Raw genomic sequence first — 55,356 nt, 5'->3', positions numbered from 1 at the left:
TTCATGGCCAGCAGGCCGTAGAGCTTCTCGAGGTCCACCGCGCCCTGCTTGATCTCGCGCCAGGCCCAACCGAGAATGTTCAGCGGCGCATACAGTGACAACAGCATCAGCATGACAGCGGTCAGGTCGCCCACAAGCATGGTGCCCTGGATGACATTCCACGCCGACAGCACCAGTACGGCCAACAGTCCGGCATTCATGATCAGCGCCTGCGCCGCGTTCAGCACATACATTGACCGCACCGCATCGACATAGCGATGATTGTAATTGCGCATTGCCGCATTGAACCGCCCGGTTTCACGCCGTTCCGCCGCGAAGGCCTTGACCGTTTCAAAATTGGTCAGAATGTCCACCGAGGTTGCGCGGAAATGCGTATCCGCTTCATTCATCCGCCGCCGCTGGCGCACGCGCCATTCGGTGATGATTACGGTTGCGATGACATAGATGATGATGGTGACCACCGCGATCAGCGACAGACGATAGTCATAGGCGACTCCCAGCGCGACGGAGGCAAGCACCAGGCGAACAAAGGTGGGGCCGATATTGAAGGCGAGAAAGCGGATCAGATAGTCGATCGCATTCGCTCCCCGCTCGATTACCCGGTTGAGGGCGCCGGTGCGGCGAGTCTGGTGGAAGTTCAGCGACAGGGACTGGGCATGGCCGAACGCGTCGACACTGGCCACCCTTTGGGCATCCTGACTGACCGGCGAGAACAGCCAGTCGCGGATTTGCGGCAGGGCCGCAGCGAGGAAACGCACCCCGATGCCGAGTGCCAACCAGAGCGCAGCCGCGCCGAACGCTGCCGCTTCCCCGCCTTCCGGCACGGCGCGGTTGATCGCGTGCCCGAGCAGCAGCGGTGACACCACCTCCAGAACAGACGCGGCCAGCGTGACGACGAGGGCGATCACCATGACGGGACGCCATTTCGCCAGTTCCGGCCGCGCCAGCAGTTTCAGGATGCGAAGGATGGAGACCCCGATCCCGCCATCAGCGCTTTCGATCTTGTCCTGATCAGACGAGGCGGTATGGGAATTTGTCATCGCCCGGATATGGGATGAAATCGCAGATCCACAAACCCTGCGTGTTGCACTCGGGCGCAAAACGTCCTGAAAATGTCACTGGCCCGCCGGTCACAGCCCCCATATAGGGCTGGCGCACAGGCGCGTGTCGTCAAGATGAAAGGGCTGAACCGCATGACGAAGATAAAATCCATCTGCGTATATTGCGGAGCCTCCGATGATGTTGCGCCGGGCTATATCAAGCTGGCCGAGGAATTGGGCCGCGAACTTGCGCGCCGCGACATCCGGATGGTGTATGGCGGCGGCGGAATCGGCCTGATGGGTGCCTGCGCCCGGGCGGCACATGAATCCGCTGGCGACGTGCTTGGCATCATGCCGCGCTTCCTGCTGAGCAAGGAAATGATCTACGAGGAGGTGGAACACCGGATCGTCGATGACATGCATACGCGCAAGCAGATGATGTTCGACGAATCGGAGGCCTTCATCGTGCTGCCAGGCGGCATTGGCACGTTGGAAGAAGCCGTGGAAATCCTGTCATGGGCGCGGCTGGGCCTGCACGCCAAGCCCATGGCCTTCCTGGATGAGGATGGCTTCTGGTCCCCCTTCTTCGAACTGATGGAACACATCATCGATGGCGGCTTCACGCCGGACGCCTTCCGCAGTGCCCTGGTGCATTGCGACACCCCGAAATCGGCAGTCGATGCGCTGATGGACAAGATGATCGTTTTGGGCGAGTAGCCCGGCGCGACCTCTAGGCCTGGAAGCCCGGCACATCCTCGACCGGCTTCTTCGTCAAATCCATGCCCAGCGCCAGAACGATTGTGGACGCGATGAAGACCGAGGAATAGGTCCCGATCAGGACACCCCATATCAGCGCGAAGCTCATGCCGCGCAGGACGGGCCCGCCGAGGAAGAAGATGGCCAACAGCGCCAGCAGGGTTGTGCCGGATGTCAGCAAGGTCCGCGACAGCGTGCCGTTCAGGGCAAGGTCGATGACCTCCTTGTCGGGCATCTTCTTGTACTTCCGCTTTTCTTCCCGCACCCGGTCGAACACAACCACCGTGTCATTCATCGAGTAGCCGATGATCGTCAGCAGCGCCGCGATGGTGGTCAGGTTGAACTCGAGTTGCAGGAACGCAAACACGCCCAGCGTGATGATCACGTCATGCGCAAGAGCGGCCACGGCGCCGACTGAGAACTGCCACTCGAACCGGAACCAGATATAGATCAGCATCAGGACGAGTGCAGCAATCAGGGCCGTGATGCCATCCCGGAACAATTCCTGGGATACCTTCGGGCCGACCGAGTCATTCCGCAAAATCTGCGCATCCGTGATTCCCAGCGCGTCTTTCAGCGTGCTGGTCACCAGTTCATTGGTCGCGCCTGTTGCCCGCTCAGCCTGCTCGGCAGCCGGCAGGGCCTGAAACGCTTCGCCAAGAATCGCCGCATCGGCTTCACCATATTTCACCACAACGATGGAACGGGCATCGGTTCCGACCGCGCTGTTCACGTCTGCATTGAGGGGCATGGCTTCCCGAACGGCTTCAACCGTGATCGTCTCGGTCTGTTCCAGTTCCATGACCGTACCGCCTGCAAAATCGACCCCGAAATTAAGCCCGCGCGTTGCAAGGAAGAAGATCGACGCTGCGATCAGCAACGTGGAAATCACCGCCCCGAAGAGGCGCAGATTCATGAAGCTGAGATTGGTCTTTTCAGGCCAGAATTTGAGTAGCATGTCGTGTCTCCTCCGGGCCTAGACCGCGAGCTTCTTGGGGCGGAATGTCTTCAGCCACATGACGGTGAACCATCGCGTCACGACGAAGGCCGTGAACACCGACGTCACGATGCCGATGGCCAGCGTCACGGCGAAGCCCTTCACCGGACCCGAGCCCAGCAGATAAAGAATGATGGCCGCAATCAATGTGGTGACGTTGGCATCGAGAATAGTCGAGAAGGCGCGTTCATATCCCGCCTGCACAGCCGTCAGGGGCGAGCGTCCATTGCGCTGCTCCTCACGAATACGTTCGAAGACCAGCACGTTGGCGTCCACCGCCATACCGATGGTCAGGATGATGCCGGCGATGCCCGGAAGGGTCAGCGTCGCCCCGAGGCCGGACAAAGCCCCGAGGATCAGGACGATGTTCGCGGCCAGCGAGCCAACGGCGAAACCACCCATAAGACCATAGGCGATAATCATGAAGATGGCGACCAGGGCGAGGCCGATCAGAGAGGCGCGCGTGCCTGCCCGGATCGAGTCATGCCCAAGCGTGGCGCTGACGGTCCGCTGGTCAAGGAACTGCACCTTGGCCGGCATCTCGCCGGCCTCGATAATGGCTGCAAGATCCTGCGCTTCTTCCTGTGTGAAGTCGCCGGTAATGCGCACGTTTCCACCTGGAATCGGCTCGTTGATGCGCGGAGCGGACATGATGGAATCGTCCAGCACAATGGCAAACAGCTTGCCGGAATTGTTTCGCGTCGTTTCATAGAATTTCCGCGCGCCATTACTGTTCAGGCGGAAATTGATCTGCGGCCGGTTGGCTTCGTCGAAGCCCTGCGCCGCATTGGCAATGTCCGCGCCGGTGACTTCCGGTATGTTGCGCACCAGAAGCGGGCCGGTCGTGGGGCCTTCCAGCAGGCGATAGCCCGCACGTACAACCCCAGCCTGTGCGGACTGGAGCGCGGCCGGGCTGTTGTCGACCAGGTTGAAAGTCATCTTGCCGTCACGGCTGAGCAAGTCTTTCAGGCGTTGCGGATCAGGCTCCCCCGGGGCTTCCAGGATGATCCTGTCATTGCCCTGTGGCGTGATCGCGATTTCAGAGACACCATCCGGATCGACCCGGCGGCGGACGATGGTCATCGTCTTGCCGAGGGCATCCTTCATCAGGGCCTCTTCCGATGCTGCGGGCACGGTCACGATGATGCGGTCCGTCCCGCGCGATTCGATTTCATAGGTCTTCGCACCGCCAATGGCGCCTTCGACGGTGCCGTTCAGCTTGCGGATCCGGCGCAAGGCTTCATCCATCGGCAAATTGCCGTCGGCATCCGGCCGGGTCAGCGTGACCACGAGTTCGCGGCCTTCGACATCGGACAGGTGACCAATGCGCTCGGACGGGGACACGTTCGACAGGGAGCTGCGAATGTCGCCCGCGAACACCTCCAGACGGTTGGCGATCACCTCATCCGGGTTGATCTCCATCATCAGATAGACACCGCCCTGCAGGTCGAGCCCCAGATTCACGCCTTTCTTGGGCATGAAGCCCGGCGCATTGTCCATGTTCACCACATTGGGCAGCGCCATGACGACGCCCCAGGTCAGGGTGAGGAGAATGAGAGCGACCTTCCAGGGTGGGAACTGAAGCATGCGGATATCCTTGCAATGAGGCGGGCCAACCGGGCCGCACGCCCCTTAGTCGTTGGCGGCGACAGGCTGGTTGCGGTCACGCACATCAATGATCATCTGCTTGATGATCTGGACGCGCACACCGTCGGCCAGTTCGACCGTGATTTCCGTTTCGCCGGCTTTCGTCACCTTGCCGACCAGACCGCCGGACGTGATGACGGTGTCACCCTTCTTGATGCCCTCGATCAGGGCCTTGTGCTTTTTCGCGCGCTGTTGCTGCGGACGGATCAGCAGGAAGTAGAAGATCAGGATCAGAGGCAGGAACAGCAGGACCTGGCTCATGATGCTGGGGCCGGCGGCGCTCGGCGCGGCCTGTGCCAAAGCCGGCAGTGAAACGGCAGCTGCGCCTGCAGTCAGCGTGGCGAGTCTGGTCAGCATGTGGTGTTCTCCCGTAAACCCCAGAAAATGATGTGCTCCTATAGCTGTGGGCAGTTGCATTGGCAAACAAGCCCTGCAGGTCACACAATTGTGTCTAGAGGGTCGCAGACCGGCCCTCGGACAAGGGGGGCAGCAGACCCGCCGCGCCGAGCCGGGTGGTGGTGCCGTCCGCCGTGACTCGCGCGATCCGGGCCTGCCCCTCCAGCTGCATCGGCGCGATGATGAACCCCTCCGGCGCGAGTTGGGCAAACAAGCCTTCCGGCACGGCCGGGACCTGCCCGGTCAGGAGGATCCGGTCATACGGGCCGCGTTCCGGCCAGCCAAGCGCGCCGTCTCCGTGCCGCACGGCGATATTGTCCAGCCCGAGGGCCACGATGCGCTGGCGGGCATGGTCTGTCAGACGGTCATACCGCTCGACCCCGAACACGTCGGCGGCCAGCCGGCCGATCAGGGCGGCCGTGTAGCCCGCCCCCATGCCGACCACCAGCACCCGCCGGTCGCGATGCCGCCCGAGGTCCAGCGCCTGCAGGAGATGGCCGGTCACGGTCGGGCGCGGAATCACCTGCCCGCACGGAATCGGCAGCGCGCAGTCCGCAAACGCCAATGCCTTCAGGTCCGCCGCCTCCACGAATGCGCCCCGGTCAACGGTTTCCATGGCGCGCAGAACGCCATCATCCGTTACCCCGTCCTGGCGCAGGCGCAGGACAAGGCGGGCAGCGCGGAACGGATCGACGGTCAGCTCTTCCATGACTCCCGCAGCGTCCGGAGGAACACTTCATGCGTCAAGTCCACATGCAGGGGCGAGACGGACACATAGCCATCATAGATGGCCCGCAAATCCGTGCCCTGGTCCGGTTTCGAGAGTTTTCCCTTGTAGCCGATCCAGTAATAGTCATTGCCGCGCAAATCTTCGCGGCGATCGGTATGGATGATCGATTCGTCGCGGAATCCCTGACGGGTGATCTGGATGCCCTTGACGGCATCCGGCTCCACATCCGGAAAATTGACATTCATGACCACATCGCCGGGCCAGCCCATCTCGATCAGCGGCTTGATCGCCTTGCTGCCCCAGGCGCGGGCCGTATCCCATGGCAGGGAGCCGCGCTCACGGAAGCTCTGCGACTGGCTGAGCGCAATGGACGGAATGCCCAGCTGCATGCCGAACAAGGCCGCCGCGATGGTGCCGGAAAAGCTCGTATCCTCGGCGATGTTCTGGCCGCGATTGACACCGGACAGAACCAAGTCAGGCTTCTCGGGCATCAGATTATGCGTTGCCAGCAGGACGCAGTCGGACGGCGTGCCCGCAACGGCCCACGCCTTCTCCCCCACTTCGCGCGTGCGCACAGGGTGGGTCAGAGAGATTGCGCGGCCCTTCCCGGACTGTTCCTCTTCCGGCGCGGCGATCCAGACATCATCGGAAATTTCCCGCGCAATGTCCTCCAGAACGGCCAGGCCCGGCGCATTGATGCCGTCATCATTGGTCAGGAGAATTCTCATGCCGAAATCACCTCAAGGCCGCCCATATAGTTGCGCAGGGCGTCCGGGACGGTGATGGAGCCGTCTTCATTCTGATAGTTCTCGAGGATCGCCACCAGCGTACGCCCGACCGCGAGACCGGAGCCGTTGAGCGTGTGGACGAATTCCGGCTTCGCACCCGCTTCCGGTCGATAGCGCGCATTCATGCGGCGGGCCTGATAGTCACCACAGTAAGAACACGAACTGATTTCGCGATAGGTGTCCTGGCTCGGCAACCAGACTTCAAGGTCATAGGTCTTGCGTGCCCCTGCCCCCATATCACCGGCGCAGAGCAGCATGCGGCGGAATGGCAGGTCGAGCTTTTTCAGGATCGCCTCGGCGCATCCGGTCATGCGCTCCAGCTCCTTCAGCCCCTCGTCCTGGTTGGCGACGACAGAGACAAGCTCCACCTTGTTGAACTGGTGCAGGCGGATCATGCCCTTTGTGTCACGCCCTGCGCTGCCTGCCTCCGAGCGGAAGCACGGCGTGTGTGCGGTGAACCGGCGCGGCAGATAGGACGCCTCGATGATGCTTTCACGAACGATGTTCGTCAGCGGCACTTCGGCGGTAGGAATAAGGAAATGATCCCCGGTGGTCTTGAAAAGGTCTTCCTCGAATTTCGGCAACTGCCCCGTGCCAACAAGGGCCTGATCCTTGACCAGCACCGGCGGCGAGCATTCCGTGTACCCGTGTTCCTCTGTCTGGACATCCAACATGAAGGCCGCGAGCGCGCGTTCCAGCCGGGCGAGCTTGCCCGAGAGCAGCACGAAGCGCGCGCCACTCATCTTCGCGGCGGTTTCGAAATCCATCATGCCAAGCGCCTCGCCGAGATCGGCGTGATCCTTCACGTCGAAGGCAAACGCCTTTGGTTCGCCCCAGCGGCTTTGCTCGACATTGCCGTCTTCATCCTGGCCGTCCGGCACTTCATCCAGCGGGATGTTCGGCAGGCCATAGAGCAGGTCGTCGAGCAGCTTGCGGGCCGCCTCTTCCTGTTCGCCGGCGGCCTCGATCGTGTCCTTGGCATCGGCCACGAGCTTGCGCAGGCGCTCGAACTCGGCCTCATCGCCCGAGGCCTTCGCCCTGCCGATCAGCTTGGAGGTTTCGTTGCGCAGCTTTTCAGCTTCCTGCTTGTCGGTCACCGCCGTTCGCACGGCGCCGTCATGCGCGAGGATTTCGTCGACGGAGTCCCCGAGGCCCGGCTTCTTCCGGTTCCAGGCGGCGCGGAACGCGTCGGGATTGTCTCGGATGGCGCGGATATCGAACATGTCTGTCGTCCTGTCTGGTCAGTCCGGCACTGCTGTAATCCGCACCGCGGCTGCCTGCAACCGGGGGATATGCGTACCTGCGGGCAGGTCAGGCTTCGCTGGCGTCTGTCTCGGCCTGCTTCTTCTCGATCATCTTCACGCACCAGATCGAGATTTCGTAGAGGCAGTAGACCGGAATGGTCAGCAGAATCTGCGAGATCATGTCCGGCGGGGTGAAGAAGGCAGAAAAGGCGAGGATCGCCACAATGGCGTATTTCCGGCCCTTGGCGAGCGCATCGGACGAGACGAGGCCGATCTTGCCCAGCAGGGTCAATACGACCGGCAACTGGAACGAAATGCCGAAGGCCAGCATCAGCGCCATGACCAGCGAGAGATAATCCGCCACCTTTGGCAGCATGGTGATGTTGGCAATCTCGCTGTCAGGGATTTCCATGCCCACAGTGAAACGAGCCAGCATGGGCAACATCAGGAAGTAGACAAAAGCCGCCCCGGCGACGAACAGGAGGGGCGCGAACACCAGATACGGCCAGAACGCGCCGCGCTCATTCTTGTAGAGCCCCGGCGCAACAAATTTGTAGAGCTGCCAGGCGATATAGGGAAAGGCCAGGAAGATGCCGCCAAACAGGGCCAGCTTCAGCTTTGCGAAAAAGAATTCCATCGGCGCGGTGTAGACGAATTCCAGCTTCGACCCGCGGATCGATTCCGCCATCAGCGCAAACGGCGCGAGCAGGAGCTCGAAGATTTCCTGCGCGAAGAAAAAGCAGGCAATCGTGCCGATCATCAGCGCCACGAGCGATTTGATCAGGCGTGAGCGCAGCTCTGTCAGATGCTCCAGCAGCGGCGCGCGGCTGGCCTCGACCTCGTCATCGATAAAGTCCGGCTGTTCGTCCTTTGGCGGCAAGGTGTTCACGCGGCATCATCCCCGGGTTTCGGCGCAGGCGCCGGTGCATCCGGGGCGCCTTTCGGCTTCGGATCGCTTGCGGGCGGCGGGGGGCTTTTTTCCATCACGGCCGAATTCACATCCGCTTCAAAGGCGGCCAGGTCATCCTGGGCCTGCTGCATCGTGTTCTCGCGCTTCAGATCCTCGATTTCCTTGCGCAGATCGTCGAGCTCGCTCTGTCGGGCAATGTCCTCAAACGCTGCCTGGAACTCCCGCGCCATGGCGCGGCCCTTGCCGACGAATTGGCCAACCCGGCGCATCATCATCGGCAGATCCTTCGGGCCGACAATGATCAGCGCCGCAAGGCCAAGCAACAAAATCTCGGAAAACCCGATTCCGGGCAGCATGCGAAGCGCCCTCCACTCGGCAAATTATGACGAGGCTTTCGTCTCGTCCTTCTGGGGGGTGACGTTGACCATCTCGTCCTTCTCGACGGATTTGGTCTCTTCCTCGTCCTTCAGGCCCTTTCGGAATGCACCGATCCCCTTGGCCATGTCCCCCATGATGGAGGAAATCCGGCCGCGTCCGCCGAACAGGAGGAGTGCGACGACCACCACGATCAGCAATTGAATCCAGCTTGGCGACATGCCTCTCTCCTCGAAGAACCCGATAAATATATACAGCAGCACACGCTGGAACAATGGGACGAAGCTGCTAAAGAACAGCCATGCGTATCGCCACCTGGAATGTCAACTCGATCAAGGCACGCCTGCCTACAGTGCTGGATGTGCTGGACGCCATCGATTGCGATGTTGTCTGCCTGCAGGAAATCAAGTGCGAGACGAATGCGTTCCCGTACATGGAGCTGGAGGAGCGCGGCTGGAACTGCGAGGTGCTTGGCCAGAAAAGCTATAATGGTGTCGCCCTGCTCTCCAAGCACGAGATCGAGGATGTCACCAAGGGCCTGCCCACGATCGAGGATGACCAGGCGCGCTATATCGAGGCGCTGATCCTGACCGACCGGCCGATCCGCGTCGGCGGACTGTACCTGCCGAACGGCAATCCCGCGCCCGGCCAGAAGTACGACTACAAGATGGAGTGGATGGACGCGCTGGAACAACATGCGCGCGGCCTGCTCAAACAGGACGAGGCCTTCGTGCTGTGCGGCGACTATAATTGTATTCCCACGCCCGAGGACTGCTGGGACGAGACGGTCTGGCAGGATGATGCGCTCGCCCTGCCCGAGACGCGCGCAGAATTCCGGAAGCTGAAATATCTCGGATTGGCGGACGCGTTCGAACTGACCGATGGACGCGCGCACCAATACACGTTCTGGGACTATCAGGGCGGCGCGTTCAAGAAGGATCACGGCATCCGGATCGACCATCTCCTCTGCTCTCCACAGGCTTGCGACAGGCTCCAGTCGGTGGAGATCTATCGCAAGGCCCGCGAACTCGAGAAGCCGTCAGATCATGTGCCGGTTATCGGCACGTTCGAGGACTAACGGCCCGTCTGGTCTGCACGGTCGATATCGTCCGCCCATGCCGCCAGCCAGAAGGTTGCGGCCTGCCAGTTGATGGCCACTTCATTCAGTTCGAACGCATCGACATGGTCTGCATAGCAGGTTTGGGCATGGCATTGATCGAAGATCATGCGTGAGACCGGACCGGCCGGGTCGGTATTGTTTGGCCCGCCCGAGACGGCGCCCGGAGGCGGCAAGGGATATCCCTCATGGCGCGCCCCGGCCCAATGGCGGTGGTGCGGCGCCTTGAATGCGTTCTCGCCATGACCGGACACATAGGAAATGTCGCGTGGATTGCGGCCGAGAATATAGTCCAGCAAGGACAGGGCCCCGTCGCGATACCGGACGTCGCCGGTCAAGTCATAGGCCGTGCCCAGCATCATGCCGCGGCTGGCCAGCGTGCCGATCGATCCCCAGGGCCACACGCCCCGGTTCATGGGAATCTGGTACCCTTCAAACCGGGTCTGGGCGATATAGGCGTCCGCTGTCTGGCGCAGGGCACCGACGGCTTCCTGCCGGATGGCCGGATCCGGTGCCAGGCGGGCCAGCGTCAGCACGCCCAGACCGGTTGTGTCCCCCCAATAGGGCTGCTGGCGGCCGCTGACGGGCCATTGGTCCAGAGCAGCCTGATAGGTTTTGACATCTTCCGCATACGCCGCGTCTCCGGTGGCGGCGTACAGCTCCGCAGCCGCCCAGTAGAATTCCCCGCGAATGTCGGTCGCCCCGTATGGGCCGGTGCCGGGAAAATTGTCATAGGCATAGGCGTCCGGCACCCGCTTCGCCGCCGCAAAGGCGCGTTTGGCTGCGGCCAGGCATTTGGTGGCATAGACATCGTCGATGCCGTTGAACACGCGGGCACATTGGGCGCCCACAGCCGCAACGTGCAGCGTGGCCGCCGTGGACGGTGCGAACAGGACACGGTTCGCTGTATTCTCATGCGGCATCAACGGGAACCGCGCCCAGACGGTATCGCCAGACTTGTGGTGCACCATGCCGGATACATCAATCACATCGGGGCTGGCGGTTTCCCACTGGCCATTGACCTGTCCGCGTAGGACAGCCGCCTCGGCGCCTTCGGGGGCCTGCATGCTGAGCATGTAGTCGAGATTGACCCGAGCCTCATCCAGCAAGTCGCTGACGCCATTGCCCGATTCCGGAATGTTGACGGTGCCGTCCTCGAATCCGTCAGTGCCGCGCTCATAGGCGTTCAGAAGGCTCCAGACGCTGATGCCGCTATTGACGACATATTTTCCGTGATCACCGGCATCATACCAGCCGCCGCTGACGTCCAGCTTGTAGTCGCAGGCAGGCCACTCGACACCGCGCGTGTCGGTGCCGGCAAAGCAGGTCAGCACTTCGATTTGGTGTCCGGCCGGGCGCGCCCATTGCTTGCCACCGGCATAGCGCGCTTCGATCGGGACGCCGGCCCGGTTGTGGTAGAAATAGTGGAGCGTGTCGTATTTGAGCTGCTTGAAGACATCTTCCGACACGGCGAAGGGGTGGCTCTTGCCGACGCCTTCGACATCGAGGACGAGCCCGGTAGCCGGAGTGCGCAGTGCGTCCGTCACGATCAGCTGAACATGGGCCCCGGAGCCGTCATGATAGCCATAGGGAATCGTTTGCCCGTCCGCGACGGTCTCCCCATTCGGCGCGATGATCCGCCAGTTCAGGGCTTCGGTCCGGTCCGTTTCGGCGATGCCGACGAAGGTGTATCCCGGCCGGATTCCTGTCTGGGTCGCCCGAACGGCGCCGCGCGGAGCGTTGAAGGCATCGAGATATTCCTGTTGCCGCGGCGTGATCACGGGATCGCCGGACTCGGCGCCCTCGACCACCGGCTCGGGCGGCGTGGCGCACGCCGCCAGGACGAGCGCGGATACGATGGCTGTCAGACTTGCCTTGCAGGACGTGAACATCGGCGTTCTCCAAATATTGCAGTGCCTTTGACGGCAACAATGCAAATTCGGGGCCAATCCTGTAGCGCTGACAGCCGTTTACCGGCTCAGTTCACCGATCCGTATTGCGCCCCGGCCTCATCGAAATAGGCCCGCCAGAAGGCTTTCACCTCCGCCATGGGCAGGTCGTAGATCTGTCTTGGCACGATCCGCGCCACCACATCGACCTGGTCCAGGCGCGGGGTCATGCGGGCGAGATCGGACCCGAGGAACGCCTCATAATCCGCACCGGCCCGATAGAAGCTGAAACCGTCTGAATGTTGCATCAGATCGGATACGAGCACGAGACGACGCGACGTGTCCCCCGGCTGGAAATCGGCCCGGTCGCTGACGGCATAGACCGCTTCCACCAGCGGGGAACTGGGCTGGCGCGTGTCCAGGAGGGCCGTCTCGACCTGCTCCAGCAGCGGCGCATAGAATTCCGATTGCCAGCTCTGCTCGACCATTTTCGGGTTCTGGAAAATCGGATTGGCTTCTGCGGCGCTGCCGGGAGAGCAGGCAAAGTGGATGCGCTTCGGCTCATACGGATTCGCGGCATTCGGCGTGAGAATTGTGAGGCGGCCATATTTCGGCAGAGCACGCGCTTCAGCATCGACGAATTCGTAGACCCAATCCAGATCGTTCGGATTGAAGGGGTCGGACTGGTCGATCAGGATGATCGTATGTGCAGGATCCTTGCGGTCCATGCGGCAGCTGGTGTCGGCCATCAGGGATGGCGGCTGATTGAACGCCACCACGGCGAACAGCGCGAAAACCACCCCCAGCATCAGCGCGATCATGCCGCGCCAGAACCACGGGCCTCTGTCACTTCTGCGACGTGGCATCCCTGAATACTCCTCCTAGGCCCGGCGTGCCTGATCCACCGGGACATGGGTTGCCCCCTTGGCATCACGGACCTTGCCGATTTCGTCAGCAACTTTCTTCTCGATGGAAGACAAGCCCTTCTGGACCTGCTGAATGTGTTGTTCAAGCCATTCCCGCGTCTGGTTCAGGGCCTTGATGTTGTTGTCGATCGCCGCAATGGCCTTGTTGGCCTGGTCGCGCTCCTTGGAGTAGTCGAATGGCGGCAATTGCGGCGTGACGATCTCGTCGAAATAGGCCGGGCATGGCGCCTGCTCACCAAGACGATCACGATGGGCGTTGCGGGCACGGCGGTGTGCCTGGCGATAAGCCACTTTGAGACTGCGCTCCTCATCGGCGGCCCGGGCGGCAATGGCTGCCGCATAGTCCCGGCGGGTTTCCAGAAGGTTCATGGCCTTCTCGATCTCGCGCTTGGCAGCGACATGACGCGATTGCTGGGTTTCGAACCAGAGCCGGCAATTGGAGAAATAGTCGGACAAATCATCCCGCACGCCATTGCGCACTTCCTGGCGGCGTTCATAGGCCTTGCGCTCCTTGCGCCAGACGCGGCCATAGCCGGGATACCGGTCCGAAATCCGGTCATAGCCCTCATAGACGGCCAGTGCGAACACTGCGAGCCCCATGAACAACAGCCCCAGGGCGAGGAAACTTTCCAGTCCGAACACGTTCGGAAACATGGACATGACGACATCACCGGGCGCGATGGAAAACATGGAAAACGTGCCCAGCGTGCCGGCCTCGGTTGCCGCCAGCAGGCCGAGTTCGACCGCGTCGCGGAAATGGGCGACGAAGAAATTGAGGAAGATGCCGGCCAGGATGAAGACCATCGCTATGGCACCGCCCATGATCTTGGCCGGCAGCGCCGGATGGTTGAGATAGCGCAGGCCGAAAAAGCCGGCGATGACCCCGAACAGGACATTCACCGAAGACACGCCGAAGGCGATCATCAGGCCGCCCATGAGACCATTGGCCTGCGCATCCTTGAACAGGAGCGCATTGAAGCCGCCTTCCAGGATCATGATGAAGATCAGGATGGCGACCGCCTGTTCCACATTTTTCTTGATGTCAGGCGTGCGGTCTCCGATCCGGTCTCCGTGGCGCAGTTTGAACTGCTGCAATTCGATGATCGCGGCGGAATGCGATTCCTTGGCCTCGTTCACATCATCCAGTTCGTAATGGCGGTATTCGTTCTCTTCGGTCTTGATCGCCTCGCGCAGCTGGTCCGGATAGATATCGATCGGCGTGTAGTCACTGATATAGTTGCGCACGGATGCTGCCGTCGTCGTCAGCCAGGTGCCGAGCCCCCGGCGCACATCTTCGGCTCGCCCGGCGATCTGCTGTTCGCACTCGCTCCACTGGTCGGGTGTCGCGGCTTCCGAAGCCGGCAAGCCATCGCGACCGTCTTTCTTGGCGGCAATCTTGGTCAATTGGCGATTAAGGCCCAGATATCCCTGCGCCCGCTTGCCCTTCAGGCCATGATCGGAAAGGTCGTTGCGAATCTCCAGTGGCTTGACCTTGCTCTGGCATCCAACGTCTGCGCCCCAGCGCACAGCTTTCTTCGACATCCTGTATCCTCTTAACAGCACAAGGCTTTTTATTAACCCTGGCGACCATGCGACTCCTTGGTTACCGAACGGTGAAAACTGGCGCAGGATGTGCGGATCGTAATGTTTTCGCTGCAGCGGCGCTTGCCCTGCAAGGATCACAAATGTAATAGCATCACAATGTCATTCCGGCTGTCCCGTCCGCGATGGATCGCATTGCTCGCCGCCCTGTTTGTGCTGGTACAGGCGCTGGGGCTGGGCCACGCGTCCGCGCACGCCGATGAAACGCATGAACATCACGGAATCACGTGTGAACTGGCGACGATTGCACAAGTGCAAGCCGTACTGCCGGCTGTTCCGCCTGCTCCTCTCGTACCGGCCCCAACAGCGCAGCCGGCCATAGCACTGGTTTCCAGCCCGCTCTGGATTCGCCCGCCGGGCCGGGCCCCTCCACCGCGAAGTCCCCCCGTCTCCCTGCAATAGCGACCTGACCGGCTGCCTGCGGGCAGCCCTCCCTATTGTCTGAAGGACTCCCGGACCATGACCCCCAACTACACCCGCCGCGTGATCGCGGCCTCGCTCCTGCTGGGCGCAAGCCCGCTCGCTCTTGCACAGGAAGCCCCCGAACCAGAAACCCTTGAAACCGTCATCGTTACCGGTGTCGGCCCCCAGCGCGAAACCGATGAGATGATTGGCAATGCCACCGCGATCAATCGCGCCGAACTCGTCGAGAAACTTTCCGGCACGCTTGGCGACACGCTCGCGGGCGAGGCTGGCGTGTCGACCACCTTCTTCGGCCAGGGTGCCAGCCGTCCGGTCCTGCGGGGCCTTGGCGCCGAGCGCGTGCTCGTGCTGACCAATGGCATCGGTGCGATCGACGCCTCTGCCGCATCGCCGGATCACCAGGTCGCGACCGACGGGATCGATGCCGAGAAGATCGAGATCCTGCGAGGACCTGCTGCGCTGGCCTATGGCGGTCAGGCGATTGGTGGCGTCGTCAATGTGATTGACGGCCTGATCGTGGAGAAACTGCCGGATGCCCCGGTCTCGTTTGATGGCTTTGCGGCCAATAACAGCGTGAATGAGGGCACCGAACTCGCGGGCAAGGCGCGGTTCACGACGGGGCCATTTGTCCTGACCCTTTCAGCTTCGGCGCGTGACTTCGGAGACTATGACATTCCCGGCTTTGCCGAATCCTCCCTGCTGCGCGCTATGGAGGAAGACGAGCACGACGATCATGACGAAGAGGATCATGACGAGGACGAAGATCACGATCATGAGGAGCATGAGGACGAGGAAGTTCGCGACACGATGGAGAACTCCTTCCTCCAGTCCGGAACCTATTCCGCCGGTTTCTCATGGGTCGGCGACGACGCCTTCCTCGGCTTTGCCATCCGTCAGCAGACATCCAGCTATGGCATTCCCGGACACGAACATCACGAACACGAGGAAGAAGAGGAAGAGGATCACGAAGACGAGGATCATGAGGACGAGGAAGACCATGATCACGAAGAGGAATTCGCCTTCATCGATCTGGAGCAGACCCGCTACGACATTCGCGGCGGAGCAAAGCTGGACCTCGGCCCGATCACGCGGATCGCGGGCAATCTGTCCTATGCCGATTACGAACATATAGAGTTCGAGGGTCCGGGCGAGCCGGGCACGATCTACACGACCGAGGGGACGGAAGGCCGTCTCGAGCTTGGCCATGTGTTCGGCGAGATGGTCGGGGCGGCCGGCGTCCAGTTCCTGGACAAGGATCTCGGCTCGGATGGGGAGGAGTCCTTCCTGACACCAACCTCAACCAAGACCTTTGGCGCCTTCATCTACGAGACATTGGAATTCGACGACCAGTCGGGCCTGGAAGGCGGCCTGCGGTTCGACAATACCGAACTTGACAACGAGGTTCAGGGTGAACGCAGCTTCGACCTGTTCAGCGCATCGCTGGGCGGTCACAAGCATTGGACCTCCGGCTGGTGGGCCGGCGCACAGCTCAGCTACACCGAACGGGCCCCGAACGAGAGCGAGTTGTTCGCCGACGGCGCGCACCTAGCGACGAGTCAGTACGAGGTTGGAGATGCTTCCCTCGGCAAGGAAAAAGGCACCAATCTCGAAGCCACCCTGCGCTGGGAGAATGATCGCTTCAGCATCGGCGCCAATGTCTTCCATTCGGACTTTGACGGCTTCATCTATCTGACACCGGGCGTTGTTCTCGAGGACGGCGTTGAAGTGGACGAACTGGATGAGTTGCCGATCTTCCTGTTCGAGCAACAGGGCGCGAGCTTCACTGGCGCCGAGATCGAGGCCGAGGCCCGCTTCCCCGAGGGCCTGCTGGGTGCGGACTGGGTGACATCTGCCAGCCTGGACCTGGTTGATGGCGAACTGGACGACGGGGGCAATGTGCCCTACCTGCCGCCGGTGACTTTCCATGCCGCGCTGGATGCCGACTGGGGCCTTTGGTCAGCCGGATGGACGATGACTGCCGCTGCGGACCAGGATGATCCGGGTACGGGCCTGCTGCCAACCGATGGCTATGTCACGACCGGACTGAAGGCTGCCGTGAACCTGTCGGAGGCCGGGTTCGGCAAGGACGGCACGCAATTGTTCATCGAGGGGCGGAACCTGACGGATGAGGAAGTGCGCTATTCCACGTCCGTTCTGAAGGATTCGGTGCCTGCGCCGGGCCGGAACATCCGCGTCGGCCTGAGAGTGGCCTTCTAGGCACAGGATCAGCCTGGCCTGCCGGCAGGCGGGTCAGGCTGTTTCGTGCCCCAGAAAGGCGGACAGGATTGCCTGGTCCAGAACCGTGCGCACATGCAGTGGCTCGAACGGTTTCGGGATCAGATAGGAGGGCTCGTCCTCCTGACCCTGCAGCAGCATTTCCGGATAGGCAGTGATATAGATCACTGGCACCGGGCGCGGCAGGGCCGCCACAATTTCGTTCACGGCATCAAGCCCGATGGAGCCGTCTGCGAGGCGCAAATCCGACAGGATGAGCCCGAATGTCGTGGTGCCGGCCAGCGCGACCGCCTCGGTCTGCGTCGTGGCAATGCCCGCCACTTCATGACCGGCCTCGGCCACGATCTGTGACAGCTGGAACGAAATCATCGATTCATCCTCGATGATCAGGACCGATGTGCTGACTTCATTGGCAATCGAGGATTCGGCATCGCGGAGAATATTCTCGACGTCCGCTTCGTCGACGACGAGAATCCGGGCGGCTTCCTGAACCGAGAACCCTTCCACAACGGTGAGCAGCAATGCCCGGCGCTGAAGCGTGGTCATCGCGTTCAGGATCTTTGAGATACCGGTGTCACCGTCAAGCTGGGACACCCGTTTGCTGATCGATTTGTCGAGCTCCGCGAACAGGTCTTCCTTGTGGAATTTGAGGTCCGGCGCGACGGAAATCCGGAAGATCAGCGACTCGATCATGTCTTCCACGGCTTCATCGCCATTGTGCTGCTCACCCATCAGGCCCCGGGCGTACCGGCGCAAATAGGGCAGTTCTGAAGATATCAAGTCGGAGAGCATGCGGCTCCTGTCCCCCCTGGGTTCCACATTCTTTACTCGGTTGTTCGCCAGACGGCCTTCTCACCTCGGCCCTCGTGATGGCCACAAATGCATAACCGAGCCTTAAGGACAATATCGTGTGGCAGCGCGGAAAGGTTCCCGATTCGACCGGAAATTTCCCGGAAATTCAATCGATGTGCAGTGTCCACTGCAGATTGAGAGCTGCTTTCAAGTGCAACGATTAACCTACAGACATCCGGATGATTTCATGTTGTCGCCCTTCCGCGCCTTGGCGGCACCCTTTTTTACCTTGCATTTTCAATGCACTAACACGTCCCCAAACAAAACTTCGCCTGGCAGGCAAGTTTTAGCAGTTGCCGGTCGCCGGAAGCGCGAGAACCATGCGGTATCCCTCCCCGCCCGGACCCTGCTCGAGCGTTGCGCCGATCTGGGCAGCGGACGCCTCCATGATGCGCTTGCCGAGTCCTTCCACGGATTTCGCGTTCGGCATCGCCCGCTCGGTCGCCTTTCCATCGTCTTCGCAGATAATCCGCAGCCTCTCGTCTCCCCCGCCGGACCCGGTGATGCGGACGGTTCCCGGCGTGTCGTCGCCAAAGGCGTGCTTGATCGAATTGGCCACGAACTCGCTGGTGATGACGGCAATCGGGCTCGCCAGCGAAGTTGGCAGGGCAATGGCCGGCGCCTCACAGCGGATTTCGACATGAGGCGGCGCGGAATCCTGCAGCAGTGACGCGACCTCGTTCAGAAAGGCATCCAGCATGACGGCGTCATCCATCGGCGACTCGTGCAGCATCTGGTGCAGGGTCGCGGTCGCCTCGATGCGGCGGCTGATGGCGTCGAAGGCTGCGAAGGTTTCCTGTTCGCGGCCGAACCGCGACCGGTACAGTCGGACCAGCGAGGCCACGGATTGCAGCGAGTTCTTCACCCGGTGGTCCATTTCGTTGCGCAGGATTTTCTGGTTCTTCAGGGCCAAGCGCAAATCCATTTCGCGCATCACCTGACGGGCCAGGGTCCGCAGGGCCTTGCGCTGGAACTCGTTGAGCGCGTTCGGCTTGTTGTCCAGCACGCAAAGCGTGCCGATGGGCAGGCCGTTCGGCGCCTTCAACAAGGCCCCCGCATAGAAGCGCAGACCATCCTCCGGCATGCAGAGTTCATTGTCGGCTGTGCGCGGATCTTTCTGGGTGTCGTGGATCTCGACGAAATCCTCGCTGAGGATCACATGGGAACAGATCGAGGTGGCAAGCGGAGTTTCGCGTGCGCCGATACCGACTTCCGCCTTGAACCATTGCCTGTGCTCGTCGATCAGGTTGACCACGGAAATCGGGACATTGCAGAGCGTCGAGGCCAGTTCGACCACTTCGTCGAATTCGGGTTCGCGCTCGGTATCAAGGATGTCGTAGTTTCGCAGGGTCTCAAGCCGGGCGGCCTGGTCTGGATGGGGCGCAGCTTTCATGGGAGAGGCAGGTCCGGTGGCAAGATCGTGTCGTTCGGTGTCATTATAGCGCATTCCGTCTCAAATACAGGCCCGACCTGCCCGTTTCTTCCGCCTGCCATTTCAACGCGGCCGTGCCAGGGTCAGCCTCTGCCCGGGATGGGCCGGCCACTCGCCGGCCTGTCGGGGCGCATGATCGATTCCCGGAACGCTTTCAAAGCGCGGCGGGCCGGCATCCGGCAGGACCAGCGCGGTCAGCCGCCCGCCATGCACCGCCGCCGTGTCGAGCCCCGTGGCATGCGCAAAACAGGCCGGCCCCTCCAGCCAGGGCTGGTGCCCGAACACGACATGGCCAAACCGGCCATCATAGATGTCTGCCCAGAACGGATCGTCCGGCCGGTTGTGGCCGAGGGCAAGGAACTCCCCCGTCGCGGCCGAGACATAGCGTGTGCGCAATACCTTGCGGAACGCCTTGGCGCGCTTGCCCTGCCATTCGCTCGCGCGCGCGGCGCTTTCCGGGAAGCTGCGCATGTCGCCGGGAATGCCGCCATGCACGACCAGCACGCCCCAGGCCGGCAGGCGCAGGAAGGGCACTGCCCGGGCGAGAAAGGCGCGGTCGGCGGGTGACAATTGGGCATCAAGCGCGGCCAGGTCCGGTGCCGCCTCGGCCATCTGGCGGGCGATTTTCGGCCGCTCGGTGAGGTTCTGGTGATACCGGCGATGACGGTCTTCATGATTGCCCTCGACAAGGACGAGGTCGAAGGGTGCGGTCTCGCTCAGCTGGCGGACGAATTTCACCGTGCCGGCCGGGTCCGGCCCCTTGTCCACCAGATCGCCGAGCAGGACCAGCCGGTCCCCCTCGCCGAGGCCGAGCCGGGCGATGAGCGCCTCCAGCGGCTGCAGGGCGCCGTGGACATCTCCGATGATCGCAGTGGTCATGGCCCGCCCATCGTACGCCGCGCGCCCCGCTGTGCAAGGCGCAAGCGGGGGCAACGCCCGTGAAGGCGCCTGGACAGGACAGTGGCGGTTTCGAAACACGTGGCCGGGTCAGATATCCGGGCGCGGCAGGCCCGGCGCAGACGGCAGGAGGACTCCCCGGACGGGCAAAGGGCGGGATGCGGCCGGATAGAAGCGCGGGCCCGCAGGCCCGGCAGCGTGCGGCGGCGCGAACGCCTCACCGCTGAGCGCGGCGCACAGGGCGCGCGAGGGCCCGGCCGCGGCCAGCGGCGCAGGGCCCCGCCCGGTCAGATCATCCGACAGGGCCAAGATCGTCACCCGGCCGCGCGCGTCCACCCCCCACATCATTTGCGCGCCCGGCCCGCCATGGGCCTGAAACCACGCCTTCAGGCGCTGGATGCGCCAGAAGATCAGTGGCCAGACGGGCCACTGATACCAGGGCAGGCCCGGCAGGGGGACGAACAGGGAATACGCCATCGCCTGCCAGTATATGTCAGGCAACGGAGGGGGTGGATGAGATTATTTTCGGATGAGTGTTTGCAGCAGGATGGGGCGGGTTTGAGGGGGGATAGGCCATTCTTCCCTGTTCCTGTCATTCCGGAAGATCCGCAGGATTTGTCCGGGACCCAGCTTGCTTTGCCCGCGCTCGTGCTTCGACTTCGCTCAGCATGAGCGCTCTTGATGGGCGGCAAGGAACAGACTCATCCTGAGCGAAGTCGAAGGATGATGGCCGAAGACGGGACCTCAGCCTGGGTCCCGGATATTTGCTGCGCAAATTCCGGGATGACAGGAATGGGAGGCCTGCTCAACCCGTCCGGCCATCGACGCGCCAGTCCGGGAAGCGGCGGACCTTCCCCGCGAACATCAGGCAGACTTCATTGCCCGCCGGGTCGCGCAGCCGCGCCTCGCGCCAGCCCCAGGATTCGTCAGTGGGCTCCGTTACAAAGGTAAGCCCCTGCGCTTTCAGGTCTTCGACATGCGCGTCGAGCGCGTCGGCGGACGGATGATCGAAACAGATCACGGTGCCGGACCCGACAGGCGCGCTGACGGCATGGAGCGACAGGGTCGCGCCGCTGCCATCTGCGCTCTCGAACCGGGCATAGCGCGGCGGAGCCTCCACAATCCGCACCATGCCAAGCGCCTCATAGAACGCGACGCTGGCAGAGTAATCGAGGCAGGGAATGGTAATCTGGTTGAGGATCATGGACGGGCCTTTCATGTACGAAATCCGTGAGGGGCCTGTCTCGTAATTGCTCAAGTTAGGGTGAGGTCAAGGGGTGCGCTACGAAAGCCGCGTCCCGGATAATCGCCAAGCACATTCCGGTCCGAAAGGGATGGGAGGCCTGTAGGGTGGGTTGAGCGAAGCGATACCCACCGTGGCGGCCGTATGTTGGTGGGTATCGCTTCGCTCAACCCACCCTACGGAGGTGTTTCCTAGAGCGGAATATTATCGTGCTTTTTCCACGGGTTTTCGAGCTGCTTGTTCTGCAGGCTACGGAGGGCTTTGGCGACGCGTTTGCGGGTTGAGTGCGGCATGATGATGTCGTCGATATAGCCCTTGCGCGCGGCGACGTACGGGTTTGCGAAATTGTCCTCATACATCTTTGTGTGCTCGGCAATCTTTTCTTCGTCGCCGATATCCTTTCGGAAGATGATCTCGACCGCGCCCTTGGCGCCCATCACGGCGATCTCTGCCGTGGGCCAGGCATAGTTCACATCGCCGCGCAGATGCTTGGAGCTCATCACGTCATACGCGCCGCCATAGGCCTTGCGGGTGATGACGGTGACCTTCGGCACGGTGGCTTCGGCATAGGCGAAGAGGAGTTTGGCGCCATGCTTGATCAGGCCGCCATATTCCTGCTTCGTGCCCGGCATGAAGCCCGGCACGTCCACAAAGGTGACGACCGGAATGTTGAAACAGTCGCAGAAGCGGACAAAGCGCGACGCCTTGCGGGAGGCGTCAATGTCCAGAACCCCGGCCAGCGTCATAGGCTGGTTGGCAACAAAGCCCACGGTGGAGCCTTCGATACGGCCAAAGCCGCACAGGATGTTGGCGCCGAATTTCGGGCTGATCTCGAAGAAGTCGCCTTCATCGGCCACTTTCTCGATCAGTTCGCGCATGTCGTAGGGCGAGTTCGGGTTTGGCGGGATCAGCGAGTCGAGGCTTTCCTCAACGCGCTCTGCGGAATCATAGACGGTGCGGACCGGCGGGTCTTCGCGGTTCGAGCCCGGCAGGAAGTCGATCAGGCGGCGCATCTGGACCAGCGCCTCGATATCATTCTCGAAGGCGCCATCGACGACGCCGGATTTCGCCGCATGGACGGAGGCCCCGCCGAGGGATTCATGGGTGACCTCTTCATTGGTCACGGTTTTCACCACGTCCGGCCCGGTGACGTACATGTAGGACGTGTCCTTCACCATGAAGATGAAGTCCGTCAGCGCCGGGGAGTAGACATCGCCACCGGCGCATGGGCCCATGATGACGGAAATCTGCGGGATGACACCGGAGGAGAGGACATTCTCCATGAAGATGTCGGCATAGCCGGCGAGACTGTCCACGCCTTCCTGGATGCGTGCGCCGCCGGCGTCAAAGATGCCGACCACCGGCGCGCCATTCATGGCGGCCGCCTTCTGGACCTTCACGATCTTGGCGGCATGGGTCTTCGACAGCGAGCCGCCGAACACGGTGAAATCCTTGGAGAAGACATAGACAAGGCGGCCATTGATCGTGCCCTGCCCCGTGACCACGCCATCGCCGGGGATTTTCTGTTCGTCCATGCCGAAATCGGCACATTGATGCTCGACGAACATGTCCCATTCCTCGAAGCTGCCTTCATCCAGCAGGACCTCGATCCGCTCGCGGGCGCTGAGCTTGCCCTTGGCGTGCTGTTTCTCGATTCGTGCTGCGCCGCCGCCCATGCGGGCTTGTTCGCGTTTCTGCTCCAGCGCTTCGATTACATCCTGCATGCGAGCGGGCTCCTTGCCAAAAGACTGTCATATAAACTGCTGGCTTGCTTGATAATCGCACGGGAAGGCTTGGCAAGGGCCAATCCGGACCATCTCGCCGCGGCATGACCGCCTTGACCTCGCGTCAGGACCGGCCCGTCAAGGCGGCTGACAGGGCCGCGTCTTCCATGCTAGCGTTGCCGAAACCCTCCCTTGCCGAACGAGTAGAGTCATGCGCCCAGCTTCCAGCCCTTCGCTGCGTGCCCTTGCCCTTGCCGGGCTGCTGGCCCTGACGGGCTGTATGGGCGGCACATCCGAGGCCGAATGCGGGGAGGATGCGCTGGGCGTGTCGCGCACCCTGTTGCTGACGCCGGACTCGCCGCCACCCCTGGACCAGCTGGCGCCGGGCGAAGTGATCCTGAGCTTTGATGACGGGCCGGACCTGTTCCGCACGCCGGGCGTGATGAAGGCGCTGGGGGCGGAATGCACGCGGGCGACCTTCTTCCTGCTGGGGCGCGAAGCCGAGGCGCGGCCGGGCCTGGCGAAGGACATCATCGCGGCCGGGCATTCGGTGGGCAGCCACAGCATGGACCATGCGAACCTCGCCGAGCTGAGCGTGGAGGACGCGCTGGCCAATGCAGCGGCCGGCCGGGCCGCCGTCGAGACTGCGATCGGACAGGCGACGCCGCTGTTCCGGTATCCCTTCGTGGCGACGACGCCCGAACTGAGCGCAGCGATGACCGATGCCGGCCTGATCGATGTGACAGTGACGGCAGACGGAGCGGACTGGACGCGCAACGCACCGGAAGATTCGGTCGCGATGATCCTTGCCAAGCTGGAACAGACCGACCGGCGCGGCATCATCCTGTTGCATGACCCGTTCGCAAAATCCGCCGCCAGGACCCGCCTTCTGCTGCAGTCATTGAAGGATGAGGGCTATCAGATCGTGGCGCTGGAACAGCCTGCAGACTGATTGCCGAACCGGGCGGCATTGGCATGCATCCTGCACCGGCCTAGTGATTAAATTTCCCTGTCCCGGCTGCCATGACGACCCAGATTCGAACCGCCCTGTTTTCCGCCATCCTGTTTGCCATCGGCTTTGTGCTGGTGGCGGTGCCGCTGTCGCTGGGCCTGAGACAGGCTACGCCGATGCCGGACCTGGTGGTGCTGAGCCCGAAACTGGACGCCTATGTCGCCAATCCGGACGCCTATGACACGGTCTTCATCGGCACCTCGCGCACCTTCTATCATATCGTGCCGGACGAGGTGGAAGCCGGCGCGGCGGAAGCCGGTTGCCCGGACTGGCGCGTCTACAATCTCGGCGTGTTCGGCCTGACCGGCGTGGAAGAGGACTGGCTGGTCGAGCAGGTGCTGGCGGCCGGCGGCCCGTCGCTGAAACGCGTCGTGATCGAGGACCCGCTGCCGAATGCGCGAGACCTGGCCGATGTGACAACCGACCGGGCACGCTATTTCCACGATCCGGCGCTGCTTCGGGCGCAGGTCGACACGATCGCGTCCTATCCGGAATCCCTGCCCAAGCGCGTGTTCCGGGGCGGCATCATGGTGCTGGGCACCGGCTTCGACCTGTCGGGTGTGGGCCGGGGCGCGGCGCTGCTGTTCCCGCCGGGAGTGACGCCGCCGCCGCACACATTCGACATGGCCGAGGACGGGTTCGAGGCGCTGGGATCGATCCTGACGCCGGACATCGAGGCCCGCCGCAAGGATTTTGAAGATCATCCCGAACAGTTCGAGGCGAAGCTGGCCCGCTACGGCGCCAAAACCAATGAGGATGTGACCGCGCGCGCGGCCTATCTGGCCGAACGGCTGGACCGGCTGGAGGCGCAGGGCGTCGAAGCCGCATTGTTTGTCTCGCCGGATCTGGCGGAACTGGACCGGACGCCGCGCACCGGCGAAGCGGTCCGCGCCCTGCCGGGGGACCATACGGTGCTGAACTTCAACCGGCCGGATGTCTATCCGGACCTGTTTGCGCGCGACCTGTGGTTCGATTTCAGCCATTTCGGTGAAACCGGCGCCCGGACGCTGAGCCGCGAAGTGGGCCGCACCTATTGCCAGCAGGCTGGCCATCAGAAGGAGACGGCTGTCCATGCTGTTCGTTGAAGCCCGGTTCTTCCTGTTCTTCGCCATCGTCTTCGGCCTGGTCTGGACGCTGCGCAGCAATCAATGGCGCAAACGCGTCCTGACGCTGGCCTCCTATGTCTTCTATGGCGCCTGGGACTGGCGGTTCCTGGGCCTGATCCTGATGGTGACGCTGGTCAGCTATCTGGTCGGCCAGGCCGCGACCTGGCCCAAGGAACAGACCAAGCGGCGCAAATGGGCACTCGGCACGGGCATCGTCTTTGCCCTGATGGTTCTGGGCGTGTTCAAATACTTCAATTTCTTCACCGACAGCTTCACCGACTTTGCTGCCATGATGGGCTTCAATGCCGGGCATGTGACGCTGAATCTGGTCCTGCCGGTCGGCATCAGCTTCTACACGTTCCAGGCCATTTCCTACATGGTGGACGTCCATCGCGGGGCGATTGGCGCGCGGCGCAGCTTCCTGGATGTGGCGTTCTATATCGCCTTCTTCCCGCAATTGGTGGCCGGGCCGATCGTGCGCGCCTCGGACTTCATTCCGCAGATGGATACGGCGCGCAAATGGAGCGATGTGGCCGTACGCGCCAGCGTGGCGCTGTTCCTGGTCGGCTTCTTCAAGAAGGCCTGCGTGTCGGACAATATCGCCCCCTATGTGGATCTGGTCTTTGCCGACCCGTCCGCCTATTCCGCCCTCAGCGTGGTGGCCGGCGTGCTGCTCTACGGCATCCAGATCTATTGCGACTTTTCCGGTTATTCCGACATGGCCATCGCAACGGCGGGCCTGCTCGGCTACAAATTCCCGCCGAACTTCAACTCGCCCTACCTGTCGGCCAATATCCAGGATTTCTGGCGCCGCTGGCACATCTCCCTGTCCAGCTGGCTGCGGGACTATCTCTACATCCCGCTGGGCGGCAACCGGAAGGGCAATATGCGCCGGGACATCAATCTGATGACGACGATGGTGCTGGGCGGATTGTGGCACGGGGCCTCGTTCAATTTCGTGATCTGGGGATTCCTGCATGGCCTCGCCCTGATGGTGGAGCGGACCTGGAGCGATCTGGTGGCCAGCCGCGTGCGGCCGCTGGGCGCGCTCGGCCTGTTGCTGGGCACGGCGCTGACCTTCTACTGGGTGAACCTCGCCTGGATTTTCTTCCGCGCGCCGACGCTGACGGAATCGCTGGCGATTGCGAAGACCTATGTGACGCTGAGTTCGGAGGGCACGCAGACTCTGCCAGCGGTGGTCTGGCCGTTCATCCTGGCGATCAGCCTGTTCCATGCGATCAGCTACCGGCTGAAGATCGGTGAGGCGCTGGCCAGGATGCCCGCACCGCTGTTTGCGGTCAGCACGGGGGCCCTGACGGCGCTGGCGCTGTCCTTCGTGCCGCTGGGCTACCGGCCGTTCATCTACTTCCAGTTCTGACAGGACGCGCCCCGGATGACAGGTCCGGGGCGCGGACGACAGGCCGGCTATTCTGGCCAGCCTGCCGCCAGGGGCCGCGGGGCTCAGTAGCCGTAGCGGTGTTTCTGTTTCCAGTGGCCCTTGCCTGGACCGGCATGGGGGATGCCCTCCAGCCGGATCACCTGACCGCGGCGGACCGTGCAGTGGACATCGCGTTCCCGGTCGCGGCGGCGGCCCTCGAATTCGACCTCCTCGAAGCGGATGTCGAACCCGTTCGGGCCGACCTGGCGGACGCGGCGGTCATCATCAAAATCAATGTCGCGGAAGCCGGCGCGCCACGCCGTGCGGCCTATTGCGGTGCGGCAGGCGTGGACGGCTGACCGGCGCAGATACCGGGCCTGGTCCCGCGACTGGCCCCATTCATTGGTGCGGTAATATCCCCGGCCATGCGCGTGGCTGCCGCCATGGCGAACCTGCACAGTCAGGCCGGTCTGGGGGCCGAGGCGCGTGTCGAGCCGGGTGATCTGTCCCCCGACGGGATCGGCCATGGCCGGGGCGGCGATGAAGGCGGACGCGGCAAGGGCAACGGCCGCCATTCGGGCATTCATGATCTGCTTCATCATGACTGCAGCAAACCATGGCCGGGGCGAACGCCAGCTGAGCGGCGTGTTCATCGCCGGTTTCGCTGCGGTTCATGATAGTTCAGACCGTTTCAAGCCATCTCAGCGGAGACCGGATCGTGTCAGCCCAGTCCGGTCAGCCAGGTCTCCAGCGCCTTGGCCTCGATCCGGCGCAGGGCGGTGACGGCCTTGGCCTCGTCATCCTCGCCCCATTGCTGGGCCTGCCAGGCCTCGTCGATCCGGGCGACCTCATAGGCGTCGGTGGCCGTCAGTTCGCCCTCGACCGTCGCCATGGCGAGCACGGCCGAGCCGAACAGGCCGCAACCGAACATCAGGCCGGTCAGGGTGAAATCATCAAGGCCGAGCGCGTAATTCCGCGCAGCATCGAGCGAGGCATCCGGCTGGGGCGAGGCGATGATGCCCTCGACCGGCACGAGGATGACGTCCAGCGCCTGCCCGGCCCAGGCGCGCAGCGGCGCCCAATGGGCCTCTTCCAGCTCGGCCAGTTCCTCGGAATCCTCGGCGATGTGGCAGACAAGGTCCGTCTCGCAATAGCGTGCCAGCTCGTCGGCCATTTCAAAGCGCGTTTCCGGCGTGCGGTCTATGGCGACATTGGCGAGGCGCGTCAGATGCATGGCGGCGAGGTCGATATGCTCGCCCTGCGCGTTCCACTCGGCCGCGATGGCCTTGGCCAGTTTCTCGGTCGGCAGGCTCAGCGCCGCGCGGGCGGGCGTCTTGATGGAGCGGCCATCGAGTTCCACGGTCCAGCCGCCCGGCATCTGCACGGCCTTGGCGGTTTCATAGAAGCGTTTCGGCTTTGGGGTCTCGTCAGTCATGCGCGCGCATGTACGCGCAAGAGGCCGGGTTTCCAAGGGGCGAAGTGCGATCAGGCGCTCTGCCGCGCATCATAAACGCGGAGCGAATTGAGGGCCGTTGTGATGGCGGCATCCGGGATCCCTGCCCGCCTGGCATCGCCCAGCCAGTACTGGTCCTTCATGGCTTCGAGGTCCGGCACAATCTTGTTGTCCGGGCCGAGCGGAACCACGCCCAGTTTCCGGTACGGCCCCAATCCGCCGAAATGTCCGTCCGTATCCAGCGTTGAGAGGGCCGGGCCATCGACCGGAAGTGCGACGTCGGACAGCTTCAGCTCGACCTTGCCAGATTTCTGAACGCCGAAAACAGCAAAGCAGTGCTTCGAATCCATGGAAGGCAAGTCACGGCTGATCCGGTCTGTCAGATCCTTGACGTCTTTCCGAGCAGCTGAGATTCGCTCAAGTGCGCCCCAAGGCCCCCAGATTGTTCCCACATAGGCCCCTCCCAACAGGACCGCCAGCCAGAGCGAGACAAAGAGCGCAATCGCCAAAATGGGAAAAAGCCCCATATACAGAAAAGGCAAGCGCTTCTGATTGGCCTCGATCACAGATTTCTTGATATCGAGCAGCTTCAGATTCTGGAAAAGGTTGCGGACGAGATCAGGCTTTTCTGCCTCTGCACGGGCCTGTTCAACGGAAAGTTTGCTTGTATTCGAATGGTATCGACGTCTGCGCGCCATCTATGAGGCTCCTGCAACTGCAACAGGAGGCATGACACAGGTGGAATGAGCCGACAACCCTTGATTAAAACGGCTCAAACGCCAGAAGGCTTTTGCGGAGCGTGTCGAAATCGTGGTGGATTTCGTGGGCGCCGACGTCTTCCAGTTCGTGGGCGGCGCCGAAGCCCCAGCTGACGCCGTGGGTGTAGACGCCGGCGGCGCGGCCCATGGAAATGTCGTGGACCGCATCGCCGATCATCAGGCTTTCATGCGGTGCGCAGCCGAGCGCGCCCATCGCCTGTTCCACCATATGCGGGTGCGGTTTGCCGGGGCCGTCATCGGCGCACCAGATCGTGTCGAAGAAATGCTTGATGTCATGCGCCTCGAACAGGCTGGCGATGCCCTTGTGTGTCTTGCCGGTGGCCATGGCGATCAGCCAGCCTTCCTCACGCAGCATTTCCAGCGTCTCCAGCGCGCCATCATAGAGCGGCTGGGAAAAATCCGGCCGGGCGCGAGCGCGGACCCAGGAGTCCCGATAGTCCTGCACCAGTTTTTCGATCTCGTCGGCATTGGCGCCGGGCGCCAACTGGCCGCACGCCTGGTGCAGGCTGAGCCCGACAATCTTTCGGGTATCCTCATAGTCCGGCGGAGTCAGCGCGGAGAGGCGGAAGGCTTCCACCATGATCTCATGGATCGACTGGCGGCTGTCGACGAGTGTTCCGTCCACGTCCCAGATGGCAAGCTTCAGACTGTCACTCATACAAAGGGCGCGAGCGGGTCCTTGCCCGCTTCCTGTTCGAGGAAGCCAAGCGCCTCGAAAGTCTGCTTCATGTGCGGCGGCAACGGCGCGACGATCTTGATCGGCTTGCCGGTCTCGCGCGGGATGACCAGGGCGCGGGCATGCAGATGCAGGCCGGGCGCGAGGCCCTGGGGCACTTCCCGGCGACACTGGTATTTGAAATCGCCCAGAATGGAGGTGTTCATTTCCAGCATGTGGAAGCGCAGCTGGTGCATGCGGCCGGTTTCCGGCTTGAGCGCGACCCAGGCCGCTTTCTGCCCAGCCGTGGAAATCACTGCATAATCCGTGATCGAATGACGCGCGCCTTCGACGCCCTGCGCCGAGCGGAACATGCGCTCGCGGTCGGCATCCCGGCGGCCACGGGCCTTCGGATGCACGATGCGATAGCCATCCGGCTCGCGCTCATCCTCGATGCCCTTCACCATCCAGCAGCGGATCTGGCCGAAAGGCGGATTGGGCACGGCCACGGTGACCGCCCAATAGACCTTGTCCATGTCCCGGCTGCGGAACTTCTCGGCCAGTTGTGCGGCGGCCTTCGGGTATTTCGCGAGCAGCAGCACGCCGCTCGTATCCTTGTCCAGCCTGTGGACGAGGACCGGGCGATGCTCACCATCGCCGAGCGCGGCGAGCATGCCATCAATATGGCGGCCCTGCCCTGACCCGCCCTGCACGGCGATGCCGGCGGGCTTGTTGATGGCAATCATCTCGTCATCCTCATAGAGGATCAAATCCCGGATGAATCGCCGGTCTTCCTCGGAGACGCGATCGGCCTTCTTCTGGGCCGGGCGGGTTGTGTCCGCCTCAAGGATTGGCAGGCGCACCTGCTGGCCCGTCTCCAGCCGCGTATTTGCCTTGGCGCGAGACCCATCGACGCGGATTTGCCCCGTGCGGAGCATCTTCTCGATCTGGCCCTGCGTGACCGGCACGCGCCGTTTGATCCAGCGGTCAAGCCGGGTGCCGGATTCCTTGTCGGACACCGTTTCTGTAACAATCTGGCCGCTCATGCGAACACCTTCCGGGCAATCCAAAGTCCAATGAACAGCGCCGTCACGCCGAGCAGCAGGGACAGGCCCGCATAGGCCGCTGCCTTCACCGTCTCGCCCTTGCGCAGGAATTCCGCCACTTCCAGCGAGAAGGCCGAAAATGTGGTGAACCCGCCCAGCACGCCCGTCGCCAGAAACAGCCGTGTCGTCTGGTGGACGCCTTCGGCCTTGAGCGCCAGCCAGCCGACCAGCAGCCCCATCAGCAGGCTGCCGGCCAGGTTCACGGCAAACGTGCCGTGCGGCCAGCCCGCCGGCAGGTGGCGCACGGCCAGAAGGCCGACCCCATGCCGGAGCGATGCGCCAATGGCGCCGCCTGCTGCAACTGCGAGAAATCCGTTCATGGCGGCCTTCTAGCCGTTCGCAGGACGTTCTTAAAGGGCGAAACGCCGTCAGCGCTTGCGCACCGTGCATTTCGGGATCAAATAGCGGGACGTGCGCGGGTGTAGCTCAATGGTAGAGCAGCAGCTTCCCAAGCTGACGACGAGGGTTCGATTCCCTTCACCCGCTCCATCGATGCGTTCAAACTGCGGGTCAGGGTTTTATGGCCTGCCAGGCAAGTTCGGCGAGGGAGCGAACAACCGCCCGATGCTCCCTCCGGTCGCCACATTTGCGCAAATAGTCGTAAGTCGGTCCGAGCATCAAGGCGGATGCCAAAGGCCACGGCATGTCACGCACCGCACCTGCCTCAACCCAAGTCTTGTAGATTGACCTGCCACGATCGAAACCTTCCCGCAAAGTGTCCGATATGGCTTTGAGCTCCGGGGTGGTCAGGGCCCGGATACGCATATCCTCGTAGAAGAGGAACAGGGCTCTGTCCGCAAGCGCCCATTCCGCCAGCCCCTTCACCGAGGCCTGCACCATTTCCTTGGGCGTGCCGCCGCCAATCTGGCATGTCGTACGCTTTTGCCAGTCATCATTCGCAGACTCCCACAATGCGACGGCAATTCCCGGCTTACCCTCGAAAAAGTGATAAATGCTGCCGGTGGTCGCGCCTGACGCCTTTCGGATATCCATGATCGTTGTGGACGAATATCCCTTCGTCACGAACAGCGGCAACGCAGCCCTCAAGATAGTTTGACGCCGATCTGTCATGGAACACCCAATCTTGACACCTTATAGAACGGCATTCTATTACCTTCTTGTAGAATGACATTCTAGACTCGAAGGTATGCTGATGACCAGTGCAGAGCGTAATATTGCGGCAGCTATGAGTTTCGTGCGCGCAGTGGAACAGATGGATGGCAGCCTGATGGATGAGTTCTTTGCGAAACATGTCGAACAGGTTGAGTGGCCCAATCAGCTCAAACCGGAAGGTGCCCGGCGGGACTTGGCAGCCCTGAAGACCGGCATTGAGCAGGCCCGAGGCATTCTACGACATCAATCCTACGAAATCAAACGTCAGCTTGCGGATGACCAAAGCGTCATGCTGGAAATGGTCTGGCGCGGGACAATGGCGACCGATGTGCCGCCGCTGAAGAAGGATCAGGAGCTTTGTGCACACTGCGTCGCCGTATTCGAATTCCGGGATGGCCAGATCGTTGCACTGCGCAATTATGATTGTTTCGATCCTATAGAAAACAACTGACAGCGCGAATTCCTTCCGAAACGGACCGGTGGTCATGAAACAATCTGGGGACGGGCCCTGGGCACGTTCGCCGGGCCCCGTCCGCTGGAGGTTTCAGAATTTCAGCCTTACCCCGCCATTCAGGATGAACCCGTCATTGCGGGACCAGATGTCGGTCGTCCATTGGCCGTCGGGCGCACGGGACGGAAGCACCAGCGGATGCTCCTTTGTCTGACGTACATCCAGCAGGTTCTCGGCATTCACGAACCAACTGGCCGGGCCGGTCGTGATTTCGCCCAGCAGGCCGAGGTGCCAGTAAGGCTTGCTCTCGTCGAGATAGGGATTGCCACCCAGGCGCTGCGGTCCGGTGTAATAGGCCTCGAAGCCGAGCCGGCCCCGTCCGTGCTGTTCCCACATGGCGACGAAGCCGGCGGAATGCCGCGGTGTCAGCTCCAGTTCCCGGCGCCCCCCGGCGCCGTCGGTTTCCGTGGCATCGAGATAGAGATAGTTCCCCGTCAGTTTCAGATCATTCCAATAGTAGCGCAACAGCAGCTCGGCACCGCGAATGCGTGTGTCGCCGGGCGCATTGACCAGGCGCACGCGATCCTGCGGACCGGCCGGCAGCGAGGCGTAGGCTTCGAGTTCCGTCACGCCGGACACGTTCGACCCGAACAGGCTGGCATTGGCCTCGACCGCCCCCTTGCGGTAGCCGACATCGAGGGACGCCGTCTCGGCGGTTTCCTCCGCCAGCTGCCCCAGGGGATCCAGCCGGGACAGTCCGGCGGCCTCGATTTCCTCGACAAAGGGTGTGGGGGCGAAAAAGCCCTGTCCGTAGGAGGCGCGGATGGTCCAGTCTCCCGGACGGTAGAGCGCCGAGACGCGCGGGCTGAACTGGGTGCCATATGTGCTGTGATCGTCAAGACGTCCGCTGACGGAAAGTGACACGGTCTCGCTGAGATCATGGTCCAGCTGGCCGAACAGGCCCGGAACGTCATGGGTGTAATCGAAACCGGGATACATGTCCGACTCATAGGTTTCGGACTGGAACGCCGCCCCGACCACCCAGTCCGTGCGGTCGCCATCGGCCGCGATCGAGGTCTCGATCAGGACGCTCTCGTGCCGGTCTGCCTCGATGCTGGCGCCAAAGCGATGCTCGTGATCCTGCTGCATGGCGGACCCGCGTACATTCAGCGTCAGCGTTTCGGTAAGGGGCGTATCGGCGATGAAGCCCCCGTCGAGACGGGTGGAGTCCTGGTCCTGCGGAAACTCCGTGCCGTCGGGCACGGTGCGCCCGGGCAGCGTGCCACCTGAACGCTGCTCCGTCATGAAGCCGAGCGTGGCATAGACCGAGGCGCCATTGGCCCCTTCCCAGACCAGCCGGGGACGCGCTGTCCAGCGTTCATTGCCGGGCAGGTCGATCCAGCCATCGCTGTCGAAATCCTGCTCGGCCTGACGGTGCGCACCCAGCGTCAGCGACACACCGACCGACGAGGTGAGCGGTGTCTCCAGATAGGCGGTAAGGTCCTGACCGTCCTCGCTCGTCTGGTTGAACAGCAGCTCGCCCCCGGTCTCGTCGCCCGGACGCCGCGAGATGAGATTGATGACGCCCCCAAGCGCCGATCCCCCATACATGGACGAGGCCGCCCCCTTGATCACTTCGACTTGGGACAGATCGGTCGGAGGAATCTGCAACAGGCCGATCGAGGCCGCCTGGCCGCCATAGAGCGGCAGGCCGTCACTGAGCAATTGGGTGTAGCGACCGTACAGGCCCTGCAGGCGAATGTTCGCCGATCCGAGCGCGGGCGACGTGGTCTGGACGCGCACCCCGCCGGTTTCAGCGACCAGCATTGAGATGTTGCCGGGGCGCATGGTGGCCTTTTCCAGAATCTCTTCTGCATTGATGACCTCGACCCGCATCGGCTGGTCATTGACGGCGCGGCCGGAACGCGTGGATTTGACGATGACGGTTTCGAGCGTCCTGTCTTCATCATGATCGTCATGATCAGCATGCGAAGATCCGGCCGGCGTGTCGGCGAAAGCTGGCGCGAATGCGAGACTGGCACCGGCAATGGCCAGCACCGTCGCCGCGCGGCGAATTTTGTTAGACATGGATATTGTCCTCAGAGAAGCGTGATTGAAATCGGGATCAGCGCGCGAAGCGCCGGGTCACACGGTTTCAGGATCTCGGAGGGCGGAAGAGATCGAGGGGCGGCTCCAGAATGGCTTCAGCCACCCAGGGGGTAGCGGGGGCCGGATGCAGCACAGGCAGAAGGGCGCGTGGCGCGTCCTGCCGGATCATGTGAATGTGGCAGCCGCCGCAGGCATGCACGGTCAAGTCGCCCGAGGATGAGTCTCCGGAATGGTCGGGGTCTCCGGTCTCGACCGAAAGGTCGATAGCGCAGACCGGATCGTCGCCCGGCTGGCAGTTCTGCGCGCACGCCACCGAGACTGCAACGAATGCGCAGCCGATCATCACGGCAATCAGCTTTCCAAGCAGAGGCTTCAGGAAGTGTGCGAACATGGTGAGCCCATCTATATCCGGCGACCCGCGAGTTTGACAATCACGTCCGGGCGGACACAAGCGCACATGCAAAAAGGCCGGCCCTCTTGCGAAGGCCGGCCGGGACAGCGCCGTGTTCGGGGACGCGATCAGAATTGCGAGACGGCCGGGCCCTTCAGCGTGTAGAGGTCGTCATCGCGTGCCATGTCGATGGTCAGGTAACCGGCTTCACCGGCGAACTGCGTGGCGGGGACCCGGCTGCCCTTGCCGCGCGCGAGGACCTTGCCGGCCAGCGACACGAAGGACCAGCCGACCGGTTTGGCCCGGGAATCGGCGAATTGCGCCTTGAGGTCCGTGCGGCTGCTGATCCGGACCGGCATCGGCGCATCCAGCTTGCCCTCGACGCCAGAGAAGAGCTGGACGAGATAGATGCGGCCATTGGCGCGGACGGCAGCAATGCCGGTGTGGTCGAATTCTGAGCGAACCGTATTCTCTGCATTGACCGGATCGGACATCAGCGCGCGGAAGGCTTCCGCGGCAGAGGCGGAATCCTCGATCACCGCCATGTTCGCGCCGAAGGCGCCAATCAGGTGGGTGCGCTCAAGCAGGCGGACACGTTCCAGATGGCTGCGGCCTTCCGGGTCGCGATGGGCGATATAGCCGCGGATTGCCATGTCATAGGCGTGGACCTGAGCCGCGGCGGTGAGCGAGGCCAGATGTTCGAGATTGCCCTGGCCTGCCCCGGCACGGGCTTCGTCTGCGAGCCGTCGCAGCTCCATTTGCAGGAATGTGTCGGACTCCGCCCCGTCGACGCCGCTCAGGCAGGCTTCGGCTTCCGTCTGGAACGCAGCCGGCTGAACAGCCAGACCGTCTGTCAGATCGCATCCCTGATCGGCATTCGCTGCCAGTCCCAGCGCCGCAAGCGCCAGAGCCGAGATTGACATATTCCTGTAAAAGTTCTGTAACATAACTGTCACAATACGGTCTGTGACAGTTTTGCGTCAAGTAACTACAGGTTTGCGTAGCTAATCGTGATGCTGCAGTTGCGAAAGGCTTTTGAAGCCCCCGAAATCACTCAGGATCCGGCTGGCAGGCCCGCAATCCAGCGACGGGAATGACCGTTTCCCAACCTCCAGCATTCAGTAGCTTGAACCGGCCAGATGCAATTTTTTGCCCGCCATCGACCATATCTCCGGGCGTGATTTGCAGGGACACCGACTCACCTTCGGGTGTGACATAGTCCATTTCCGTCATGAATTGCCCGAACAGCGTGCCGCCCTGGCGGACCAGCGCCAGTGTCTGGCGGGTCTCCGCCAGCATGGATTCGGCGGTCGCCCCGCCCGCACGGGAGAAATAGATGAACCGGCGCGGCGTCCCCTGGGTCCAGAGGAAGAGACCGCATTCGCCGGGGGCGAGGTCCTGACCGGGCAAGCTGCCGGCAATAGGCACGTCGGGCGCAGGCGGCACAGGCTTGCCGCCATTGCTGGCGCAGGCGGCCAGCAGGACGGCGCCCGCCAGAAGGGCCAGTTTTGCGTTCATCATTCCATCTCCCTGGGGCCAAGGCCCCGATTGTAGACCAGCGCGCCGCCCGCGTCGCGGAATCCCGCCGCCAGCAGAACGCTCTCAATATCCTCATCCATGCCCCGCACTTCGGCGCGCGCTCCGGCCAGGCTGTTCGCGACCAGTCGGATCTGTGTGCCATCAGCGGCTTCGCCGGTCAGGACAGCGTGGAGCTGCCCGTTCTCACAGGTGAGTGGCCCGGTCAGGATGGGCCAGTCGCGCCCGACCCCCGCGGCCGCCAAACGCGCCACATCGCTCGTCACCGTGCCGGACGCGGTTTCGCATTCTGTCCCCGTCATGCGCACGGATCCGTTCGACAGGCGAACCGTGGCGCCGAGCCCGGCAAACATGGGCTCCGTTCCGATCTGTCCGGTCAGCGGCAGGCTGAGACTGATACCGTCCGCCTTCAACGCTGTGCGTCGCAGCGCGATGCGGGCCTGGCCCTGCCCCTGCGGACCGGACCAGGTCACCTCATGGGATGGCCCGCCCGACACCAGGCGCAGCGGATGGGACTCCAGATTGACCGCGCCAAGCGGCGTGCCACGCCAGGAAAGGCCGGTGACTTGCCCCTGCCAGACCGTGCCGCGCGCCTGTTGCCAGGCCAGCCCTTGCTGCACAGCGCCGGAATGGCGCATCACAAAGGATAGCGGCGTGAAGGCGATAAGGCCGCCCAGGAGCGTCAACAGGAAAACGAGGCCGAGCAGGAAATGCCAGCGTTTCATGAGCCGCCCCCCGAAAATTCGAAACTGGCCCGGACGCGCCCATCCTCCTCAGCGAACATGGACACCCGCTCCGGCACCAGCCCGTAGGTCTTTTCCGCGTCGGCCAGCCAGGCATGGACAAGTGTCGGTACGGTCCGCTCGAATTGCAGGATCAGGCGGCCATTCTCGGCGGTCTGCAGACGGGAGACCGACAGGCCGCGCCCGGTTGCCAGTTGCAACAGGTCTGCGCGCACATTCCGGCTCGTCGCAGGCGCGGCGCTGCCGGTATCGGCCTGCGGCCGGAGCGTGGCGATCTCGGTCGAAACGACGTCGAGCCGGCGGCTCGCCGCCTCCAGGGACAAGGCAGCCTCGGCCCTGGCCGCGCGCAGCGGTTTCACGATGGCAAACTGTACAAGCGTGATGGCCAGCAATAGTGCCGCGATGCCGATCAAGCCCTGTTCGCGCGGCGTACGCGATGCCCAATAGCCGGTCATGACACACCTCCAATGGCAAGATCGCCGACCACACGCCCGTCTTCGAGGCGCGTGTCCCCGAGATTGACCCGAAGACCGGTTTCCTCGACGGCCTGTTTGAGGTCCAGATCGGCCCCGAAGGCCGGATAGGTCAGCGTGGCCCGCAATTCTCCCATGGCCCGATCATACCGGACACTGACAAGCGTGGTGCCGTCCAGCCCCGCAATGGCGCCGTACAGGGCTGCGCTGGTCTGCTGGAAACTGGGCGCCGACGCCCCGGAAGGCGTGCCCGCCTGCGAGCGGAGCGCTGCCGCCGGATTGGCAGGCAGCGGCGCACCCGGAAAAACCGCCACATAGAGACGCTGCGTCTCGGCGTTCAGGGCATCCGTCAACTGGTTCATGGCGTGGACCGACCATGCGGCCTGCGCGGACCAGGCCACCAACAGGCCGGCCGCGAGCGCGGCAGGCAACCGGAACTGGCGCAAAGAGAGCGGGCTTTCCGACGGCCGGGCATAGGCCCCCTGCCGCAAGTCGGTGAGACGGGGCTGCGCCTCCGCCCATTCGGCCAACTGGCTGAGCCGGTCAACCGGATGCGGGGCTGCAGAGGCCCCCGCCTCACGCTGCAGCGCTGCCATGACATCGGACGGCCAGTGATTGTCGATGGCCAGAGGTGTGTTTCCCGCGGCCAGCAATTGATGCGTACCGAGATCAGCATGCTGCCCCGCCGGCAGGACGGACAGATCCGGCACGAGACGGGCGGCGGAAAGCCCCGCAGCGGTCATCCGGTCCATCCAGGTGCCCATGAGCGCCTGCGAGACCGAGTAGACGAGACGCGTGCCGTCTGCGTCCGGCTCCGGCGCAACCGCCACATGCACGCTTTCCACCGGCACGGCGAGATCATCCTCGATCGCGAAAGTGGCCATCCGCATCAATTCCGCCGGGCGCCGGGCCGTGGCACGCACACGATGCGCACTCACCTCCGTCCCCGGAACGAAAATGATAAGGTCCGCGCCGGATGGAAGCGCCGCCCCCGATTCCAGCCTCTCGATGCCGGATGGGCCGCTGCGGGCAAACTGCCAATCGGCGCCGTCTTGCGGGAATTCGGTATAGTATCTGGTGCGCATCAGCCCGGCCTCCTGTGCGAGCCGTTCAAAACAAACTGGCCATCGCTGCCACGTTCAAACTCCGCTGCAATGCGCAGCGTCCCTGTATCAGATTGAACGGTGATGTCGGCGGCAATCCGGCCGGATTCAGTGGAAAGCTCGAAATCATTGCGCTTGTCCGGCGTGATGATGGCCACGCGCTCTGACAGGAGGAATTCCTCCACATTCAGCCATCCCCCTTCCGGCCGGGACTCGATCAGACGTTCGGCATCCGCCCGGGTCAGCTGGGACGAGAAGCGTGCGGTCAGCAACGGGGCCTGTGCGTCTGTCAGCGTGTTGATGTTCAAGGGCACATTCTCCGATTTGTCGCGCACACAGAGCATGGGGTCCAAGGCCGCGAGCTTCACCGGGTCGTAGCCCTTGATTGCCCTCAGCTCCGTCAGCGAGATCAGGCGCTGGCCGGGGGCACGATGCGGCACGTCCCGCTGGCTGTAGACGGCATCCTCTGCCCCGAAGGCGCGCGGGCTGGTATTCTCGTCCATCCAGTCGGCCAGCGTATCGACAAGTTCGCGGGCATCATTGCTGAACAGGCCGGCATCCTCGAACATCTGGCGCAGCCGGTCGGGCTCTGTCATGCTGACGCCTTCGTCCGTATCGCCGAGTATCAACGTGTTGAGATTGAGACAGTTTGAGGCCTCCCGGAAGCGGACAACAATCGTGCCGCGCGGATAGGGAAAGACCACCGGTTCACGCAACAGCGCCGCGTCGACGGTCAACTTGCTGCCGCGGCCAGCCAGCATTTCATTGAGCACCGCCTCGCCAACGGAAAGCGCGCCGCGTGCCGCCCAGAAGGAATCCGCGCGCCCGTCAGACACGCGCGCCACACTGACCGACCTGGCCAGGGCATCCGTTGCGGCCAGCGCGGCCGTCGACATCAGAACGATCAGCAACAGCACGCTGAGCAGCGTGGCACCGTCTTCGCGCGAGGAGGCCCGGCCCGGAATCATCCTGCGCCTCCCACGAGGAAGACCTGACGCAATTCATCTCCCTCGCCATAGACGAGGGTCAGTTCGACCAGATGAGGCAACCGGTCGACCTGCCCCGACCAGTCCAGCGTCCAGGTGTCCTGATTGAGGAACCGGATATCCAGATCCGTCACACCCCGGGCAAGCACCCGGTCAGAATACGGCGTGGCGTAGACAGGATCCGGGCGCAACCAGGCCCGTCGAACCAGCAGGCCATCCCGAAAGAAATACTCGACCCGCTGCAGGTCGCCGCGCGGCTCCATGCCTGCTGGATTGGGCCACCCGGCCCGCGTGAATGCCATCAGGGGCTCCAGTGTCGAAAAGCCGCCACTGAAGGCCCGCGCCGTGTCCAGACCATTGGGCGCACGGGTCCGGCGCAGGGTCGCATTGGCCAGATCATCCCTCAGCAGGCTGTGTGCGGCATCGAGATCCCGGATAAGTTCGGTGCGCTGCTCAACCATATTGCCGGACCGCAGCGTCTGGACCAACAGGGTCGAGCCTGCCACCATCAGGAGCGAGGTCACCGCGAGGGCGACGAGCATTTCGATCAGGGTGAAGCCATCGGTACGGGTCATGGGGCGGGCACCCGCATCAGGGTCTGGCGCAGGGCCAATTGCTGGCCGGACTCCGCATCGCTGACGCTTACCGACACCACAAACAGACCGGCGCGGTCCGTGGCGCTGATCGTGCGTTGCCACGCCAGACGCCGCCCACGCTGTGTGCTCGTACCGGACTGGACTCCGGCCGTGGCAGCCGCCGGGCGAACGAGCGTTTCCGCCATCAGATTGTCGGCCTCGACCGTGGCAAGGAATTTCTGGTTCACATGCCGGGCCCCGACCAGGGTCTCGTTGCCGAGATGGGCCAGCGACATGGCAGCAATGCTGAATATGCCGAGCGCGACGAGCACCTCGACCAGTGTGAACCCCTGCTCTGTGCGAGCCCCGGCCATGCTAGCGCTCCACCGACACGGCACCGTCCGATGCGACGGCCAGCCGGTATTCCCCGGCGCCATCCCGGAGGACGAGGTCTCGTGCCGTAACGATGCCGGTCGTGTCCATGACGATGTCCGGCCATGTCTTCGCAGGCTCCGATGCCGAGGGTCTTTCCGCGACGCTGACCCGTATCGATGCCGGCAGCGTGTGCACTGAATTGCGCAGCGGGCTCCAGTCATCATTCCGCCAGGCCTCGGCAACATAGCCGGCCTGTGTAAGACGGAGGGCGTGCACTTCGCCGGACGCTATCGCCTGCCCGGCCAGTCGGTCGATCGTGCCTTCAAGACGCGCGATCTCGCGGTCGAGCCCGGAGGGCTGACGCGGGAGGGTCATCATGATCGCCGCGCTGGCCATAGCCAGGATGAACAGGGCGACGAGGACCTCGATCAGGGACATGCCGGATTGCATGGGGCTGGACTGGGTCATCGGTTCAGGGCTGGGTGTCCCAGTTCCCGATATCATCCTCATTGCCTGCCTGCCCGTCCGGGCCGGGTGAGAAGACATCATAGGCGCCGCCGGACCGTGTGCCGGGATAGGCATATTGATAGGCATTGCCCCAGGGGTCAGTGCGCAGGCGCTTGATATAGCCGCCGGGACGGTATTGTGCCGCCTGCGCGCCGGCCGGTGCGGTGCTGAGGGCTGCCAGCCCCTGATCGGCGGACGGGTAGCTGTACATGTCGAGATTGTACATATCGAGCGCACTTTCCAGCGCGGCAATGTCCGAGCGCGCCTTGCCGACACGTGACTGGTCCGTAGCCGGAGCGACATTGATCACGATGAGCGTGGCCAGCAGGCCCATGATGAAGACGACCACCATGAGTTCGACGAGCGAAAAGCCGGCATCCTTGCGGCTGGCTTCCTTGCGGCGGCGGGACGATTTCGTACGCATGACTGCCTCCTATCCGATGGCGAGCGTGTTGAGTTGCAGGATCGGCAGCATGACCGACAGGACGATCAGGCCGACAAGACCGCCGAGCACAACAATGATCAGGGGTTCCAGCAATGACAGCAGGGTTGCGGAACCGGTCTCGAATTCAACATCAAGGAAATCCGCCGCGCGGGTCATCATGCCGGGAATGTCGCGGCCTGCCTCGCCGCTCGAGACCATGTGGACCATCATCGGCGGAAACACGCCTGTCGCCTTGAGCGCGCTGGCGAAGGATCCGCCTTCCCGCACGCGCTCGGCGATCTGGTCGGCGGCGTCGCTGAAGACGAGATTGCCCGCAGCGCCCTTTGCGCCGCCCAGCGCCTCCAATACCGTGGCGCCGGATCCGGACAGGGTGGCGAAGACACGCGCAAAGCGGCCGGCGCAAACCGTCCGATTCAACGGGCCGACCACCGGGATCGACAGGCTGTAGCGGTCGAGACTGCGCCGGATGGCTGGAAGGCGAATAGCTCGGGCCACAGCGACTGCGAGCATGGCCAGGCCCAGAGCGATCCAGAGACCATGGGATTGCAACGTCTCTGACAGGCCGATCACCAGGCGCGTGATCAGCGGCAGGTCCGCATCGAACAGGTCGAACTGTTCCACTAGGCGCGGCACGACAAACAGCATCATGGCGATGATCATGCCGATAGCCATGATGCCCAGCACCGCCGGATAGATCAGGGCAGCCTGCACCTTCTGGCGCAGCTGGTGGCTGCGCTCCAGATAGGTCGCCAGGCGTTCGGTGACGTCGCCGAGACGGCCTGACAATTCCCCCGCGGCCACGACGGACCGCACCAGGGGCGGGAAGGCTTTCGGCGTCACCGCCATGGCGTCCGCCAGACGGCCGCCTTCGGTAACTTCGGTCTTGATGGCATGCAGCACGCGCTGGGTTTGCGGGGTCGCCGCATCCTCTGCCGCCGCCGCGAGCGCCTGTTCGACCGGCAATCCGGACTGCAGGAGAACGGACAATTGCCGCACGAGCAGGACCCGCTGCTTGTCGCTGATGCGCCCGCCGATGCGGCTGGCCGTGGCAGCCTTTTCGCTGACGGGATTGACATCGAGCGCCATGAGATCCCGCAGGCGCAGTTCGCGGCGCGCAGACCGGGGACTGTCGGCCGAGATGATCCCTTTCTGACGCCGGCCATGGCCGTCCACTGCAACATATTCAAACGCCGGCATCATCCGCCTCCCTTGCGGCAGACACGCAGCACTTCGGCCGGGCTGGTTTCCTTCGACACCACATAGCGCCGGGCATTGTCGATCAGGCGGTCATGCGCGGAGAAGGCCGCTTCGTCGATGCGATGTTCGCTGACCTCCGCGCCGAGCAGTTCCCGGATTCCGGCATCCACGACGAGCAGTTCATAGATACCGATGCGGCCGTCAAAGCCGGTATTGCCGCAGGAAAAGCAGCCGGCCGGCTCGCCCACCAAGAGTGTTTCGCCCGCCGCGAAGCCGAGCGCGTCGAGTTCAACAGCGGTCGCGGGACGCTCGGTCCGGCAGTTCGGGCAGAGGCGCCGCACCAGGCGCTGGGCCATGACCGCACGAAGGGTGGATGCCAGCAAATAGGCCTCAACGCCCATGTCCCGCAGGCGCGTGATGGCACCGGCGGCGCTGTTGGTGTGCAGGGTGGAGAGGGCAAGACGGCCGGTGGAGGCGAATTCGAATGCGACTTCGGCTGTTTCGGAGTCGCGGATCTCGCCCACCATGACCACATTCGGGTCCTGTCGCAGGATCGAGCGCAGCGTCGCCGCAAAGGTCAGACCAACCTTGTGATCCATCTGCGTCTGACTGATACCCGGCAGACCATATTCGACAGGGTCTTCCAGCGTCATGATATTGTCGCGGCCATTGTTGAGGCGCGACAGGGAAGCGTAGAGCGTCGTGGTCTTTCCGGACCCGACCGGCCCGGTCACGAGGATCACGCCGTTCGGCTGGGCCAGAGCCTCGGAGAACCGGGCCAGCGTGTCCTGATCCATGCCAAGCTCGGTCAGCCCGACCAGGGCGTTCTTCGTGTCCAGAAGGCGCAGAACAACTCGTTCCCCGTAGCGGGTCGGCAGGGTCGCCACGCGCACATCGATGGAGCGCCCCCCGACCGACAGGGAGATCCGGCCATCCTGCGGCAGGCGTTTTTCCGCAATGTCGAGCCGCGCCATGACCTTGATGCGGGAGACAATGGGCGCAGCCAGCTTCCGCGGCGGTGTCAGCACCTCGACGAGATCCCCGTCGATCCGGTAGCGAATGGACAAATGATCCTCAAACGGATCGATATGGATATCGGATGCACGCCGTTTGATGGCCTCATGGATCAGGCCGTTGATCAGACGGATCACCGGCGCATCATCCTGTCCGTCCAGCAGGTCGGCCGCTTTGGGAATGTCGTCGATCAGGCTTTCCAGTCCGCCCCGGCTTTCCATCGCGGCATCAACGTCATCATCCGCCATCGGCCCCTTGGCAAAGGCCTCGGCCAGAAGCCGGTCATACGACTCCCGGTCCAGCGTCTCCAGCGCCACCACGCCGCCGAGCGCACGCCGCGCCTCAATGAGCGCAAGCGGGTCGGCGCCCTGACGCACACCGACTGTCAGGGGCTGGCGGTCCGGCAGGACGACAAGCCCCTTGTCCTTGGCAAAGGCGTAGGTGAACTGGGGCTGGGTCATCGTGGTGGCGGGCTTCCCAGGACTTCCGTGATGAAATTGTCGATGGACGACCCGGAGTCCCCTTCACCGGCCCACAATTCCTCGGCGCGGATGTAATTGTAAGACCGTGCGGTCGCGGCGCTGGCCCCGGCCCGGTCGCGAATGATGGTCGGCCGGATAAAGACCATGAGATTGGTACGGCCGAGTGCCTTGCCCTCGGTGCGGAACAGACGGCCCGCAACGGGAATATCGCCAAGCACCGGCACCTTCTCGTTCGTGAACGCTTCGGATTGTTCGATCAGGCCGCCCAGAACAATGATCTCGCCATCATCGGCGATCACGCTGGTATTGATCTCGCGCGTGTTGAAGACGACATCGGTGACACCGGCTGAAATGGCACCGGCTACATTGGACACGGTCTGGGAGATTTCCATACGGATGGTGCCGTCATTGGAAATACGCGGCGTAACCGTGAGTCCGACACCGACATCCTTGCGCTCTACCGTTGTGAATGGATTGGAATTGTCATCGCCGAGCACCTGTCCCGTGGTGATCGGGACGTTCTGACCGACCAGCAAGGAGGATGTGCCATTGTCCAGCGTCATGTTGAATGGCTTCGACAGAATGCGGGAATTGGTGTCCGCTTCGACAGCCGTAAGCACCGCGCCGAACAGCGTGTCTCCGTCCTGGCCGCCGACACCAACGGTCAGGCCGGTCAGCCCGAGAAGGGAATTCAGGGCCGCGGTGGTCAGGGCGTCATTGGCGTCTTCATCATCGCTTGAGAATGGCGTGTCGCTGCTGATGGCGCCAGCCAGGGTGAGAAGGTTCGGCGCGGAGGCAGAAAAGTTCGTCGTAGCAAACGGGACCGTGCTGTTCTCGGTGCCGGACAACAGGAACTGCACGCCCAGCTGGCGAGCCGTGTCGTCGGACATTTCGACGATGATCGCCTCGACGAGAACCTGGGCGCGCCGACGGTCAAGATCCCCAATTACGCGCTCCAGGCTGAGCAGGGTTTCCGGCGCCGCACTGATGACGAGCGAATTGGTGGAATCGTGGTGCGCAATCGTGGTGGCCTCGTTCGGCTCGGACAGGCCCCGGCGCTTGTCGATGGCATAGGCGACCTGCTGGAGGATCGGCACAACCTCTTCGGCGTCGGCATTGTTCAATGGCAGCACACGGATCGTGTCCTTGAGACGATCCCGGCCATCGAGCTCGACCGTGACGAGTTTGGCGCGTTCGACAGCGGCGGGATCGCCGCGCAGGATCAGCGAATTTCCTGCTTCTGACGCGATGGCCCTGAAGTTCGTCTTGAAGGCATCGTCGCTGGAACTGGCATTCAGCGAGGTCAGGATGCTGGCCACCTCCGTCGCAGACGTATTTGTCAGTTGAATGGTCTCTGTAACCGACGGATCGATATCGATCGTGCTGACCATGCTGCGCAGGCGCGGCACGTTGGACGCATAGTCGACCACGACGAGCGTGTTCGACTGGCTGTTGGCGATCACCTGTCCCTGCTCATCGATGATCGGCTTGAGCATCTTCGCCGCCTCGATGGCGTTTGCATGTTTCAGGTTGAACACTTCTGTCGTGAACGCATTCGATCCGTAGGCGGCCATGCCGGCCTCGCCCGTAGCGCTGGCTTCCGGCACAATGCGATATGTGTCCTTGCCAGCCGGTATGGCGGTGAACCCATGCACCCGCAGGGAAGACAGGAACACGTCGAATACTTGCTGACGGGTCAGCGGCGTCGTTGAAGAGACGGTAATCCGCTTGGTGCGTGCCTCGGGATGGACGACGAAGGTATAGCCCGTCACCGTGGAGACGTCCGCGATCAGCGCCGACAATTCGACATCCTCGAAATTCAGGATATGGCGCGCCGTATCGGACGGGGCCTGGTCGGCCAAAGCGAGGGCGGTCGGCGACGCGGCCAGGAAGGCGGTGGCTGACAGGATGGTCTTCAGGTTCATTGCGGTCGGGCCTCCTCGGGCGCGAGAGTGTGTTCGAGTGTCTGTCCGTTCCGGTCGATCACCAGGCGGACGGCGGCCGGGTCAGAAAACTTGCGGGCCAGTTCGGCGGGCGGCACGTTGGTGATGGCAGCGCCATCGAGACCGGTCACGATATCTCCCGGCATCAGGCCCGCGCTCTGCAGAACTGCGGTATCCCCGCGTGTTCCGAGCCGGTAGCCAATGAAGTCCTGGCCGCGATGAACAGGATCGATCGTCACATTGGCCATCAGGTCGGCGCGGGCGACCCGGCCTGTGGCCGTCCGGGTGCTTCCTGTCGTGCGCGCCGCCGGCGCATTATCGGGCGACGTCAGTACGGACAGGAGGCCCGCGCCGCCTTCCATGATCAACGCCTCGGTCTGGCCACCCTTTCGCAGGGTCACCCGGTCAGCGTAGATGCGGTGCAACGTAACGCCATCCAGAATGACATCATCGGGTGCGTAGGCTGCCGTCTGATTGTCGGGCGTGGTAATCCAGGCGATGCCGCCCGCTTCCTCAGACGATGCCCGGACGCCACGCAGGCGCAGATTCAGGCTGGTCTCCGGAGCGTCCGGCAAATCCGCAACAATCGTGGTGGCCGCCCCAAACGGATTTTCGTGAACAAGGCGGGACGTGTCGACCAGCATCGGGGTGCCAGCCCCCTGCTGAACCGGTGCAGCGCTGCGCACCGGAAGGTCAGGCGAGACGGCTCCGCCCGGCTCGACCCCCAGCCAGATCAGGCGGGCGGCAACAATCCCCAGGCAGGCAGTGAGGGCGACCTCGCTGAAGCGCGAAATCGGCCCGGCACTGCGCCGCGCAATCCTTGAAAGGGATTCGAACCGTTCCACCAAAACCATTCCCTTCCTGTCGAAGGGACCCCTAAGTCATTTCTCGAAGCTGCGTTCTGCGCCGCAACCTTCGTTTCAATCTCACTCACCCCAGCGGCCGACGCCCGCGCACCGCCTGGCACATCCCGGCCTCATGTCAGCAAATCGACCGGAACCTCCAATGCGTCGGCCAGCCGCTTCGCCGTTTTCAACCCGTAGGACATGCCCCGCTCGATTGCGGAGATGTGGTTGGGGCGAATGCCGCACAGATCGCTCAGATCCTTCTGCGTCATCAGGCGGTACTGGCGCACAACGCGAACCGGGTTTTCACCTTCCTCGATGCGTTCCATGATCTCTTCGGGAACGTTGACGGCTGCCTCGCTTTCCACGGCATTCAGCTGCTGTGTCAGACCCGCAATGGACTGTTCCAGCTCGCCAACCTTCTTCTCAAGATCCAAAACCTTGATTTCCAAGGAATAAACCAGTTCGTAGTCGCTCGACACCGCACCGCCCCTTTGCAATTGCCGCAGCGATATGCGCGTTTCTGTACGGTTTAATGTCGGCAGTGAAAAACTTTTGTGACAGCCGCACCCCTCACCCCGGCCACGCCCGGTTAACCGAATCGGATCGACACTTGCGACCAGCCAGGATCACGGGAGCTTGCCATGTCGATCAAATGGATCCGTCGCCGCGCGCATATCCGCCGGCTGCCGTCAGGGCGAACCGTCGAGGTCGCCCCCTCCTGGATGCCGGTGGAGCGTAGCGACAGTGCCGGGCCGGAAAAATCCTTTCATTCGGCCTGTCCGATCTGCGACGCGCCGATCCTGAGCCAGCGCATGCCGAATGGCGGCTGGGTTCACTACGAACGCCATCGCAACTTCAGCCGCATCAAGCATCCCTGTTTCTACCGGGGCGATGACATGTCACCGGAACGCGACACCGAGACCGGGGACCTGTTCGCCTGAGAGGCTGGCCTGGACATTCCCTCGAAGCCAGCATGGCTTTGCCCTGATTTTGGCATGAACAGGGATGATCTGACCGTATTCCGGTGATACCAAGCCTCAATCATTCCATGCGAGGCCGCCACGATGGCCCGGCCTCCCCGCGACAGAGCAAACCGATCATGACCGATGTGACCGCACTGAAATCCATGGAACAGCGTCTGCTGTGGCTGTCTTCGTGGATTGTGCACAATGCCAACCATCTGCGCCCCAAGGAAGACGGGGATGTGAAGGTTGGCGGGCATCAGGCCTCCTGCGCCTCGATGGTGTCGATCATGACGGCGCTTTACTTCCATACGCTGCGGCCCGAGGACCGGGTGGCCGTCAAGCCGCACGCTTCCCCCGTCTTCCACGCCATGCAGTACATGATGGGTAACCAGACGCGCGAAAAGCTGGAGAACTTCCGCGGATTCGGCGGCGCACAATCCTATCCCAGCCGTACGAAAGACGTGGACGATGTCGACTTCTCCACAGGCTCGGTCGGCCTCGGCGTGGCGATCACGGCCTTTGCCTCCCTGATGCAGGATTATCTCGAAGCGAAGTCATGGGCCGGCAAGCGCCCGCTGGGCCGGATGATCGCGCTGGTCGGCGATGCAGAGCTGGATGAAGGCAATGTATATGAATGCCTTCAGGAAGGCTGGAAGCATGATTTGCGCAACACCTGGTGGGTGATCGACTACAATCGCCAGAGCCTGGATGGGGTTGTGCATGAAGGCCTGTGGGAAAAGATCGACGCCATCTTCAAGGCGTTTGGCTGGCGCACTGTGGTGCTGCGCCATGGCGTGCTGCAGCGCGCGGCGTTCGAGGAGCCCGGCGGAGAGGCGTTGAAAGCGTGGATCCAGTCCTGTCCGAATACGGATTATTCGGCCCTCACCTATCAGGGCGGCGCTGCCTGGCGCCAACGCCTGCTGGACGATATCGGCGATCAGGGCGATGTGACCAGCCTGCTGGAAAAGCGCAGCGACGAGGAATTGTCCGCGCTGATGAACAATCTCGGCGGCCAGTGCGTGGAGACGCTGACCGATGCCTTTGACAGCATCACGGATGACCGGCCGACGGTCTTCCTGGCCTACACGATCAAGGGCTGGGGCACGCCGCTGGCCGGGCACAAGGACAATCATGCCGGGCTCATGAACCCGCCGCAAATGGCAGACTTCCAGAAACGGATGGGCGTGCCTGAGGGCCGGGAATGGGACAAGCTGGCGGGCATCGAGGATCCGGACGCCCTGCAGGCGCTGATGGACGGCGCGGCCTTCTTCTCCGAAGGGCGCCGCCGCTTTGAAGCCCCGCGCGTGACGAGCGCCGGTCCGGTCTTCCTGGATGACCGGACCCAGTCGACACAGGCCGGTTTCGGGAAGATCCTCGACGCGATCGCCAAGACCGACAGCGAACTGGCGGACCGGATCCTGACCACCTCACCCGATGTCACCGCGTCGACCAATCTGGGCCCCTGGGTGAACCGGCGTAGCCTGTTCGCGCGCAAGGCAAAGGGGGACACGTTCCGGGAGCAAAGAATTCCGTCCACGCAGAAATGGCAGTTCTCGCCGGAAGGCCAGCATGTGGAACTGGGCATTGCAGAAATGAATCTGTTCCTGATGCTGGGCGCTGCTGGCCTGTCGCACAGCCTGTTCGGCGAGCGTATCCTGCCCATCGGCACGGTCTACGATCCCTTTGTGGCGCGCGGCCTCGATGCGCTGAACTATGCCTGTTACCAAGATTCCCGGTTCATCATTGTCGGGACCCCGTCAGGCGTCACGCTGGCCCCGGAAGGCGGGGCGCACCAATCCATCGGCGCACAGCTGATCGGCATGAGCCAGGACGGCCTGGTCTCGTTCGAGCCGGCCTTCCTGGACGAATTGTCGATCATCATGGACTGGTCGTTCGACTATCTGCAGCGCAGCGGCGAAGGCGATCCGGACGAGCGGACCTGGCTGCGCGACGAAACCGGCGGATCGGTCTATCTGCGGCTGACGACACGCGCGATTGACCAGTTGGGCCTGAAAGCCCGTGACGATGCAGACTTCCGCCGCGGTGTCGTGGATGGCGGCTACTGGCTGCGCGAACCGGGACCGAATTGCGAAGTGGTGATCGCCTATCAGGGTTGTGTCGCGCCGGAAGTGATCGAGGCTGCCGGTCGCATCGGCAATGACCGTCGAGATATCGGCGTGCTGGCCATCACATCGGCCGACCGGCTGAATTCCGGCTGGACAGCGGCGCGGCGGGCCCGGGCGCGCGGACACGCCAATGCCACAAGCCAGATCGAACGCCTGATGGGGTCGGTCTCGCGCGATGCGACGCTGATCACGGTGACCGACGGCCATCCGGCAACGCTGGCCTGGATCGGCTCTGTCATGGGCCACCGGACGGCGCCACTCGGCGTGGAGCATTTCGGACAGACCGGCACGATCAATGACCTCTATCGCCACTTCATGATCGATGCCGACGCCATTGTAGCGGCCGCCGACCACCTCTCCGCCGGCCGCAAGATCCGCCTCGCGAAAGAAGTCTGACCTCACTTGCCTCCGCGTCACCGGGGACGCGGGGAAAGCGCTTTGATAGGCTTGCCTCGATATTGACTGACCGGAGCCTTCACACATGTCGATTTGGAAGAACGGCACCCCCGACCCTGCCTCGCTGACGCGATACGATACGGACACGCTGGTCACGCATCTGGGGATCGAAGTCGTCGAGGCAACAGAAAACTCCCTGACCGCCCGAATGCCCGTGGATAAACGCACAGTGCAACCGCATGGGCGGCTGCACGGGGGCGCGTCCGTGGCGCTGGCGGAAACCGTCGGGTCCATCGCCGCCAATCTGACACTGGACAGCCATGAACGCGTTGGCGTGGGTCTTGAAATCAACGCCAATCACGTCCGCCCGGTGAAGGATGGTTTCGTCTATGCCACCGCGACACCCGAGGCATTGGGGCGCACCACGCAGATCTGGTCCATTCGCATCACCGATGAAGCCGGACGCCTGGTCTGCATTTCACGGTTCACTGTGGCCGTGATCGCTGCGCAGCAGGCCTGACGCCCCTTCAGCCCGCGCTGGCCGACTCGCTGCGCCGCACGCTCAAATCCTGCTCGATGCGGGCCAGCAAGCGGCGGTCGATTTGATAGAAACACATCAGGCTCCCGGCGCAGAGAAAGAACAGGCCCGGTACGATGTTGAACATCATGCGAATGCCGGCAAGGGCCGTCTCGCTCTGGATCTGCGCGACGCCGTCCAAAGGCGCAACGAAGCCGAACCCGGCAAGGACAGCTGACGGAATCGCCACGCCGACCGCTGAGCCGAATTTCAACGAGAACATGGACGCCGAAACCGTCAGTCCGGCACTGTTCTTTCCGGATTTCCACTCTCCGTACTCCGAACAGTCCGTATACATGGCGAAGAGCAAGGTGATCATGATGCCGAAACAGAACATCATCACCGTGTGGGACACCATGGCGATTGCGAAGCCGGTGGGTGCCAGATAGTTCACGATCAGAGCCGCGGCGGCAAGGAAGTTCGCCGCAATCATGAGGCGCTTTTTTCCGGACCGGCCCGACAGGACGGGAGTCAGCAGCGCGCCAAACAACTGGCCAACAAAGCCGACCGTGATGATGAGCGAGGCGGAATCCATCCACCAGAGCATTTTGCCATCCCCCAACCCCATATTGTACTTCGCGAAGAAGGCCACCGAGGACAGCCGCCCGATCAGGCCGATCACGATCAGTACACCGGAAATGGCCAGCACGACCCAGGAAATGTTGCGGACCAGCACGGCAATATCCTGCGACACATTGGATTTCTGAGGCCGGTCGGGCGTCGTCCGCTCCCGCGTCCCCGCAAACGTGATCAGGAACAGGATGACGGACAGGATGGCAAACAGGATGATGGTGAGCCGGAACCCGGTCACCTCGTCCCCGCCGCCCAGCCAGTCCACAAGGGGCTTGGTTGTCGCCCCCACGAGAATCGAGCCGAGCGAGGCAAAGATGAACCGGTACTGGGTGGCCCGCGTACGCTCCTTGCTGTCGGGATGGATGACGGCCAGAAGCGCCGAGTACGGCACATTGATCGCGGTATAGGCCAGCATCACGAGGGAATAGGTGACATAGGCATAGATCAGCTTTCCGGTCTGCCCGAAGTCCGGCCCCAGGAACAGGAGATAGCCGAGCAAGGCGTAAGGAATGATCGTCCAGAGAATATAGGGGCGGTACTTGCCCCAGCGCGTATTCGTCCGGTCAGCGAGCAGCCCCATGGCCGGGTCGGTCAGCGCATCCGCCCAGCGCGTGATAAGGAACATGAAGGCAGCATGTCCCGGATGGATGCCCCAGACATCCGTATAATAGTAAAGCAGGAAGATGCCGAAGAACCCGTTATAGAAATTCGACGCCATGTCGCCGAGGCCGTAGGCGATCTTTTCCCTGACACTCAAAGGTGGATGGCTGGTCATTCTGATTCCTCCCGGCGGCTGGATCTTATCAGGGTCCCTTGGCCGCGTATCGTTCACGTCTCGTGCATTTCATTCAATCCGGTCACCGGCGCGGGGCGCGGATTGAGCGGGCGAGCCATATCGCGCCATGGAGCCCGGCATCATCCCCCAGCCCCGGGCGGTGGATGATATCGGCCCCTGTCAGCGGGCGATCAACGAGATAGTCCGCCATCTGCGTGTCATAGGCATCCCGAACGCGTTCCAGAAGATGCGGCGCAAGCATGAGCCCCCCGCCAAGGATGATCTTTTCAAGTCGCAGCGTCAGGGAAAGGGATCGACAGGCCTGCGCCAGGTAATCGGCGATGATCGGCCAGCCATGATGGTTTGCCGGAAATTCCACAGGGTCACCCCAGCGGGCGCGGATGGCCGTAACCGAGGCCAGCCCCTCCAGACAGTCTGAATGAAACGGGCAAACACCCTTGAAAGCCGCATCCTCTGGATGCCTGCGAAGCGGAATGTGCCCGAATTCCGGGTGCACCGGTTTTCCAACCAGTCCACCATTCAGAAACATGCCGGCGCCAATCCCGGTGCCGATGGTGACATAGGCCGCTGACCGGGCCTGTGCGGCCGCGCCCGACTCCATCTCGGCCAGAAGCGCGCCGTTCACGTCCGTGTCGATCCTGATTTCGGTCTGGAGCGCAGATGAAAAATACCCGATGAGATCGGTATGGCTCCAGCCCGGTTTTGGAGTCTTCAGGATGGATCCGTAGGATGAGGCCTCCGGGTCCACACCAAGGGGACCAAAACTGGCGATGCCGAGCGAAGCAAGCCGCGTCTCGCCCATCACCTTGCGGAAAAAATCGGCGCATCCTGCCAGGGTCTGCTCTGGCGTGGAGACCGGGACGCGTTGCCGGGACAGCAGATTGCCGGATTTATCGGCAACGCCGCATTTGAATGTGGTGCCGCCGGCATCGATTCCGCCAAAGACAGGTTCCGGGCTGTTCATGACGAGATGACACGCCTTTTCAAAGAAAAAATTACAATCGATTGCATTTCGCGTAGCATGGGCTTAGGCTGCAAGGCAACCGGATAATAAAACAGGCCGATCCGCTTTATGTATTTCAAGACTCCTCCTGTTCCCTCGGCACATTCCGAGCTCTTCCATGGCGGAATTGATCACCCCGAGCTGTGGCTGTGGGACAGCTGGACACTGCAGGAGATGCCCGGCTCCTGGCATCTTTACTGCCTGGCCCTGAGCCGGCGCGATTCCGACGGCGCCGCCATCCTGCCACCCGACAGGAATGATTTCACCTTTCATGTGCGCCATTTCACGTCGGCTGATGATGGTCGGTCCTGGAGGGACAAAGGCGCGATCGGCACGCCGGGAGGTGTGGCCGACGGCGCGGACGCCAGAAATGTGTGGAGCGGATCTGCCCTGCACCTGGAGGATGGCCGCATTGCGCACGGCTTCACCGGAGTACGCGATCGCGGACCGGACCGGGGCTATCTGCAGACAATCTGCATTGCCATTGCACCAGCGCCCGATGCCCCCTGGACGGCGCCGGACGCAGCAATCAGCTGTCCGGAACGCGACTATGATGCCATCACGGCCAAGGGCTTCTATCTCGGTCCGAAGGACCAGCTTGGCAGCAATTCCGGTGAAGACGGCGGACCTATCCTGGCCTGGCGCGACCCTTACCTGTTCACGACACCGGACGGCGAGTTGCATGCAGTCTGGTCAGCGAAGATTGCGCCAGCCGTGCCCGCCATTGCCCATGCGCGGCTGGCCGTGGACGGTGACCGGATCGTGCTTGCAGACTTGAGCGCGCCGATCGAGCTGCCGGATGCGTCGCTGATGACCCAATCCGAAGTGCCGAAAGTATACCGAGACGCGGCGTCGGGCGACTATCTGCTGCTGGTTTCAGCCTGTGACCGGCAATATGAAGGACAGCCGACCCGTGACTGCAGCCACATTCACCGCCTGTATCGCAGCCCGCGCCTGACCGGACCGTGGCATACGTTCCGCCCCGATGACAGCGCGCTGCCGGGTGTGGACGGTCTGTTCGGTGCGAGCCTGGTTCACCATGATGCAGCGGCAGGCCGGTTCACGCTGCTCGGCCCCTATACGGAGAATGCGGGACCGGACCGCCAGCTGCGCTTTGCTGCGCCAGTGGACATTCGCATCTGACGGGCCCGGCGAAGCCGGTCAGCGTCGCCGCTCAGCTCACCTTCGTGGACCCACGCACGATGAGCCGGGTCGGCGTAAGCTGCGATTCAACCTCTTCACCGCTCAACTTCCGCAGGAGCAAATCGACCAGCAGTTCGCCGCCCCGGGCAATGTTCTGATCGATCGTCGTCAGGGGAGGCGTCGACAGCGCGGCTTGACCCACATTGTCATATCCCATGACGGGCATGTCTTCCGGCACTGACCGCCCCTTGGACTGCAGGGCCATGATGGCAGTCATCGCCAGCACATCTGATGCGGCGAAGACGGCATCGAAATCCGGACCGGTCTCGATGAAGTTCACCATTTCCTGAAATGCCGACTCGCCGCCGAATTCGACATTCAGCCTGAGCGCTGGATCGATCTCGACGCCGCGCGCGCGGTGCCCGTCTTCAAACCCATCCAGACGGAGGCGTACCTCGGGCAGTTCGGACGGACCGACAAACAGGATGCGCTTGTGCCCCAATGACAGCAGATGGTCGGCGGCCAGCCGCCCACCTTCCCGGTTGTCACTGCCCACGAGCGTGTAGTTGCCCTGTCCGATCTGACCACCCCAGACAACGACCTGGCGCGACAGCGGCCCCAGCGCCTCCAGACGGTTGGACCGCCCCGCCTGCCCGATGATGATCAGGCCGTCGGCCTTTCCGGTCCGCAACAGACGCTGTTCGGCGATCTGCTCTTCGCCTTTCGGGACACTTATGATGAGATCATAGCCGCGCTCTGAGGCGGCCTGGCTGA

At 62.8% G+C, this 55,356-nt stretch carries 57 protein-coding genes and 1 tRNA gene (2 of these 58 only partly in view); 12 read left to right on the top strand and 46 right to left on the bottom strand.

What is annotated here, in order from left to right; all coding sequences use genetic code 11:
- Positions 1-1,040: the 5' portion of an ABC transporter ATP-binding protein/permease gene (locus HF955_RS13270; RefSeq protein ID WP_291075665.1), read on the bottom strand. The gene continues 799 nt to the left of window position 1, outside the view; only the first 1,040 of its 1,839 coding nucleotides appear in the window; its start codon is at positions 1,038-1,040; the stop codon falls past the left edge of the window.
- Between the two features lie 153 nt (positions 1,041-1,193).
- On the opposite strand from HF955_RS13270, the gene HF955_RS13265 reads away from it, so the two are divergent.
- Positions 1,194-1,757: a TIGR00730 family Rossman fold protein gene (locus tag HF955_RS13265; RefSeq protein WP_291075663.1), complete on the top strand. Its 564-nt coding sequence runs from the start codon at positions 1,194-1,196 to the stop codon at positions 1,755-1,757.
- Positions 1,758-1,770: 13 nt separating this feature from the next.
- Here HF955_RS13265 and secF read toward each other — a convergent pair whose 3' ends face one another.
- From secF to tatA, 9 genes are all read right to left on the bottom strand, one after another.
- Positions 1,771-2,754: a protein translocase subunit SecF gene (gene secF, locus HF955_RS13260; protein WP_291075662.1), complete on the bottom strand. Its 984-nt coding sequence runs from the start codon at positions 2,752-2,754 to the stop codon at positions 1,771-1,773.
- 18 nt (positions 2,755-2,772) lie between these two features.
- Complete coding sequence (gene secD / locus HF955_RS13255; protein ID WP_291075660.1) at positions 2,773-4,380, bottom strand: protein translocase subunit SecD; 1,608 nt, start codon at positions 4,378-4,380, stop codon at positions 2,773-2,775.
- Positions 4,381-4,425: 45 nt separating this feature from the next.
- Positions 4,426-4,797: a preprotein translocase subunit YajC gene (gene yajC, locus HF955_RS13250; protein ID WP_291075658.1), complete on the bottom strand. Its 372-nt coding sequence runs from the start codon at positions 4,795-4,797 to the stop codon at positions 4,426-4,428.
- Between the two features lie 94 nt (positions 4,798-4,891).
- On the bottom strand, positions 4,892-5,545 hold the full coding sequence (locus HF955_RS13245) for a protein-L-isoaspartate(D-aspartate) O-methyltransferase (protein WP_291075656.1): 654 nt from the start codon (positions 5,543-5,545) through the stop codon (positions 4,892-4,894).
- Positions 5,533-6,294, bottom strand: a complete 762-nt coding sequence (gene surE / locus HF955_RS13240; RefSeq protein WP_291075654.1) for a 5'/3'-nucleotidase SurE — start codon at positions 6,292-6,294, stop codon at positions 5,533-5,535. The genes HF955_RS13245 and surE overlap by 13 nt, the downstream gene beginning before the upstream one ends.
- Positions 6,291-7,577 carry a serine--tRNA ligase gene (gene serS / locus HF955_RS13235; protein WP_291075652.1) on the bottom strand — a complete coding sequence of 429 codons (1,287 nt, stop codon included), beginning with the start codon at positions 7,575-7,577 and terminating at the stop codon, positions 6,291-6,293. Before serS ends, surE begins: the two co-directional genes overlap by 4 nt.
- 88 nt (positions 7,578-7,665) lie before the next feature.
- Positions 7,666-8,487, bottom strand: a complete 822-nt coding sequence (gene tatC / locus HF955_RS13230) for a twin-arginine translocase subunit TatC (RefSeq protein ID WP_291075650.1) — start codon at positions 8,485-8,487, stop codon at positions 7,666-7,668.
- Positions 8,484-8,864, bottom strand: a complete 381-nt coding sequence (gene tatB, locus HF955_RS13225) for a Sec-independent protein translocase protein TatB (protein WP_291075648.1) — start codon at positions 8,862-8,864, stop codon at positions 8,484-8,486. The genes tatC and tatB overlap by 4 nt, the downstream gene beginning before the upstream one ends.
- Before the next feature lie 24 nt (positions 8,865-8,888).
- Complete coding sequence (gene tatA / locus HF955_RS13220) at positions 8,889-9,104, bottom strand: twin-arginine translocase TatA/TatE family subunit (RefSeq protein ID WP_027838662.1); 216 nt, start codon at positions 9,102-9,104, stop codon at positions 8,889-8,891.
- A gap of 80 nt (positions 9,105-9,184) precedes the next feature.
- Here tatA and HF955_RS13215 point away from each other — a divergent pair, with 80 nt between their 5' ends.
- Entirely contained in the window at positions 9,185-9,961 is a 777-nt protein-coding gene (locus HF955_RS13215) for an exodeoxyribonuclease III (protein ID WP_291075646.1), read from the top strand.
- Here the strand turns inward: HF955_RS13215 and HF955_RS13210 are convergent.
- From HF955_RS13210 to HF955_RS13200, 3 genes are all read right to left on the bottom strand, one after another.
- Positions 9,958-11,892 carry a glycoside hydrolase family 9 protein gene (locus HF955_RS13210; protein ID WP_291075644.1) on the bottom strand — a complete coding sequence of 645 codons (1,935 nt, stop codon included), beginning with the start codon at positions 11,890-11,892 and terminating at the stop codon, positions 9,958-9,960. The genes HF955_RS13215 and HF955_RS13210 overlap by 4 nt on opposite strands.
- A gap of 86 nt (positions 11,893-11,978) precedes the next feature.
- On the bottom strand, positions 11,979-12,755 hold the full coding sequence (locus HF955_RS13205) for a hypothetical protein (RefSeq protein WP_291075642.1): 777 nt from the start codon (positions 12,753-12,755) through the stop codon (positions 11,979-11,981).
- A gap of 15 nt (positions 12,756-12,770) precedes the next feature.
- Positions 12,771-14,357: a hypothetical protein gene (locus HF955_RS13200; RefSeq protein WP_291075640.1), complete on the bottom strand. Its 1,587-nt coding sequence runs from the start codon at positions 14,355-14,357 to the stop codon at positions 12,771-12,773.
- A gap of 519 nt (positions 14,358-14,876) precedes the next feature.
- Here HF955_RS13200 and HF955_RS13195 point away from each other — a divergent pair.
- Entirely contained in the window at positions 14,877-17,057 is a 2,181-nt protein-coding gene (locus HF955_RS13195; protein WP_291075638.1) for a TonB-dependent receptor, read from the top strand.
- A gap of 33 nt (positions 17,058-17,090) precedes the next feature.
- Here HF955_RS13195 and HF955_RS13190 read toward each other — a convergent pair whose 3' ends face one another.
- The 6 genes from HF955_RS13190 to HF955_RS13165 all read right to left on the bottom strand — a co-directional run bounded on the left by HF955_RS13190 (position 17,091) and on the right by HF955_RS13165 (position 23,223).
- The gene (locus HF955_RS13190; protein WP_291075636.1) at positions 17,091-17,867 is read right to left on the bottom strand and encodes a response regulator; all 777 of its coding nucleotides are present in this window, start codon (positions 17,865-17,867) and stop codon (positions 17,091-17,093) included.
- A gap of 346 nt (positions 17,868-18,213) precedes the next feature.
- Positions 18,214-19,320: a histidine kinase dimerization/phosphoacceptor domain -containing protein gene (locus tag HF955_RS13185; RefSeq protein WP_291075634.1), complete on the bottom strand. Its 1,107-nt coding sequence runs from the start codon at positions 19,318-19,320 to the stop codon at positions 18,214-18,216.
- Between the two features lie 102 nt (positions 19,321-19,422).
- Positions 19,423-20,238, bottom strand: a complete 816-nt coding sequence (locus HF955_RS13180) for a metallophosphoesterase (RefSeq protein WP_291075632.1) — start codon at positions 20,236-20,238, stop codon at positions 19,423-19,425.
- A 108-nt stretch (positions 20,239-20,346) separates the two neighbouring features.
- Positions 20,347-20,733, bottom strand: coding sequence for a hypothetical protein (locus tag HF955_RS13175; protein ID WP_291075631.1), 387 nt, complete (start codon positions 20,731-20,733; stop codon positions 20,347-20,349).
- 328 nt (positions 20,734-21,061) lie between these two features.
- Positions 21,062-21,475 carry a VOC family protein gene (locus tag HF955_RS13170; RefSeq protein ID WP_291075629.1) on the bottom strand — a complete coding sequence of 138 codons (414 nt, stop codon included), beginning with the start codon at positions 21,473-21,475 and terminating at the stop codon, positions 21,062-21,064.
- Between the two features lie 215 nt (positions 21,476-21,690).
- On the bottom strand, positions 21,691-23,223 hold the full coding sequence (locus HF955_RS13165; protein ID WP_291075628.1) for an acyl-CoA carboxylase subunit beta: 1,533 nt from the start codon (positions 23,221-23,223) through the stop codon (positions 21,691-21,693).
- Positions 23,224-23,434: 211 nt separating this feature from the next.
- Between HF955_RS13165 and HF955_RS13160 the strand changes: the two genes are divergently transcribed.
- The 3 genes from HF955_RS13160 (at position 23,435) to HF955_RS13150 (ending at position 26,719) form a co-directional block, all read left to right on the top strand.
- Positions 23,435-24,175: a polysaccharide deacetylase family protein gene (locus tag HF955_RS13160; protein WP_291075627.1), complete on the top strand. Its 741-nt coding sequence runs from the start codon at positions 23,435-23,437 to the stop codon at positions 24,173-24,175.
- Between the two features lie 71 nt (positions 24,176-24,246).
- Positions 24,247-25,320, top strand: coding sequence for a hypothetical protein (locus HF955_RS13155; protein ID WP_291075625.1), 1,074 nt, complete (start codon positions 24,247-24,249; stop codon positions 25,318-25,320).
- A complete protein-coding gene (locus HF955_RS13150; RefSeq protein ID WP_291075624.1) occupies positions 25,307-26,719 on the top strand; it encodes an MBOAT family protein in 1,413 nt (470 codons plus the stop codon). Before HF955_RS13155 ends, HF955_RS13150 begins: the two co-directional genes overlap by 14 nt.
- Before the next feature lie 83 nt (positions 26,720-26,802).
- Here HF955_RS13150 and HF955_RS13145 read toward each other — a convergent pair whose 3' ends face one another.
- The 6 genes from HF955_RS13145 to crcB form a co-directional block, all read right to left on the bottom strand.
- Positions 26,803-27,372: a hypothetical protein gene (locus HF955_RS13145; protein WP_291075623.1), complete on the bottom strand. Its 570-nt coding sequence runs from the start codon at positions 27,370-27,372 to the stop codon at positions 26,803-26,805.
- A 68-nt stretch (positions 27,373-27,440) separates the two neighbouring features.
- Complete coding sequence (locus HF955_RS13140; protein WP_291075621.1) at positions 27,441-28,154, bottom strand: ATP12 family chaperone protein; 714 nt, start codon at positions 28,152-28,154, stop codon at positions 27,441-27,443.
- Positions 28,155-28,204: 50 nt separating this feature from the next.
- Positions 28,205-28,870, bottom strand: a complete 666-nt coding sequence (locus HF955_RS13135) for a hypothetical protein (RefSeq protein WP_291075619.1) — start codon at positions 28,868-28,870, stop codon at positions 28,205-28,207.
- 64 nt (positions 28,871-28,934) lie between these two features.
- Positions 28,935-29,609, bottom strand: coding sequence for an HAD-IA family hydrolase (locus tag HF955_RS13130; RefSeq protein ID WP_291075617.1), 675 nt, complete (start codon positions 29,607-29,609; stop codon positions 28,935-28,937).
- On the bottom strand, positions 29,606-30,652 hold the full coding sequence (locus HF955_RS13125; protein WP_291075615.1) for an RluA family pseudouridine synthase: 1,047 nt from the start codon (positions 30,650-30,652) through the stop codon (positions 29,606-29,608). Before HF955_RS13125 ends, HF955_RS13130 begins: the two co-directional genes overlap by 4 nt.
- The gene (gene crcB / locus HF955_RS13120; protein WP_291075614.1) at positions 30,649-31,032 is read right to left on the bottom strand and encodes a fluoride efflux transporter CrcB; all 384 of its coding nucleotides are present in this window, start codon (positions 31,030-31,032) and stop codon (positions 30,649-30,651) included. The genes HF955_RS13125 and crcB overlap by 4 nt, the downstream gene beginning before the upstream one ends.
- 95 nt (positions 31,033-31,127) lie before the next feature.
- Between crcB and HF955_RS13115 the strand changes: the two genes are divergently transcribed.
- Positions 31,128-31,201, top strand: a tRNA-Gly gene (locus HF955_RS13115).
- Between the two features lie 21 nt (positions 31,202-31,222).
- Here the strand turns inward: HF955_RS13115 and HF955_RS13110 are convergent.
- Positions 31,223-31,783, bottom strand: a complete 561-nt coding sequence (locus HF955_RS13110; protein WP_291075613.1) for a TetR/AcrR family transcriptional regulator — start codon at positions 31,781-31,783, stop codon at positions 31,223-31,225.
- Positions 31,784-31,859: 76 nt separating this feature from the next.
- On the opposite strand from HF955_RS13110, the gene HF955_RS13105 reads away from it, so the two are divergent.
- The gene (locus HF955_RS13105) at positions 31,860-32,276 is read left to right on the top strand and encodes a nuclear transport factor 2 family protein (protein WP_291075612.1); all 417 of its coding nucleotides are present in this window, start codon (positions 31,860-31,862) and stop codon (positions 32,274-32,276) included.
- Positions 32,277-32,369: 93 nt separating this feature from the next.
- Here HF955_RS13105 and HF955_RS13100 read toward each other — a convergent pair whose 3' ends face one another.
- The 17 genes from HF955_RS13100 to HF955_RS13020 form a co-directional block, all read right to left on the bottom strand.
- Positions 32,370-34,364 carry a TonB-dependent siderophore receptor gene (locus HF955_RS13100; protein WP_291075610.1) on the bottom strand — a complete coding sequence of 665 codons (1,995 nt, stop codon included), beginning with the start codon at positions 34,362-34,364 and terminating at the stop codon, positions 32,370-32,372.
- 67 nt (positions 34,365-34,431) lie between these two features.
- On the bottom strand, positions 34,432-34,776 hold the full coding sequence (locus tag HF955_RS13095) for a hypothetical protein (protein WP_291075609.1): 345 nt from the start codon (positions 34,774-34,776) through the stop codon (positions 34,432-34,434).
- A gap of 128 nt (positions 34,777-34,904) precedes the next feature.
- Complete coding sequence (locus HF955_RS13090) at positions 34,905-35,699, bottom strand: CAP domain-containing protein (protein ID WP_291075608.1); 795 nt, start codon at positions 35,697-35,699, stop codon at positions 34,905-34,907.
- 127 nt (positions 35,700-35,826) lie between these two features.
- Entirely contained in the window at positions 35,827-36,297 is a 471-nt protein-coding gene (locus tag HF955_RS13085; protein ID WP_036262082.1) for a hypothetical protein, read from the bottom strand.
- Positions 36,294-37,037 carry a type II secretion system protein N gene (gene gspN / locus HF955_RS13080; RefSeq protein WP_291075605.1) on the bottom strand — a complete coding sequence of 248 codons (744 nt, stop codon included), beginning with the start codon at positions 37,035-37,037 and terminating at the stop codon, positions 36,294-36,296. Before gspN ends, HF955_RS13085 begins: the two co-directional genes overlap by 4 nt.
- Positions 37,034-37,510: a type II secretion system protein GspM gene (gene gspM / locus HF955_RS13075; RefSeq protein WP_291075603.1), complete on the bottom strand. Its 477-nt coding sequence runs from the start codon at positions 37,508-37,510 to the stop codon at positions 37,034-37,036. The genes gspN and gspM overlap by 4 nt, the downstream gene beginning before the upstream one ends.
- On the bottom strand, positions 37,507-38,613 hold the full coding sequence (gspL, locus tag HF955_RS13070; protein WP_291075601.1) for a type II secretion system protein GspL: 1,107 nt from the start codon (positions 38,611-38,613) through the stop codon (positions 37,507-37,509). Before gspL ends, gspM begins: the two co-directional genes overlap by 4 nt.
- Positions 38,613-39,599, bottom strand: a complete 987-nt coding sequence (gene gspK / locus HF955_RS13065; RefSeq protein ID WP_291075600.1) for a type II secretion system minor pseudopilin GspK — start codon at positions 39,597-39,599, stop codon at positions 38,613-38,615. The genes gspL and gspK overlap by 1 nt, the downstream gene beginning before the upstream one ends.
- A complete protein-coding gene (gene gspJ, locus HF955_RS13060; RefSeq protein WP_291075598.1) occupies positions 39,596-40,192 on the bottom strand; it encodes a type II secretion system minor pseudopilin GspJ in 597 nt (198 codons plus the stop codon). The genes gspK and gspJ overlap by 4 nt, the downstream gene beginning before the upstream one ends.
- The gene (gene gspI, locus HF955_RS13055; protein WP_291075596.1) at positions 40,189-40,566 is read right to left on the bottom strand and encodes a type II secretion system minor pseudopilin GspI; all 378 of its coding nucleotides are present in this window, start codon (positions 40,564-40,566) and stop codon (positions 40,189-40,191) included. Before gspI ends, gspJ begins: the two co-directional genes overlap by 4 nt.
- Position 40,567: 1 nt before the next feature.
- Entirely contained in the window at positions 40,568-41,035 is a 468-nt protein-coding gene (locus HF955_RS13050; protein WP_291075594.1) for a prepilin-type N-terminal cleavage/methylation domain-containing protein, read from the bottom strand.
- Between the two features lie 4 nt (positions 41,036-41,039).
- A complete protein-coding gene (gspG, locus tag HF955_RS13045) occupies positions 41,040-41,498 on the bottom strand; it encodes a type II secretion system major pseudopilin GspG (protein ID WP_291075592.1) in 459 nt (152 codons plus the stop codon).
- A gap of 9 nt (positions 41,499-41,507) precedes the next feature.
- Positions 41,508-42,716: a type II secretion system inner membrane protein GspF gene (gene gspF, locus HF955_RS13040; protein WP_291075590.1), complete on the bottom strand. Its 1,209-nt coding sequence runs from the start codon at positions 42,714-42,716 to the stop codon at positions 41,508-41,510.
- Complete coding sequence (locus HF955_RS13035; RefSeq protein WP_291075589.1) at positions 42,716-44,191, bottom strand: GspE/PulE family protein; 1,476 nt, start codon at positions 44,189-44,191, stop codon at positions 42,716-42,718. The genes gspF and HF955_RS13035 overlap by 1 nt, the downstream gene beginning before the upstream one ends.
- Positions 44,188-46,137 carry a type II secretion system secretin GspD gene (gspD, locus tag HF955_RS13030; protein WP_291075587.1) on the bottom strand — a complete coding sequence of 650 codons (1,950 nt, stop codon included), beginning with the start codon at positions 46,135-46,137 and terminating at the stop codon, positions 44,188-44,190. Before gspD ends, HF955_RS13035 begins: the two co-directional genes overlap by 4 nt.
- Positions 46,134-47,000 carry a type II secretion system protein N gene (locus tag HF955_RS13025; RefSeq protein WP_291075585.1) on the bottom strand — a complete coding sequence of 289 codons (867 nt, stop codon included), beginning with the start codon at positions 46,998-47,000 and terminating at the stop codon, positions 46,134-46,136. Before HF955_RS13025 ends, gspD begins: the two co-directional genes overlap by 4 nt.
- 131 nt (positions 47,001-47,131) lie before the next feature.
- Positions 47,132-47,482: a helix-turn-helix transcriptional regulator gene (locus tag HF955_RS13020; RefSeq protein WP_291075583.1), complete on the bottom strand. Its 351-nt coding sequence runs from the start codon at positions 47,480-47,482 to the stop codon at positions 47,132-47,134.
- 162 nt (positions 47,483-47,644) lie between these two features.
- Between HF955_RS13020 and HF955_RS13015 the strand changes: the two genes are divergently transcribed.
- From HF955_RS13015 to HF955_RS13005, 3 genes are all read left to right on the top strand, one after another.
- Positions 47,645-47,944, top strand: a complete 300-nt coding sequence (locus HF955_RS13015) for a hypothetical protein (RefSeq protein ID WP_027838694.1) — start codon at positions 47,645-47,647, stop codon at positions 47,942-47,944.
- A 158-nt stretch (positions 47,945-48,102) separates the two neighbouring features.
- On the top strand, positions 48,103-50,490 hold the full coding sequence (locus HF955_RS13010) for a transketolase (protein ID WP_291075580.1): 2,388 nt from the start codon (positions 48,103-48,105) through the stop codon (positions 50,488-50,490).
- 85 nt (positions 50,491-50,575) lie between these two features.
- Positions 50,576-51,010, top strand: a complete 435-nt coding sequence (locus HF955_RS13005) for a hotdog fold thioesterase (protein WP_291075578.1) — start codon at positions 50,576-50,578, stop codon at positions 51,008-51,010.
- Between the two features lie 7 nt (positions 51,011-51,017).
- Here HF955_RS13005 and HF955_RS13000 read toward each other — a convergent pair whose 3' ends face one another.
- Together HF955_RS13000 and HF955_RS12995 are read right to left on the bottom strand one after the other, a co-directional pair.
- Positions 51,018-52,415, bottom strand: a complete 1,398-nt coding sequence (locus HF955_RS13000; protein ID WP_291075576.1) for an MFS transporter — start codon at positions 52,413-52,415, stop codon at positions 51,018-51,020.
- Between the two features lie 82 nt (positions 52,416-52,497).
- Positions 52,498-53,400 carry an ROK family protein gene (locus tag HF955_RS12995; RefSeq protein ID WP_291075575.1) on the bottom strand — a complete coding sequence of 301 codons (903 nt, stop codon included), beginning with the start codon at positions 53,398-53,400 and terminating at the stop codon, positions 52,498-52,500.
- A gap of 213 nt (positions 53,401-53,613) precedes the next feature.
- On the opposite strand from HF955_RS12995, the gene HF955_RS12990 reads away from it, so the two are divergent.
- Positions 53,614-54,582, top strand: a complete 969-nt coding sequence (locus HF955_RS12990) for a hypothetical protein (RefSeq protein WP_291075573.1) — start codon at positions 53,614-53,616, stop codon at positions 54,580-54,582.
- 31 nt (positions 54,583-54,613) lie between these two features.
- On the opposite strand, the gene HF955_RS12985 is transcribed toward HF955_RS12990, so the two are convergent.
- On the bottom strand, positions 54,614-55,356 hold the 3' portion of the coding sequence (locus HF955_RS12985) for a LacI family DNA-binding transcriptional regulator (protein ID WP_291075571.1). The gene runs 274 nt beyond the window's last position; only the last 743 of its 1,017 coding nucleotides appear in the window; its start codon lies off the right edge, out of view; it ends in the stop codon at positions 54,614-54,616.

Source organism: Hyphomonas sp. (assembly GCF_017792385.1).
Taxonomy (GTDB): Bacteria; Pseudomonadota; Alphaproteobacteria; order Caulobacterales; family Hyphomonadaceae; genus Hyphomonas.
This window is presented reverse-complemented; position numbering and strand designations above follow the sequence as displayed.

What these genes read in the sequence shown, in the direction of transcription:
- HF955_RS13265 (WP_291075663.1), top strand. Translation starts at nt 1,194, where the DNA reads ATGACGAAGATAAAATCCATCTGCGTATATTGCGGAGCCTCCGATGAT.
- secF (WP_291075662.1), bottom strand. Translation starts at nt 2,754, where the DNA reads ATGCTACTCAAATTCTGGCCTGAAAAGACCAATCTCAGCTTCATGAAT.
- secD (WP_291075660.1), bottom strand. Translation starts at nt 4,380, where the DNA reads ATGCTTCAGTTCCCACCCTGGAAGGTCGCTCTCATTCTCCTCACCCTG.
- yajC (WP_291075658.1), bottom strand. Translation starts at nt 4,797, where the DNA reads ATGCTGACCAGACTCGCCACGCTGACTGCAGGCGCAGCTGCCGTTTCA.
- HF955_RS13245 (WP_291075656.1), bottom strand. Translation starts at nt 5,545, where the DNA reads ATGGAAGAGCTGACCGTCGATCCGTTCCGCGCTGCCCGCCTTGTCCTG.
- surE (WP_291075654.1), bottom strand. Translation starts at nt 6,294, where the DNA reads ATGAGAATTCTCCTGACCAATGATGACGGCATCAATGCGCCGGGCCTG.
- serS (WP_291075652.1), bottom strand. Translation starts at nt 7,577, where the DNA reads ATGTTCGATATCCGCGCCATCCGAGACAATCCCGACGCGTTCCGCGCC.
- tatB (WP_291075648.1), bottom strand. Translation starts at nt 8,864, where the DNA reads ATGCTGCCCGGAATCGGGTTTTCCGAGATTTTGTTGCTTGGCCTTGCG.
- tatA (WP_027838662.1), bottom strand. Translation starts at nt 9,104, where the DNA reads ATGTCGCCAAGCTGGATTCAATTGCTGATCGTGGTGGTCGTCGCACTC.
- HF955_RS13215 (WP_291075646.1), top strand. Translation starts at nt 9,185, where the DNA reads ATGCGTATCGCCACCTGGAATGTCAACTCGATCAAGGCACGCCTGCCT.
- HF955_RS13210 (WP_291075644.1), bottom strand. Translation starts at nt 11,892, where the DNA reads ATGTTCACGTCCTGCAAGGCAAGTCTGACAGCCATCGTATCCGCGCTC.
- HF955_RS13205 (WP_291075642.1), bottom strand. Translation starts at nt 12,755, where the DNA reads ATGCCACGTCGCAGAAGTGACAGAGGCCCGTGGTTCTGGCGCGGCATG.
- HF955_RS13200 (WP_291075640.1), bottom strand. Translation starts at nt 14,357, where the DNA reads ATGTCGAAGAAAGCTGTGCGCTGGGGCGCAGACGTTGGATGCCAGAGC.
- HF955_RS13195 (WP_291075638.1), top strand. Translation starts at nt 14,877, where the DNA reads ATGACCCCCAACTACACCCGCCGCGTGATCGCGGCCTCGCTCCTGCTG.
- HF955_RS13190 (WP_291075636.1), bottom strand. Translation starts at nt 17,867, where the DNA reads ATGCTCTCCGACTTGATATCTTCAGAACTGCCCTATTTGCGCCGGTAC.
- HF955_RS13185 (WP_291075634.1), bottom strand. Translation starts at nt 19,320, where the DNA reads ATGAAAGCTGCGCCCCATCCAGACCAGGCCGCCCGGCTTGAGACCCTG.
- HF955_RS13180 (WP_291075632.1), bottom strand. Translation starts at nt 20,238, where the DNA reads ATGACCACTGCGATCATCGGAGATGTCCACGGCGCCCTGCAGCCGCTG.
- HF955_RS13175 (WP_291075631.1), bottom strand. Translation starts at nt 20,733, where the DNA reads ATGGCGTATTCCCTGTTCGTCCCCCTGCCGGGCCTGCCCTGGTATCAG.
- HF955_RS13170 (WP_291075629.1), bottom strand. Translation starts at nt 21,475, where the DNA reads ATGAAAGGCCCGTCCATGATCCTCAACCAGATTACCATTCCCTGCCTC.
- HF955_RS13165 (WP_291075628.1), bottom strand. Translation starts at nt 23,223, where the DNA reads ATGCAGGATGTAATCGAAGCGCTGGAGCAGAAACGCGAACAAGCCCGC.
- HF955_RS13160 (WP_291075627.1), top strand. Translation starts at nt 23,435, where the DNA reads ATGCGCCCAGCTTCCAGCCCTTCGCTGCGTGCCCTTGCCCTTGCCGGG.
- HF955_RS13155 (WP_291075625.1), top strand. Translation starts at nt 24,247, where the DNA reads ATGACGACCCAGATTCGAACCGCCCTGTTTTCCGCCATCCTGTTTGCC.
- HF955_RS13150 (WP_291075624.1), top strand. Translation starts at nt 25,307, where the DNA reads ATGCTGTTCGTTGAAGCCCGGTTCTTCCTGTTCTTCGCCATCGTCTTC.
- HF955_RS13145 (WP_291075623.1), bottom strand. Translation starts at nt 27,372, where the DNA reads ATGAACACGCCGCTCAGCTGGCGTTCGCCCCGGCCATGGTTTGCTGCA.
- HF955_RS13140 (WP_291075621.1), bottom strand. Translation starts at nt 28,154, where the DNA reads ATGACTGACGAGACCCCAAAGCCGAAACGCTTCTATGAAACCGCCAAG.
- HF955_RS13135 (WP_291075619.1), bottom strand. Translation starts at nt 28,870, where the DNA reads ATGGCGCGCAGACGTCGATACCATTCGAATACAAGCAAACTTTCCGTT.
- HF955_RS13130 (WP_291075617.1), bottom strand. Translation starts at nt 29,609, where the DNA reads ATGAGTGACAGTCTGAAGCTTGCCATCTGGGACGTGGACGGAACACTC.
- HF955_RS13125 (WP_291075615.1), bottom strand. Translation starts at nt 30,652, where the DNA reads ATGAGCGGCCAGATTGTTACAGAAACGGTGTCCGACAAGGAATCCGGC.
- crcB (WP_291075614.1), bottom strand. Translation starts at nt 31,032, where the DNA reads ATGAACGGATTTCTCGCAGTTGCAGCAGGCGGCGCCATTGGCGCATCG.
- HF955_RS13110 (WP_291075613.1), bottom strand. Translation starts at nt 31,783, where the DNA reads ATGACAGATCGGCGTCAAACTATCTTGAGGGCTGCGTTGCCGCTGTTC.
- HF955_RS13105 (WP_291075612.1), top strand. Translation starts at nt 31,860, where the DNA reads ATGCTGATGACCAGTGCAGAGCGTAATATTGCGGCAGCTATGAGTTTC.
- HF955_RS13100 (WP_291075610.1), bottom strand. Translation starts at nt 34,364, where the DNA reads ATGTCTAACAAAATTCGCCGCGCGGCGACGGTGCTGGCCATTGCCGGT.
- HF955_RS13095 (WP_291075609.1), bottom strand. Translation starts at nt 34,776, where the DNA reads ATGTTCGCACACTTCCTGAAGCCTCTGCTTGGAAAGCTGATTGCCGTG.
- HF955_RS13090 (WP_291075608.1), bottom strand. Translation starts at nt 35,699, where the DNA reads ATGTCAATCTCGGCTCTGGCGCTTGCGGCGCTGGGACTGGCAGCGAAT.
- HF955_RS13085 (WP_036262082.1), bottom strand. Translation starts at nt 36,297, where the DNA reads ATGATGAACGCAAAACTGGCCCTTCTGGCGGGCGCCGTCCTGCTGGCC.
- gspN (WP_291075605.1), bottom strand. Translation starts at nt 37,037, where the DNA reads ATGAAACGCTGGCATTTCCTGCTCGGCCTCGTTTTCCTGTTGACGCTC.
- gspM (WP_291075603.1), bottom strand. Translation starts at nt 37,510, where the DNA reads ATGACCGGCTATTGGGCATCGCGTACGCCGCGCGAACAGGGCTTGATC.
- gspL (WP_291075601.1), bottom strand. Translation starts at nt 38,613, where the DNA reads ATGCGCACCAGATACTATACCGAATTCCCGCAAGACGGCGCCGATTGG.
- gspK (WP_291075600.1), bottom strand. Translation starts at nt 39,599, where the DNA reads ATGATTCCGGGCCGGGCCTCCTCGCGCGAAGACGGTGCCACGCTGCTC.
- gspJ (WP_291075598.1), bottom strand. Translation starts at nt 40,192, where the DNA reads ATGACCCGTACCGATGGCTTCACCCTGATCGAAATGCTCGTCGCCCTC.
- gspI (WP_291075596.1), bottom strand. Translation starts at nt 40,566, where the DNA reads ATGGCCGGGGCTCGCACAGAGCAGGGGTTCACACTGGTCGAGGTGCTC.
- HF955_RS13050 (WP_291075594.1), bottom strand. Translation starts at nt 41,035, where the DNA reads ATGACCCAGTCCAGCCCCATGCAATCCGGCATGTCCCTGATCGAGGTC.
- gspG (WP_291075592.1), bottom strand. Translation starts at nt 41,498, where the DNA reads ATGCGTACGAAATCGTCCCGCCGCCGCAAGGAAGCCAGCCGCAAGGAT.
- gspF (WP_291075590.1), bottom strand. Translation starts at nt 42,716, where the DNA reads ATGCCGGCGTTTGAATATGTTGCAGTGGACGGCCATGGCCGGCGTCAG.
- HF955_RS13035 (WP_291075589.1), bottom strand. Translation starts at nt 44,191, where the DNA reads ATGACCCAGCCCCAGTTCACCTACGCCTTTGCCAAGGACAAGGGGCTT.
- gspD (WP_291075587.1), bottom strand. Translation starts at nt 46,137, where the DNA reads ATGAACCTGAAGACCATCCTGTCAGCCACCGCCTTCCTGGCCGCGTCG.
- HF955_RS13015 (WP_027838694.1), top strand. Translation starts at nt 47,645, where the DNA reads ATGTCGATCAAATGGATCCGTCGCCGCGCGCATATCCGCCGGCTGCCG.
- HF955_RS13010 (WP_291075580.1), top strand. Translation starts at nt 48,103, where the DNA reads ATGACCGATGTGACCGCACTGAAATCCATGGAACAGCGTCTGCTGTGG.
- HF955_RS13005 (WP_291075578.1), top strand. Translation starts at nt 50,576, where the DNA reads ATGTCGATTTGGAAGAACGGCACCCCCGACCCTGCCTCGCTGACGCGA.
- HF955_RS13000 (WP_291075576.1), bottom strand. Translation starts at nt 52,415, where the DNA reads ATGACCAGCCATCCACCTTTGAGTGTCAGGGAAAAGATCGCCTACGGC.
- HF955_RS12995 (WP_291075575.1), bottom strand. Translation starts at nt 53,400, where the DNA reads ATGAACAGCCCGGAACCTGTCTTTGGCGGAATCGATGCCGGCGGCACC.
- HF955_RS12990 (WP_291075573.1), top strand. Translation starts at nt 53,614, where the DNA reads ATGCCCGGCTCCTGGCATCTTTACTGCCTGGCCCTGAGCCGGCGCGAT.